Source organism: Roseateles oligotrophus, assembly GCF_025717515.1.
GTDB lineage: Bacteria > Pseudomonadota > Gammaproteobacteria > Burkholderiales > Burkholderiaceae_C > Paucibacter_A > Paucibacter_A oligotrophus.
In genome coordinates this window covers 56563-114233 of the sequence record NZ_JAJIRN010000011.1, presented here as the reverse complement: position 1 = coordinate 114233, position 57671 = coordinate 56563, and the positions used below count along the sequence as shown (strand labels likewise).

The 57671-nt window shown below is 62.3% G+C and carries 40 protein-coding genes (1 of these 40 running past the window's edge); 20 read left to right on the top strand and 20 right to left on the bottom strand.

Annotated features, from left to right (window positions below; all coding sequences use genetic code 11):
- From LNV07_RS22620 to LNV07_RS22610, 3 genes are all read left to right on the top strand, one after another.
- A protein-coding gene (locus LNV07_RS22620) for a ParB N-terminal domain-containing protein (RefSeq protein WP_263573463.1) crosses the window boundary here: on the top strand, positions 1 to 531 show its 3' portion. 339 nt of this gene lie to the left of the window's left edge; 531 of the gene's 870 nt are visible here — the last part of the coding sequence; its start codon lies beyond the left edge, outside the window; it ends in the stop codon at positions 529 to 531.
- A gap of 146 nt (positions 532 to 677) precedes the next feature.
- Complete coding sequence (locus LNV07_RS22615; RefSeq protein WP_263573462.1) at positions 678 to 1841, top strand: GGDEF domain-containing protein; 1164 nt, start codon at positions 678 to 680, stop codon at positions 1839 to 1841.
- Between the two features lie 13 nt (positions 1842 to 1854).
- Complete coding sequence (locus LNV07_RS22610; RefSeq protein ID WP_263573461.1) at positions 1855 to 2232, top strand: LiaI-LiaF-like domain-containing protein; 378 nt, start codon at positions 1855 to 1857, stop codon at positions 2230 to 2232.
- A gap of 63 nt (positions 2233 to 2295) precedes the next feature.
- Here LNV07_RS22610 and LNV07_RS22605 read toward each other — a convergent pair whose 3' ends face one another.
- From LNV07_RS22605 to LNV07_RS22580, 6 genes are all read right to left on the bottom strand, one after another.
- Complete coding sequence (locus LNV07_RS22605; protein ID WP_263573460.1) at positions 2296 to 3072, bottom strand: arginine N-succinyltransferase; 777 nt, start codon at positions 3070 to 3072, stop codon at positions 2296 to 2298.
- A complete protein-coding gene (locus LNV07_RS22600) occupies positions 3069 to 4127 on the bottom strand; it encodes an arginine N-succinyltransferase (protein WP_263573459.1) in 1059 nt (352 codons plus the stop codon). Before LNV07_RS22600 ends, LNV07_RS22605 begins: the two co-directional genes overlap by 4 nt.
- Positions 4124 to 5140: a GlxA family transcriptional regulator gene (locus tag LNV07_RS22595; RefSeq protein ID WP_263573458.1), complete on the bottom strand. Its 1017-nt coding sequence runs from the start codon at positions 5138 to 5140 to the stop codon at positions 4124 to 4126. The genes LNV07_RS22600 and LNV07_RS22595 overlap by 4 nt, the downstream gene beginning before the upstream one ends.
- Positions 5141 to 5176: 36 nt before the next feature.
- The gene (locus tag LNV07_RS22590; RefSeq protein ID WP_263573457.1) at positions 5177 to 6568 is read right to left on the bottom strand and encodes a YfcC family protein; all 1392 of its coding nucleotides are present in this window, start codon (positions 6566 to 6568) and stop codon (positions 5177 to 5179) included.
- A gap of 24 nt (positions 6569 to 6592) precedes the next feature.
- A complete protein-coding gene (locus LNV07_RS22585; RefSeq protein ID WP_263573456.1) occupies positions 6593 to 7720 on the bottom strand; it encodes a succinylglutamate desuccinylase/aspartoacylase family protein in 1128 nt (375 codons plus the stop codon).
- 65 nt (positions 7721 to 7785) lie between these two features.
- Positions 7786 to 9060 (bottom strand): cyanophycinase, encoded by a 1275-nt coding sequence (locus LNV07_RS22580; RefSeq protein WP_263573455.1) that lies wholly within the window; start codon positions 9058 to 9060, stop codon positions 7786 to 7788.
- Positions 9061 to 9375: 315 nt separating this feature from the next.
- Between LNV07_RS22580 and LNV07_RS22575 the strand changes: the two genes are divergently transcribed.
- Entirely contained in the window at positions 9376 to 12114 is a 2739-nt protein-coding gene (locus LNV07_RS22575) for a TonB-dependent receptor (protein WP_263573454.1), read from the top strand.
- Positions 12115 to 12321: 207 nt separating this feature from the next.
- Positions 12322 to 13065: a LuxR C-terminal-related transcriptional regulator gene (locus LNV07_RS22570; RefSeq protein ID WP_263573453.1), complete on the top strand. Its 744-nt coding sequence runs from the start codon at positions 12322 to 12324 to the stop codon at positions 13063 to 13065.
- 85 nt (positions 13066 to 13150) lie between these two features.
- On the opposite strand, the gene malQ is transcribed toward LNV07_RS22570, so the two are convergent.
- Genes malQ through LNV07_RS22550 form a run of 4 tightly spaced genes read right to left on the bottom strand, consistent with a single transcriptional unit; the run spans position 13151 to position 21213 of the window.
- Positions 13151 to 14668, bottom strand: coding sequence for a 4-alpha-glucanotransferase (gene malQ, locus LNV07_RS22565; protein ID WP_263573452.1), 1518 nt, complete (start codon positions 14666 to 14668; stop codon positions 13151 to 13153).
- Between the two features lie 16 nt (positions 14669 to 14684).
- On the bottom strand, positions 14685 to 16793 hold the full coding sequence (glgX, locus tag LNV07_RS22560) for a glycogen debranching protein GlgX (protein ID WP_263573451.1): 2109 nt from the start codon (positions 16791 to 16793) through the stop codon (positions 14685 to 14687).
- A gap of 14 nt (positions 16794 to 16807) precedes the next feature.
- Positions 16808 to 18697: a 1,4-alpha-glucan branching protein GlgB gene (gene glgB / locus LNV07_RS22555; RefSeq protein WP_263573450.1), complete on the bottom strand. Its 1890-nt coding sequence runs from the start codon at positions 18695 to 18697 to the stop codon at positions 16808 to 16810.
- 5 nt (positions 18698 to 18702) lie between these two features.
- Positions 18703 to 21213: a glycogen/starch/alpha-glucan phosphorylase gene (locus LNV07_RS22550; protein WP_263573449.1), complete on the bottom strand. Its 2511-nt coding sequence runs from the start codon at positions 21211 to 21213 to the stop codon at positions 18703 to 18705.
- Positions 21214 to 21536: 323 nt separating this feature from the next.
- Between LNV07_RS22550 and LNV07_RS22545 the strand changes: the two genes are divergently transcribed.
- The 8 genes from LNV07_RS22545 to LNV07_RS22510 are packed head-to-tail and all read left to right on the top strand — an operon-like array spanning position 21537 to position 33157.
- Positions 21537 to 22652 carry an ABC transporter ATP-binding protein gene (locus LNV07_RS22545; RefSeq protein WP_263573448.1) on the top strand — a complete coding sequence of 372 codons (1116 nt, stop codon included), beginning with the start codon at positions 21537 to 21539 and terminating at the stop codon, positions 22650 to 22652.
- A complete protein-coding gene (malE, locus tag LNV07_RS22540) occupies positions 22649 to 23833 on the top strand; it encodes a maltose/maltodextrin ABC transporter substrate-binding protein MalE (protein WP_263573447.1) in 1185 nt (394 codons plus the stop codon). Before LNV07_RS22545 ends, malE begins: the two co-directional genes overlap by 4 nt.
- Before the next feature lie 8 nt (positions 23834 to 23841).
- Positions 23842 to 25434 (top strand): maltose ABC transporter permease MalF, encoded by a 1593-nt coding sequence (gene malF / locus LNV07_RS22535; protein ID WP_263573446.1) that lies wholly within the window; start codon positions 23842 to 23844, stop codon positions 25432 to 25434.
- A 4-nt stretch (positions 25435 to 25438) separates the two neighbouring features.
- Complete coding sequence (malG, locus tag LNV07_RS22530; RefSeq protein ID WP_263573445.1) at positions 25439 to 26329, top strand: maltose ABC transporter permease MalG; 891 nt, start codon at positions 25439 to 25441, stop codon at positions 26327 to 26329.
- A 6-nt stretch (positions 26330 to 26335) separates the two neighbouring features.
- On the top strand, positions 26336 to 28735 hold the full coding sequence (locus tag LNV07_RS22525) for a glycoside hydrolase family 13 protein (protein ID WP_263573444.1): 2400 nt from the start codon (positions 26336 to 26338) through the stop codon (positions 28733 to 28735).
- Positions 28736 to 28738: 3 nt separating this feature from the next.
- Positions 28739 to 30346, top strand: a complete 1608-nt coding sequence (locus LNV07_RS22520) for an alpha-amylase family glycosyl hydrolase (RefSeq protein ID WP_263573443.1) — start codon at positions 28739 to 28741, stop codon at positions 30344 to 30346.
- Positions 30343 to 31224 (top strand): alpha/beta hydrolase, encoded by an 882-nt coding sequence (locus LNV07_RS22515; protein WP_263573442.1) that lies wholly within the window; start codon positions 30343 to 30345, stop codon positions 31222 to 31224. Before LNV07_RS22520 ends, LNV07_RS22515 begins: the two co-directional genes overlap by 4 nt.
- 58 nt (positions 31225 to 31282) lie before the next feature.
- A complete protein-coding gene (locus LNV07_RS22510) occupies positions 31283 to 33157 on the top strand; it encodes a glycoside hydrolase family 13 protein (RefSeq protein ID WP_318013789.1) in 1875 nt (624 codons plus the stop codon).
- A 16-nt stretch (positions 33158 to 33173) separates the two neighbouring features.
- Here the strand turns inward: LNV07_RS22510 and LNV07_RS22505 are convergent, their stop codons facing one another.
- The 3 genes from LNV07_RS22505 to glk form a co-directional block, all read right to left on the bottom strand.
- Positions 33174 to 34700 carry a tryptophan halogenase family protein gene (locus LNV07_RS22505; protein WP_263573440.1) on the bottom strand — a complete coding sequence of 509 codons (1527 nt, stop codon included), beginning with the start codon at positions 34698 to 34700 and terminating at the stop codon, positions 33174 to 33176.
- 71 nt (positions 34701 to 34771) lie between these two features.
- Positions 34772 to 37555 carry a TonB-dependent receptor gene (locus LNV07_RS22500; protein WP_263573439.1) on the bottom strand — a complete coding sequence of 928 codons (2784 nt, stop codon included), beginning with the start codon at positions 37553 to 37555 and terminating at the stop codon, positions 34772 to 34774.
- A 316-nt stretch (positions 37556 to 37871) separates the two neighbouring features.
- Positions 37872 to 38891, bottom strand: a complete 1020-nt coding sequence (gene glk, locus LNV07_RS22495) for a glucokinase (protein ID WP_263573438.1) — start codon at positions 38889 to 38891, stop codon at positions 37872 to 37874.
- 484 nt (positions 38892 to 39375) lie between these two features.
- Between glk and LNV07_RS22490 the strand changes: the two genes are divergently transcribed.
- A complete protein-coding gene (locus LNV07_RS22490) occupies positions 39376 to 41316 on the top strand; it encodes a glucokinase (protein WP_263573437.1) in 1941 nt (646 codons plus the stop codon).
- On the opposite strand, the gene LNV07_RS22485 is transcribed toward LNV07_RS22490, so the two are convergent.
- Complete coding sequence (locus LNV07_RS22485) at positions 41313 to 42701, bottom strand: MATE family efflux transporter (RefSeq protein WP_263573436.1); 1389 nt, start codon at positions 42699 to 42701, stop codon at positions 41313 to 41315. The two genes, LNV07_RS22490 and LNV07_RS22485, sit on opposite strands and share 4 nt — an antisense overlap.
- Before the next feature lie 140 nt (positions 42702 to 42841).
- Between LNV07_RS22485 and LNV07_RS22480 the strand changes: the two genes are divergently transcribed.
- The 5 genes from LNV07_RS22480 to LNV07_RS22460 all read left to right on the top strand — a co-directional run bounded on the left by LNV07_RS22480 (position 42842) and on the right by LNV07_RS22460 (position 48782).
- A complete protein-coding gene (locus LNV07_RS22480) occupies positions 42842 to 44569 on the top strand; it encodes a helix-turn-helix transcriptional regulator (RefSeq protein WP_263573435.1) in 1728 nt (575 codons plus the stop codon).
- A gap of 368 nt (positions 44570 to 44937) precedes the next feature.
- On the top strand, positions 44938 to 45633 hold the full coding sequence (locus tag LNV07_RS22475) for a glycine zipper 2TM domain-containing protein (protein WP_263573434.1): 696 nt from the start codon (positions 44938 to 44940) through the stop codon (positions 45631 to 45633).
- Between the two features lie 156 nt (positions 45634 to 45789).
- Positions 45790 to 47589 (top strand): maltodextrin glucosidase, encoded by a 1800-nt coding sequence (malZ, locus tag LNV07_RS22470; protein WP_263573433.1) that lies wholly within the window; start codon positions 45790 to 45792, stop codon positions 47587 to 47589.
- A gap of 113 nt (positions 47590 to 47702) precedes the next feature.
- The gene (gene cueR, locus LNV07_RS22465; RefSeq protein ID WP_263573432.1) at positions 47703 to 48182 is read left to right on the top strand and encodes a Cu(I)-responsive transcriptional regulator; all 480 of its coding nucleotides are present in this window, start codon (positions 47703 to 47705) and stop codon (positions 48180 to 48182) included.
- 108 nt (positions 48183 to 48290) lie between these two features.
- Complete coding sequence (locus tag LNV07_RS22460; RefSeq protein WP_263573431.1) at positions 48291 to 48782, top strand: cupredoxin domain-containing protein; 492 nt, start codon at positions 48291 to 48293, stop codon at positions 48780 to 48782.
- 33 nt (positions 48783 to 48815) lie between these two features.
- Here LNV07_RS22460 and LNV07_RS22455 read toward each other — a convergent pair whose 3' ends face one another.
- The 5 genes from LNV07_RS22455 to LNV07_RS22435 form a co-directional block, all read right to left on the bottom strand.
- On the bottom strand, positions 48816 to 51602 hold the full coding sequence (locus LNV07_RS22455) for an alpha-1,6-glucosidase domain-containing protein (RefSeq protein WP_263573430.1): 2787 nt from the start codon (positions 51600 to 51602) through the stop codon (positions 48816 to 48818).
- Between the two features lie 386 nt (positions 51603 to 51988).
- Positions 51989 to 52786, bottom strand: coding sequence for a type I methionyl aminopeptidase (map, locus tag LNV07_RS22450; protein ID WP_263573429.1), 798 nt, complete (start codon positions 52784 to 52786; stop codon positions 51989 to 51991).
- Positions 52783 to 53013, bottom strand: a complete 231-nt coding sequence (locus tag LNV07_RS22445) for a ParD-like family protein (RefSeq protein ID WP_263573428.1) — start codon at positions 53011 to 53013, stop codon at positions 52783 to 52785. The genes map and LNV07_RS22445 overlap by 4 nt, the downstream gene beginning before the upstream one ends.
- Before the next feature lie 47 nt (positions 53014 to 53060).
- Entirely contained in the window at positions 53061 to 54503 is a 1443-nt protein-coding gene (locus tag LNV07_RS22440; protein ID WP_263573427.1) for a peptide MFS transporter, read from the bottom strand.
- A 91-nt stretch (positions 54504 to 54594) separates the two neighbouring features.
- The gene (locus LNV07_RS22435; RefSeq protein ID WP_263573585.1) at positions 54595 to 56490 is read right to left on the bottom strand and encodes an acyl CoA:acetate/3-ketoacid CoA transferase; all 1896 of its coding nucleotides are present in this window, start codon (positions 56488 to 56490) and stop codon (positions 54595 to 54597) included.
- 360 nt (positions 56491 to 56850) lie between these two features.
- On the opposite strand from LNV07_RS22435, the gene LNV07_RS22430 reads away from it, so the two are divergent.
- On the top strand, positions 56851 to 57114 hold the full coding sequence (locus LNV07_RS22430) for a hypothetical protein (protein ID WP_263573426.1): 264 nt from the start codon (positions 56851 to 56853) through the stop codon (positions 57112 to 57114).
- 67 nt (positions 57115 to 57181) lie between these two features.
- Here LNV07_RS22430 and LNV07_RS22425 read toward each other — a convergent pair whose 3' ends face one another.
- Positions 57182 to 57553 carry a hypothetical protein gene (locus LNV07_RS22425; protein ID WP_263573425.1) on the bottom strand — a complete coding sequence of 124 codons (372 nt, stop codon included), beginning with the start codon at positions 57551 to 57553 and terminating at the stop codon, positions 57182 to 57184.
- Between the last annotated feature and the right edge of the window lie 118 nt (positions 57554 to 57671).

Genomic DNA, 57671 nt, shown 5'->3' with positions numbered 1-57671 from the left:
ACCGCGCTGGCCGAGGCCGGTGCGGGCATAGGCACCGAGTTCGCGTCCGAGATCAGCGCCGATGCCCAAGCCGCGGCGGCCACCGATCAGCCGCTGACCAGCCGCGAAGGCGTGGCCAAGGCGGCCCGCATCAGCAGCAATACCGTGGTGCAGATCGAGAAAATCCAAAAGAGCGCCGCGCCCGAACTGGTGCAAGCGGTCAAGGCCGGCACGATTTCGATCAACGCCGCCGCCGCCGTCTCAAGCCTGGGTCACGACGAGCAGGTTGCGGCCGTGGCCGGTGGCAAGAAGGAGTTGCAGCAGGCCGCCAAGCGCGTGCGCGAGAGCAAGTCGGGCGGCCGCGCGGCCAAGGCGGAAGGCGGCCCCGACGATGGCAGCAAGACGGAAGAAGGTGATGCCGACCAGCGCAACCGGGAAGCGCAATTGCAGTTACTGCAAAGCACGGTGGTGGAGCTGACGGCCGAAAACAAGGCCTTGAAAGATCAGGTTCGCAGCCTGCAGGATCAGCTGGCGCAAGCACAGCAAGGCTAGAGCAAGGCCGAACCGCTACAGTCGAGCCCTGCGCACCAACAACCGCGTGGGGCTAATGGGTCATTTGAAGGCCAGTCGCAATTTTTCGGTCAGGGCTGACTCAAGCACCGTCGGCATTATTCAACCAGCATGGAACTTAGCCATTGATGGATAGCAGCAGCGAACTCGAGGCCGAAAACCACAAGCTGCGCCAGCAGCTGGAATCATTGCTGCGCGAGGCGCGCAGCAATGAAGACAAGATGCGACGATTTGAGCAGTTAGAGCACCGCCTGATCGGTGCGCGCTCGATGGCCGATCTGCTGCGCCTGCTCTTGAATGAGTACCGCGATAGCTTTGGCATTGATTGCGTGACGCTGGCCCTGCTCGACCGTGATCAAGAAACCAGTGGCCTGCTGGACGCCGAGCGCCCACGCGACGACCAGGCCGAGCGGGCTCAGCTCGACGGCCTGACCTTGTTGCACAGCCTGACCCCGATCGAGGACTTGTTTCAGGACCTGGGGCACCCGAGCCTGGGCCCCTTCAATGAAGCCCTGCACCGGCCCTTGTTCGGCACGCCCTCGCCCGCGCTGGCCTCGGTGGCGCTGCTGCCTTTGAGCCGCCACGGTGAACTGATCGGCAGCCTGCATTTCGGCAGCATCGACCCGAGCCGCTATGAGCGCGCGGCCGGCACGCAGTTGCTGGAGCGGCTGGCGGCGATTGTGTCCATTTGCCTGGACAACGCCATCAATCACGAGCGCCTGAAGCGGGCCGGCCTCAGCGATATGTTGACCGGCGTGCACAACCGGCGCTACTTCGAGCATCGCAGCCAGATCGAAGTCAGCCAAGCGCGCCGCTACCAGCATGATCTGGCCTGCCTGTTTCTGGACCTCGACCATTTCAAGACCGTCAACGACAGCTTCGGCCATGCGGCCGGCGACACGGTGTTGCAGCGCATTGCGCACATCATCCAGTCGCAACTGCGGGTCGGCGACACGGTGGCGCGTTTTGGCGGCGAGGAGTTCGTGGTCTTGCTGCCGCAAGCGCCGGCCCAGCATGCACGCGACATCGCCGAGCGCATCCGCTTGAGCATCTCGGCGACGCCGCTGGCACTGCCCGGCGGCGAGATCGTGCCGATCAGCGTCTCGATCGGCCTGGCGATGCTGGCGACGGGCCACCTGAGCGGCGAGCCCAAGACACTCGCGCAGACCTTGGTCAATGAAGCCGACCGGGCGCTCTACAGCGCCAAAGCCGGCGGCCGCAACCGGGTGGTCTGCAGCAGCCCCGAGCCCAGGCTCGGTGAGAGTTTGAGCGCAGTTCGGCAAGCTGTCTGAGGAGAACCGCAAGATGCAAGACGATGCAGCAAGGTGCGCCCCCAAAGGCCGGTATCAATCGATCACGGCTGGCTTGATCTTGATCGGCCTGGGTTGCCTGTTCTTTGCCGACAACCGGGGCTGGTTGGAATTGCGCAAGCTCCAGTCCTATTGGCCGGCCATCATCGGCCTGATCGGCCTGAGTCAAATGATCGCCGCGCGCAATGCCGATCAAATGGCCAAGGGCGGGTTGCTGGTCTTTTTGTCGGCCTGGCTTTATGCCTCGCTCGAACATCTGTGGGGGCTGAATTTTTTCAACAGCTGGCCATTGCTTTTGATTGCGCTGGGCCTGAGCAAGGTCATCAGCGGCCTCTTCAAGCCGGACGACGCTGCGGCAGACAAGAGTTCCTGACGGGTATGCCGCAGCAGCAGCGGCAGCCAGACCAGCTGCGGGCTGGCCTGGGCAGCGTTGAGTTCAGCGACTGATTTCGGACTTGGGCGGCAGCCGCAACTCCCACACCGGCCCGCCGTCATCGACGCGCACATGCTGGGACGAGGCAAATCCACAGGCCGCCAAGGCCTTGGCCGCGGACTGACCTGCCGCCCCGACCTGTCCCATCGCCGTCTGCGCGGCTTCGCTCAGAAACGACAGGTACAAGGTCTGGCGCGGCAGCAAGGCCGCCAAATGACTGCGCCAAGCGTCGCCAAATTTCGCCTGCGCGGCTTGCCGGTCGCCAGCATAGAAATGTAGGCCCAGGCCCTGCCAGAACGGTGCCTGACCCCGCTCATCGAGCGGCCCCGCCAGCTCCACGATCAAACGCTCGCCAAAGCGTGGCGCTTGCGCCTGAATGCGCTGCAAGGCCGCCTCGATCAGTCGCGTCAAATAGGCGGTTTGAACCTCGGCCGGCAGGCCGGGTGCGCAGGCCAAGTCGGCCAGCTCGCTCTCGCCGCTGTGGTCATTGCCCAGCAGCAAGGTGGTCTGAGTGCGGAACAAGCCTAACTCCGCGGCCGCATGCACCACGCGGCCGACATGGTAGCTGAAGCGTGGTGTGCGCATGCCCAGCTGCTCGACCAAGCGAGCGCAGGCCAGCGGCGCGCCCGATGCCGCATCGGCCAGGATCAACCATTCGCCCTCGCCCCCGCCGAGGTCGGGCGCGACGCCGGTCTGGCCGAGCCAGCCACTCATTGACGCCAGATCACCGGCCTGCTGGCCACGCACGCAGAGCCGATGCTCATTTTCAGAGGCTGTCATGGCCGGCTCCTCTCGGTCGATTCGGGCCAAAGCGGGGTCACCAGCAGATCGGCGCCCTCGACCAAACCCAAGCGCGTGGCCGCCTCATCGCTGGGCAGAACAAACCGGGCCGACTCGGCCAGCTCGACCAAGATCGCCCGAAAATCATTGCGTTCGCAGTTGACCGCCAGATGCCAGGCCGGCATACCCAGCGCCAGAGCATCTGCATTCACCGTCAGCCGGTGCGCATGTCGAACGCTGCGCAACAGGCCCAAACTGCATTCCACGGTCGGGCCGCCGTCAAAGATGTCGATATAGGTATCCGCGTCAAAGCCCTCTTCTTGCAGGATGGAAAACGGCAACTCGCCGACCGGATGCAACTGGCCGATCGCCCATTGCGCGGCCTCGGGCAGCAAGGCCACATAGATCGGCGAATGCGGCATCAGGTCGGCAATGAAGGCCTTGTTGCGGCCACCCGTCAGGGCTTCGGCCTGCGGATAGTCCATCGCAAAGAAGCGCCGCCCGACCGCATCCCAGAATGGGCTTTGGCCTTCTTGATCGGCGAGGCCGGGGTTCTCGGCGGCGATGCGCTGATTGAAACGCTCGGCGAACTGCTGAATGAAGAGCAGCCTGGCCCGCGAGAGCAGTTGCGGCGCCGGGCCTTGGGCATAGGCGGGCTCGATGTAGAAAGAGGTCAAGAGCGTGTAGCCGCTCAGGTCATGGCACAGATGCAAGGTGTGCAGGCGGTTGCTGACGCCCAAAGCCGCGCTGGCGTGCACGACGAACTCGTTCCGATAGCTGTAGAAGCGATCATGAAAACCGGCGCTGGCCGCAATCCCGCTGCAGCCCACAACCTCGGCGCGGGCAAGGTCCTCGAGCACGAAGAGATAGGTTTCCTCACCGCTGGCGTCATCCAGGCTGGCAAAGGCATCGAGTGAGCGTTCGATGCGCGCACGCAGCTTGGCTTGGTCGTTAGGCAAGGAGCTGATGCCATGCTCGCTGGCGGCCGCAATCCGCTCCAGCGCCGGCAGGTCGGCCAGCGCCACCGGGCGCAACAGCAAATCTCGGGGGTTCATGAGGGGTCTCCAGCAGGTCGGCGCCAGGCGATGGCGCGCTGGCTGCGCTCGTCGCGCGGCGTTTTGTCAAAATGTGCCTTGTAGGCATTGGAAAAATGCGGGCCGGAGGAAAACCCGCAAGACAGGCCAATCTGCAAAATCGATTGGCCGCTTTGTTGCAACAAGCGCCGCGCCCGGTTCAGGCGCAGCTCCAGGTAATAGCGCGAGGGCAAGGCGTCCAGATGCTGTTTGAACAAGCGCTCCAACTGCCGGCGCGAGACGCCCACCAAACGCGCCACATCCTCGGTCGGCAGCGGCTCGGCCAAGTTGGCCTCCATCAGACTGAGCGCCTCGGCCAGCTTGGGGCTGCCGCCGCGCTGCTCGGCCACCGGGCGGCGCTGGCGCTCATCACGGCCACGGGCGCGCTCCAGCCCCAGCTTGAGGGTCAGGTCTTGCGCCAGTCGTTCGCCGTGACTGCGGCCCAGCCAGGCGATCATCAAATCAAGACTGGCGCTGCCGCCCGCACAGCTCAGGCGCGAGGCGTCGGCATTGATCTCCCAGACATTGCCGCTCCAGACCACATCAGGGTATTCGTCCTGCAGCGCCTCCGCCAGATGCGCGTTGACGGTGGCACGCTCGGCGCCAAGTAGGCCGGCCTCGGCCAGCACGGCGCTGCCGCCGTCGACACCGCCCAGCGCCACGCCTGCGGCTGCTTGCCGAGCCAGCCAAGCCAGCAAGGCCGAGCCCGGCCGCGCGCCTTCGCCGCAGAGCACAAAGATCGCATACCAAGCCGCCGACTCCGCCAAGGCCAGGGTCTGAAAAACCAAACCGCCGCAGCTGACCGACCCGCCATCGGGCGACCCCAGCTCGGGCACATAACGCGCATCTGCCTGCAATTCATTGACCGCCTGCAGCGACTCCAGCACGCCGGCCAGCGCCAGCAGCGAAGCGCCCGGCAGCAAGAGCAGGCCACAGCGCCGCAGCTCGGTCGCGCTTGGCTCGGTCTCGGCAGCGGTAGGGGCGAGGCTATTCACCGCTGCACTGTAATTCAGACCGCGAGCAGACTTCGCTCATTGCCAGTTGATCATCGAGGGCACGGCCAGCAAGGCCAGCGCCATCAGCAAATACATCAGTTGCAGCGGGATCATCCAGCGCGCCCATTTCGTCCAGGGGATGCCGGCCAGGGCCAAAACGCCGACCGTGATGCCCGAGGTCGGGATCACCGGCGTGGTCAATTCGCCGAACTGGAAGGCCAGGATGGCGGTCTGTCGGCTCACGCCAACCAGATCGGCCAGCGGCGCCATGATGGGCATGGTCAGCGCGGCTTGGCCGGTACCGGAGTGAATGAAGAAATTGATCACCGACTGGATCAGGAACATCTTCTGTGCAGAGAAGACAGGGTTGCTCGATTCCACCAGCGGCACCAGCGCATGCAGCATGGTGTCGATGATGTGGCCGTCGCGCATCAGCACCACGGTGGCCTTGGCCAAGGCGATCACCAAGGCGGTACCCACCAGATCCTTGGCGCCGGCCATGAAGCTGGCCACAAACTCTTCCGCATCCAAGCGCCCGACCAAGCCGACCATGATGGACATCAGCAAAAACAGCGCCGCGATCTCTTCGATGTACCAGCCGAACTTGATCACGCCGAAGATCATCACCGCCAGCGTGAAGGCGAACATGCTCAGCACCAGCTTGTGTCGCGCCGTCATGCCGGCGAAGCTCTCGAACTCGGCCGTCTTCAAGTGTTTACGCTTCTCCTGGTCCGATTCGAAACAAGGGCTCAGCTCAGGCCGGCTCTTGATACGAGCCGCGTACCACATCAAAAACGCGATCGTCAGCGTGGTGGCAATCGCCCAGCAAATCAGCCGATAGCCAATGCCTGAGAACATCGGCACGCCGGCAATGCTCTGCGCCACGCCGACATTGAAGGGATTCAAAAAAGCGGTGGCAAAGCCGATTTGCGAACCTACAAAGGGAATCGCCACGCCAACGATGCTGTCGTACTTGAGTGCCAAGGCCAAGGGGATGAAGATCAACACAAAAGGGATCGCCTCCTCGGCCATGCCGAAGGTCGCACCGCCGAGCGAAAACATGGCCACGAACACCGGGATGATGGCCACCCGCACCCAGGCGGAATGGGTATGCGCTTTGGCCACCGACTTGATCATCGAATCGATCGCCTCGGTGCGCTGCAGCACCGAGAAGGCGCCGCCGACGATCAGCACAAAACCGATGATCAGCGCCGCTTCGACAAAGCCCTTGATAGGGGCCATCATCAGCGCGGCGGGCCCTTGCGGATTGCCGGCGACATGATGAAAGGAGTCTGCCTTGATGACGGTCTTGCCGTCGATCAACTGTGTTTCGTATTTGCCGCCGGGCACGAACCAGGTCGCCAAGGCGATCAACGCCAACAGGCTGAACAAGAGCACAAAGGTGTTGGGGAATTTCAGTTTTGACATGAGCGGAATTGGCTAGAAAAAGGTTCAGAGCGAGAGCAGCTTGCCGCTGCGAAAGGCCACGCTGCCGGCCACCTTGCAGACGCGCATGCCGGCGCTGGCATAAGGCCGGGACACGCGAGCGAAAAGCCGGCCCGACACCGTCGTCTGCAAGAGGCTGCGTTGATCGGTCAAGGGATCAATGACTTCGGCCACCACCTCGCCGGCGCTCAGCCAATCACCCGGCTGCTTGCGGAACACCAAGACGCCGTTATGCGGCGCGGTGATAGGCTCCACACCCTCCAGCGGAGTGGCCTCGCAGAGCGGCGCCAAGGCCGCCAGATCCGCATCGACGGGACCGTCGATGTGCCCGGCCTGACGCAAGAATTCCAGCAGGGCCCGTGCATCCTGCAAGGCCAGAGCCGGCTCCACCTGCAACTCGCCGCGCAACTCCACCGTGGCTGCAAAACAAGCCAGTGGCACCGGCCGACCGGGCCCGAAATGCTCGGCCAACTCCCACCAAATGCGTGCGATGGTTTCGTCAAACGGGTCATCACCCGAGGCCCGCGACAGCAACAAGGCCTGGGCACCCAGCAGACGAGCCAAAGGCTTGGCGGCCTCGGCCAGCGGCGTGCCGGTGTAAACATGCATAACGGCCTGCGTGTCGCAGTGCAGGTCGAGCACGATGTCGGCATCCATCGCCAGCGTTTGCAAGATCAGCTTGAGGTTTTCGGTCTGGGTCTGCGCCGGCTTGGCCGCCAGCAAGGCCAGGCAAGTCGTGCGAATCAGGCGCCGGTTCTCCTGCGGATCGGCGCCCAGCAAGGGCTCAAGCAAAGGAATCAACTCGGCGCTCAGATGGCGGTAATTCCGATTGAAATTGATGCCGGTGCTCATGTCGAAGCGCCCGCATAAAACGCCCTGCATCTCTTGCGACAAGCCGATCGGATTGGCCATCGGCAAGAGCACGATTTCACCGGCGATCAGCCCAGCGGCCTCGAGCGCCAGCAAACGCTCGCGCAAGGCCTGCGCCACCAGCATCGGCGGTACTTCATCGGCATGCAGTGACGCCTGGATATAGGCCTTGCGGCCGCTCTCGGCGCGGCCGAAATGGAGACTGCGCACATGCCGGGCGGTACCCGCACTGGCGGGCATCAAGGGGTGCAATCGGGTCTGCATCAAGTTTCCAGTCAAAGCTTGACCATGCCCGGCCTGAACGGCCGGGTCACAGCGTAAATAGGGAGTTAGCGCGAGCCGTTCAAGGGCGTATAGAAAGGCCTCTTGATCACCACCGGCAGCACATCCAGGCGCAGGCGCAGCACCGTATAGTTTTCGCCACCGGCCGCTGCACTGAACCAGCCACGGCTGCCCTCGCCCTTGTGCAGACGGAACTCGAAGCCAAGGTCGGGCCGGTTGTCGCTGCCTTGGCTGCGCCCGTTGAAGGCCAGGCCCAGCAGCTCGGCATGCGGGCTGTCGAGCAGATGACTCATCGCATTGACGATCGCCGTGTCACCCAAGATATCCAGAATAAAGGGCTGATTGCTGAAAAAGGGCTGGAAGCCGGCTGCCTTCTGGTCGATCAGGTGGCCGGCAAGCTTTTGCGCAGAGACCGTGGTCAGCCCGCTTGTGAAGTTATGCCTATCGCCGCTTTCCAAATAGCTGAGCTGGGCATTGCGCAGATTGAAGCCGGCCAGCCCGGGATCGGTGCTGGCCTGAGCAAGATCGACCAGCATCACGCCCTTGGCACCCAGCACCTCCATCTCGTCGCCGCGCAGCAAGGCGGCGCTGTTTTCCTCGACGCCCAAGCCGAGCTTGTAGCCCTCGGCCTGCATCAGCGGCAGCATGCGACCAATCCGGCCGCGTTTGAGAAAATGCTGATCAACAAATAAATGCGGCCCGGTAAAGCCCAGGCCTCGGTCGATCTCCTTGCCGCGGCGCAGATCGCCCTTCATCACCTGCAGTGCATCCTGCGCGTCGCGGAACATCGTCGTGCTCATGATGGCCGCGCCCGCGCTGGTGCCCGCCACCACACCACCGCGATTGAACACCGACCAGATCGCCTTGAGCATCGCGGTCGGCTCACCGCTTGGCTGCAAGGTATCGACGATCAACTCCTGCGCACCGCCCGAGAAGAACACGCCTTGCGCGCCGGCCACCTTGGCCAGCAGCGCCGCATCATTCAAGTTGGCTTGCAGATCGACGCCGTCCCACCGGGGTGCGACAGGGATCGCCTCGGCGCGGGCACCCTGCGCGTTCAAGGCGGCGACGATTTGTGCCGCGCTGCGCTCCGGCTTGGCAGCCGCGGTGGCGAACACCGCAAAGCGAGCACCGGGCCCACCGGCCGCATCGACGATGCGCTTCCAGACCACATCGTTGTCGTACTTCAGCGCACCGCCAATGATGATGGCCGTACCGGCCAAATGGACGGGGCCCGCAATTGGCGCGGCCGAGGCCGAAGCCGGCTGGGCCGCCGCCAGCAGCAGCGCAGCGGCCGCCTTGATGAGTAGATTGATTTGCATGGCGCCAGTCTGTCAGCGCCGGCCCGCAATCGCCAGCGGGTATGGCCCCAGACAGGCCCTGTTTGGCCCCAAAACGCAAGTGCATGTCGCATCGTTGCAAGCGCTGTTGTGCCTGTTCATCGAGGGTTTGCGGCCAAGCGACATGGACTTGCGCACAAGCGACCGGGCCACCAAAACCCCATAGGCAAGTCATGCGGCGCGCTCCTAGAGTGCATCCAAGGCCAATAGCGCAGACCCCTCGGCAAGCGCGCAACGGCCTCCGATTCCCCTGCGTCACCTACTTCCTTCCCATCAGTCAAACGAGGCCACTTCATCATGACCCACTCCCGCATGCCGCATCCCTTCAAGCTCAAGCGCTTGGCCCAAGCGGCCACTTTGCTGGTCGCCAGCAGCGTCGGCTGGCAAGCCCTGGCACAAGAAGCCAAACTCGAGCGCGTTGACATCACCGGCACCAGCATCAAGCGCATCGAGGGCGAAACCGCGCTGCCGGTGCAGACCTTGAAGCGCGCCGACATCGACAAGACCGGCGCCACCACGGCGGCCGAAATCATGCGCTCGATCAGCGGCAACACCGCCGGCCTGACCGACGGCGCCAGCATCACCGACAGCACCGGCGGCCAGCGCGGCTTCAACGGCGCCAATCTGCGCGGTATCGGCGTGTCCAGCACCTTGATCCTGTTGAACGGCCGGCGCATGGCCAACTTCGCTTCGCCCGGCGACAACTCGGGCGTGGACCTGAACAACATCCCGGCCGGCGCGATCGAGCGGGTCGAAATTCTGAAAGACGGCGCCTCCGCCATTTACGGCACCGACGCGATCGGCGGCGTCATCAACTTCATCACCCGCAAGGACTACCGAGGTGCCGACATCAATGTCTACGCCTCGCGCACGCAAGAAGGCGGCGCCGAAAAAACGGCCGCCTCGATAGGCGGCGGCTTCGGCGATCTGGCCAAAGATCGCTTCAATGTGTTCGGCGTCATCGATGTGCAAAAGCTCGGCGGTCTGCGTTCGACCGAGCGCGAATTCTTGCAGGATCGGCCGCTGGCGACCACCTTGCCGTTCTATATGTCCAGCCGCACCTTCCCCGGCAATATCCGCCTGGCGAGCAAGTCCGCTCCGCGCAAGGTCCAGCTCGATGCGCTCAACGCGGCCGGCTTCACCGTCAACGGCAAACCCTTTACGCAGCGCACCATCAACTTGTATGCGCCGGCTTGCAACCCGCCGGCCACCGTCTACGCCAAAGACAATCTGTCCGAGGCCTGCAGCTTTGACTATATGCAGGACACCGAGCTCTACCCCGAGTCGGACAAGGCCGCCTTTTTGGGCCGCGGTGTGTTCCAGCTCAATAACGAAACACAGCTGTTTGCCGAGGTCCTCAAAAGCAAGACCAAGACGCTGTATGTGGCCAGCCCGAATCCGATCGAGATCACCGGCGTGCCGACGGCCGCAATCAACCCCTTCTTGCCCAAACCGCTGCCCTTCGGTGGCAATGTCGACGTACGCCAGCGCGTCACCGAGGGCGGCAACCGCAGCAATGAGGTCAGCAGCGATGCCGAGCGCATCGTCGCGGGCGTCAGCGGCTCACTGGGAACTTGGGATTACGACATCGCGCTGAACCGCGCCGTCAACAAGACCGACGACGCGCTGAAGGACGGCTACTTCCTGTATGACAAATTCGTCGCGGGCGTGCGCGCCGGCCAGATCAACCCCTTCGGCAAATCGCCCCAAGCCGGCCAAGACCTGCTGGGCAGCATCAAGGTGCAAGACACCGCGCGCAGTTCCAAAGGCACAACGACGACCGTGGACGCCAAATTCAGCGGCGATCTGATGCAGCTGGGCGGAGGCGCGCTGGGCGCGGCCTTCGGCGCCGAATTCCGCCGCGAGGAGGCCGAGTTCAATCCTTCGGCCCTGCTACTAACTAACAATATCCAGGGCGACCGCAGCTCGCGCGGTGACTCGCCACCGGCCAGCAAAAACAGCCGCAATGTGGCCGCCGTCTACGGCGAATTGAACGCCCCCTTCACCAAGGAGTTGGAGGTCCAACTGGCCGCACGCTTTGATGACTACAGCGGCGTGGGCAACACCTTCAACCCCAAGCTCGGCGCGCGCTGGCAGCCAAGCAAGCAGCTGATGCTGCGCGGCTCGGCCGGCACCGGTTTTCGCGCGCCCAGCATCAATGAGCTGACCCGCCCGACCTCGTTTGGCTCCAGCTCGGCCTTCTTGACCGACCCGGGCTGCGTCTCGCAAGGCTTCTCGGTGGCCGATTGCACCGACCAATGGCGGGTCGAGCGCCGCAGCAATGACAAGCTCAAGCCCGAGAAGTCCAAACAATTCTCGCTGGGCCTGGTGCTGGAGCCGGTGCGTGAACTGAGCGCCAGCATTGACTACTGGGTGATCAACAAAACCGATGTGATCAGCGATTTGTCCGAGCAGGTGATTCTGGGCAATTTGTCCAAGTACGAAAAGGGCTACGTCAAGCGCGACGAGTTCGGCGAGTTCATCGACACCATTTTGTTGAAGAAGGAAAACCAAGGCGAGCTGCGCACCTCGGGCATTGATTTGGATGTCAACTACCGTTTCAACGCCGGTGAAGCCGGGCAGTTCAGGGTCAATGCAAACGGCACCTATGTGCTGAAGTACGAGCGCCAGTTCGGCGCCGGCGAGCCTTTCCAGAGCAATGCCGGGCGCTTCCTGAGCGACCAAGTGATCCAGAAATGGCGTCACCGGCTGTCGGCGGATTGGGACATCGGCGCCTTTGGCCTGACCCTGGGCAACACCTATTACTCGGGCTACACCGACCACAACACCGCCTTCAACCCCAACACCAGCCAGTTGCTGCCGGCGCGCAATGTGCAGGCCTATTCGTTGTGGGACATGTCGGGCTTCTGGGCCATCAACAAGGCCGCGAAGCTGCGCGTTGGCGTGCAGAATCTGTTCGACAAGCAGCCGCCGTTCTCCAACCAAGGCTACTACTTCCTGGCCACCTATGACCCGACCTACACGGACCCGCGTGGCCGCAATTTCTACGCCAGCCTGAGCTACTCCTTCCGTTAAGTCGATGCATCCGGGGGCTGCAAAGCGAGTCCCTGGATCTATCTCCGCAGTCGATGGAAGCCAAATTGGGGAATTCCCGGAGAGCAATCCCTAACTCAGTATGTGGTCGGTGTACCAGAAGATACAAACGAATGCTTACCGGGTACTTCCGAGGGCAAGAAAGGAGCAGATGTGAGATAGGATTGCCGCTATCTGGACAATCAATTTATGGCCGTCAAAGTATTGATCATTGAAGATAACCCGGTTGCTCGAAGCTTCTTGTGCAGAGTTGTGCGCGAGAGTTTCAGCGACCCGATGGAAATCACCGAGGCCGGCGACTTGGAGGGCGCGCGCCGCCATACAGCCAGGTTGGCCGAAATCTCACCCGAGGCCGGCTTCAAGCTGATCCTGGTCGACCTGGAACTACCGGACGGCAATGGCATGGAGTTCCTGGCCGAGATGGCCGGTTCATCGGCGTTGAAAATCGTCACCACGCTTTACTCGGATGACGACCACCTGTTCCCGGCGCTGCAATGCGGTGCCGATGGCTATCTGCTCAAAGAAGACCGCTTTGAGGTGCTGGTGGAAGAGTTGCAGCGGATCGTGCGCGGCCAGCCTCCGCTGTCTCCCGCGATTGCGCGGCGTCTGCTGTCACATTTCCGACCCAATTCAAGCGGCGACTCCGGCCCCATGACGCTGAACTCCGGCTTTGGTTCCCTGTCATCGAGTGCGGTATTCAGCGCCGGGCGTTCCGTCGTGCTTGACCCGCCACCCGAGTGGGAACGCCTGACGCCGCGCGAGAGTGAAGTGCTGACCTACCTCAGCAAGGGTTTCACGATCAAGGAAATCGCCAATCTGATGGGCATCAAGTGGTTCACCGTCAATGACCACATCAAGTCGATCTACAAAAAGCTCAACGTCTCCAGCCGCGCCGAAGCCGCTGTGTTGGCGAGTAAGCAGGGCTTGGTCTGATCGAAGAAGCCGGCCCCGCCTGAGTAAACAATGCTTGGGTAAGATTACCCAAGCAAGTTTTACCCAAGCAAGCCAGCCTTGTTCGTCAAGCCGGCAAGCGCAGCAAGCCGATCGGCGCCCGGCCGCTGGCGGCCGAGATCAGGCCCAGCACACGCGCCGGCTCGCTACCCAGCATCTGCCAGGTGAAGCGCCAGGCCCAGTTGCCGCCCAAGACGCCCGGCACATTCATGCGGTGCTCAGCCCCCAAGCCCAGCACATCCTGAAGCGGGAACACCGCCATATTGGCGACCGAATTGCAGCAGGCGCGAATCATCGCCCAATGCACATCCTGCTCGCCGCAAGCCAGATAGGCGCCCGCATAGGCACGCTCATGGGCGGCGGCCTTGTCCCACCAGCCGCGCACGGTGTCGTTGTCATGCGTGCCGGTGTAGGCGACGCAGTTGCGCGGCCACATATGCGGCAAGAACTCATGCGTCGCATCGCCGCCGAAGCCGAACTGCAAGATCTTCATGCCGGGGAAGCCGCAGCCGTCGCGCAGTTCATGCACATCCGGCGTGATGAAGCCCAGGTCTTCCGCCACGATCGGCAAGGCACCAAGCGCGGCCGCGATGGCGTCGAACAAGGCCTGACCAGGGCCGGTCACCCACTGACCTTGCTTTGCGTCCGGGCTGCTGGCCGGGATTTCGTAATAGCCGGCAAAGCCGCGGAAATGGTCGATGCGGAACACATCGGCCTGGCTCAGCGCACGCTTGACGCGGGCCGTCCACCAGCGGTAGTTGTCGGCGGCCATGGCCTCCCAGCAATAGAGCGGATTGCCCCAACGCTGGCCGTCCTGTGACATCGCGTCCGGCGGCACACCGGCCACCACCGTGGGCTGAAAGTTCTCATCCAGGTGATACAGCTCCGGGCGCGACCAGCAATCGGCGCTGTCATGCGCGACGAAGATCGGCAGGTCGCCCATGATGGAGACGCCCTTGCCATTGGCATAGGCCTTGAGAGCGCCAATCTGGCTGTCAAACGCCCATTGCACAAACTGCCAGAAGCGGTATTCGTCGGCGTGGCTGAGGCGTGCTGCGGCCAAGGCCTCAGGCTCGCGCCGTGCCAAGGCCGGCGCCCAACTCCACCAAGGCAGGCCGTTCAGCGGTGAGCGGATCGCCATGAAGAGCGCGTAATCGTCCAGCCAATCCTTTTGAGCCTCGCACCAGGCGGCAAAAGCGGCGCGGTCTTCGGCACTGGCCTTGGCGAAGAAGCCTGCGGATGCCAAGCGCAGCTGCTGTTCACGCCAGGGCAACACGCGGCCGTAATCGACCACTTGAGCGTCAAAGCCATCGGTGGGCAGATGCAGCGGTGCCAACCAACCCTTGGCGATCAGCGGTTCAAACGCGACCATCCATTGGCTGCCGGCAAAGGCCGACACGCCTTGGTAAGGCGAGTCGCCGGGGCCGATCGGCGTGGTCGGCAGCAACTGCCAGATGCTCTGGCCGGCGCCGTGCAGCCAATCCACAAAAGCAAAAGCGTCGGGGCCGAAGTCCCCCATGCCGTGCGGGCCGGGCAAGGAAGTGATGTGCAAGAGCACGCCAGCGGAGCGTTGATTGAGGTTCATGGTGAGTGGCTCTTCTTCAGTCATGGCGCAGCACAAGCAGGCTGCGCCCGGGGATGGTCATTGTCTGACCTGTTTGGAAAATTTGATCACTGATTCGCAGCGCGGCGCTGCTGTCCAGCGCCAGGCGCCAGGCGCCACCGCTGAGCTTGAAGGCCAGCTCCTGGGGCTCGGGGTTGAACACCACCATCAAGCGCGGCTGGCTGGCGCCGGCCTCGAACATCTGTGCCGCAAAGGCATGGCCGCAGGCATCGAACCAGTCTTGCTGCTGCATCTCATGGCCGGCCGGCGTGAACCAGCGCAGGCGCGCAGCGGCGTCGCCGGTTTCCCCGGCCGAGGCAAACCAGGCCTCATGGCGCAGCAAGGGCTCTTGCCGGCGCAGCGCCAATAGTTGCGCCACAAAGGCTTGCGTGTCGGCCTCGGCCTCGGCCCAGCTCAGCCAAGTCGTCGCGTTGTCCTGGCAATAGGCATTGTTATTGCCGCCCTGGCTGTTGCCGATTTCGTCCCCCGCGCACAGCATCGGCGTGCCCTGCGCCAGCAGCAGCGTGGCCAGCATCGCACGGCGCACGCGCAGGCGGGTGGCGCGAATGGTGGCGTCGTCGCTCGGCCCCTCGGCGCCGAAGTTGGCGCAGAGTTCGCCGTCACGGCCGTCGCGGTTGTCTTCGCCATTGGCGTGGTTGTGCTTGGTCGAGAAGCTCACCACATCGGCCAAAACATAACCATCATGCACAGAGACAAAATTGACCGAGGCCGTCGGCCGACGGCTGCCATGGTGAAACAGATCGCTGGACGCCATGAAGCGCCGCGCCAGCTCGCCGCGTCCGACGCTGGGTTTGTCCGAGCGCAACCAATAGCCGCGCACCGCATCGCGGAACTTGTCATTCCAGTCCAGGAAGCGGCCCGGGAAGCGCCCGACCTGATAGCCCTCATGACCGGCATCCCAGGGTTCCGAAATCAGATGCACGCCGGCCAGCAGCGGGTCCTGCCGCAAGGCGGTGAAGAAGGCCGCTTGCGGGTCGAAGCCGTGGTGGGTGCGGCCCAGCACCGGTGCCAAATCAAACCGGAAGCCATCGACGCCCATCTCGCCGACCCAGTAACGCAGCGAGTCCAGCACCAGCTGCGCGACACGCGGATGAGCGCAGTTGACGGTATTGCCGCAGGCGCTGACATTCTCATAACGGCTTTTGTCATCGGCAACCAGACGGTAGTAGCTGCGGTTGTCCAGGCCCCTGAAGCTCAGAGTCGGGCCGAACTCATTGCCCTCAGGCGTGTGGTTGTAGACCACGTCCAAAACCACCTCCAGCCCGGCCGCGTGCAGCTCGCGCACCATCGCGCGAAACTCGTCCCGCACGGCGCTCGGGTCGCCCCGGTGCCGGGCCTGAGCCAGACCGGGGTCCGGGCTGAAAAAACCCAGGCTGTTATAGCCCCAGTAATTGGGCTTGCGCAGGTCGGCCAGATGCGGTTCGTCGATGTGATAGTGGACCGGCAGCAAGGACAAGGTCGTCACGCCCAGGGCCTTGAAATGCGCCAGCGCGACCGGATGCGCCAGGCCGGCATAGGTGCCCTGCAGCTCGGCCGGCACGCCCGGCAGCTGCTTGGAAAAACCCTTCACATGGACCTCGTACAGCACCAGATCGGCCGTCGCATGGCGCGGCGCATTCAGGCGCGGGCTGCTGCCAGGCAACGGCGGCGCGGCCACCCTGCCCTTCAAGGCTTGCAGCGCGTTGTCGCGTGTATCGAAGGAGCGCGGGCCGTCCGGATGCCCCAGCTCATAGCCATGCTGCTCGGGGCCCCAATTGAAATGGCCGACGATCTCGCGCGCATAGGGGTCGAGCAGCAGCTTGTGGGCGTTGAAGCGGTGGCCATGCTCGGGCGCGTAAGGGCCGTGGGCGCGCAGGCCATAGACCAGACCCGCGCCGAGGCCGGGCAAGAAGCCGTGGAAGACCCCATCGTCATGGCCGGGGAGCTCATAGCGGCGCAGCTCACGCTGGCCCGAGGCATCAAAGATGCACAGTTCGATACGCGTTGCGCCTTCCGAGAACACGGCGAAATTGATGCCACCGTCGCGCGGCGTGGCGCCCAGCGGCTCGTGGCGCCCGGGCAAGAGTTTTATTGGCAATGCAGACATAGATAAATATGGCTTCAGGCAGGCACAAGAAAAAGGCAGGCCAGTGGCGGCAAGCTCAGCACAATCGACTGCGCTTGGCCCTGTGCGGCCACGGGCTCAGCAAGCAGCTGTCCGGCTTGATTGCCCATATTGCTGCCGCCGTAATGCGCAGAATCGGTGTTCAGGGCTTCAGTCCAAATCGCATAGCCGGCCGGCACACCCAGACGATAGCCATGGCGCGGCACTGGGGTGAAGTTGCTAACAACAATGACCGGCGGTGCTGAGCCGTCTTTGCGCATCCAGGCCAAAACCGAATGCTCGGCGTCCGCCGCATCCAACCACTCGAAACCGGCGGCCTCGCAGTCAAGCCAGTGCAGCGCCGGCTGCTGGCGGTAAAGGGTATTCAAATCACGCACCAAGCGCTGCACGCCGGCATGCCGCTCGTCATCAAGCATTTGCCAGGGCAATTCGGCGTCATGATTCCATTCGCTGCTTTGGGCGAACTCCTGCCCCATGAACAGCAGCTTCTTGCCGGGGTGCCCCCACATAAAGCCGTAATAGGCGCGCAGATTGGCGAATTTTTGCCAAGCGTCGCCGGGCATCTTGCCCAGCATTGAGCCCTTGCCATGCACAACCTCGTCATGCGAGATCGGCAGCACAAAGTTCTCGCTGAACGCATAGACCAGACCAAAGGTCATCTTGTCATGATGCCAGCGCCGGTGGATCGGGTCTTCACGCATATAGGCCAGCGTGTCATTCATCCAGCCCATATTCCATTTGTAGTGGAAGCCCAGGCCGCCGGCCGAGGTTGGCGCGGACACGCCGGGAAAGCTGGTCGACTCCTCGGCCACCGTGATGACACCGGGCGCGTCGAGGCCCAATTGTTCATTCATGCGACGCAGCAAGGCGATTGCCTCGAAGTTCTCGCGCCCGCCTTCGCTATTCGGAATCCATTCACCGGCCGGGCGCGAGTAGTCGCGGTAAAGCATGGACGCGACCGCATCGACGCGCAGGCCGTCAACACCCCAGCGCTCGGTCCAATACAGCGCATTGCCGACCAGGAATTGGCGCACCTCGTTGCGGCCGAAGTTGTAGATCAGCGTGTTCCAGTCGCGATGAAAGCCTTCGCGCGGGTCGGCATATTCATACAGCTGCGTGCCGTCGAAGTTCGCCAGCCCATGGGCGTCGGACGGGAAATGCGCCGGCACCCAGTCCAGCAGCAGACCCAAGCCTCGCGCATGGCAGGCCGCCACAAAACGAGCAAAACCCTCGGGCGGGCCGAAGCGTGCGCTCGGCGCATACAGACCCAGGGTCTGATAGCCCCAGGAGCCGTCAAACGGATGCTCGCTGATAGGCATCAGCTGCAGATGGGTGAAGCCCATCTCGGCCACATAGGCCGGCAAGCGCTCGGCCAGCTCGTCCCAAGTCGGAAACTGCGCCGCGCCGCGCCGCCAGGACGCCGCATGTACCTCGTAAATCGAGATCGGCGCCGAGCGCGCATTGGCCGCAGCGCGTTCGGGCGAGAGGCGTTTGGGCGGCGGCAAGGCGCTGGCGACGATGCTGGCCGTGTCGGGCCGCAATTGCGCGGCCCGCGCATAGGGGTCGGCCTTCAAGGGCAGCAGATGGCCGGCGGCATCGTGCAGCTCGAACTTGTAGAGATCGCCCAAGGCGGCAGCGGGCACAAAGCTCACCCAGATGCCGCCCTGCTCCATCCTCTGCATCGGGGCGCTGCGGCCATCCCAAGCGTTGAAGTCGCCCACCACGCTGACGGCGCTGGCGTTCGGCGCCCAAACGGCAAAGCGCACGCCGGCCACGCCGTCAAGCGCCATCGCATGAGCGCCCAAGACCTCAAACGGGCGCGGGTGCAGGCCTTGCGCCAACAGGGTCAGGTCATGCTGCTTGATCAGTGCTGCTTGATCCGACATGGAATTCAACCCAGGCTGGCGACCGACCAGACGCGGTCAACGTACTCGGCGATCGTGCGGTCGCTGGAGAAGTCGCCCATGCCGGCCACATTCAACACCGCCTTGGCGGCCCAGGCTTCGGGCTGCGCATAGAGCGCGTCCACTTCCAGCTGCTTGTCCACATAAGCGGCGAAGTCGGCCATCAGCAGGTAGTTGTCGCGGTTCAAGAGCATCTCGGTCAAGGCGCGGTAGCGCCCCGCATCACCGGATGAAAACTCGCCACCGGCGATGCTCTCGATGACGCGACGCAGTTGCGCGCTTTGCTCCATATACAGGCGCGGGTCGTAACCGAGCGCCTTGATCTGCGCGACCGCCTCGGTGCGCAGACCGAAGACAAACATATTCTCCTCACCCATGGCCTCGGCCATCTCGATATTGGCGCCGTCCCAGGTGCCGATGGTCAGCGCGCCATTGAGCGCGAACTTCATATTGCCGGTGCCCGAAGCCTCGGTGCCGGCGGTGGAGATCTGCTCGGACAGGTCGGCCGCCGGGATGATCACCTCGGCCAGGCTAACGCCGTAATTGGGCAGGTAGACGAGCTTGAGCTTGTCGCCGATGCGCGGGTCGCTATTGACCACGCGCGCCACATCATGCGCCAGCTGAATGATGGACTTGGCCATCACATAGGCGCTGGCTGCCTTGCCGGCGATGATGACGGTGCGCGGCACCCAAGCTGCGTCTGGGTTGGCAATGATGGCCTGATAACGCGCCACCACATGCAAGATATTCAGCAGCTGGCGCTTGTACTCATGGATGCGCTTGATCTGCACATCGAAGAGGCTGCTCGGATCGACCTGCACGCCGATCTCGCGCCGGATCAAGTCGGCCAGGCCTTGCTTATTGGCCAGCTTGACGGCCTGGAACTGCTGGCGGAAGGCCGCATCCGAGGCGGCCGGCGTCAGCGAGCGCAGCAAGGCCAGATCCTGGCGCCAGCCCTTGCCGATACGCGCGTCCAGCAGCGTGGACAGCTGCGGATTCGCCTGCTGCAACCAGCGACGCGGCGTCACACCATTGGTGACGTTATGGAAGCGACCGGGGAAGATGGCGGCATAGTCGGCAAAAATGGTCTGCACCATCAGCTCGGAGTGCAGCGCGGCCACGCCGTTGACGCGGTGCGAGGCGACGATAGCCAGCGCCGCCATGCGCACGCGCCTTTCTCCACCATTGCGTCCCTCATCGATCAGGGACACCCGCGCCAGCAAGGCATCGTCGCCAGGGAATTTGGCCTTCACCTCGGCCAGGAAGCGCGCATTGATCTCGTAAATGATTTCCAGATGACGCGGCAGCAGCGCCTCGAACAGCGACAGCGACCAAGTCTCCAGCGCCTCGGGCATCAAGGTGTGGTTGGTGTAGGACACCGCCTGGCGCGTGATCTTCCAGGCCTCGTCCCAGCCCAGGCCATGCTCGTCCAGCAGCAAGCGCATCAGCTCGGCCGGGGCCAGCGCCGGATGGGTGTCGTTCAGATGAATCGCATTGGCCAGACCCAGAGTCGCTAAGCCATCCAGGCTGCCCGCTTCGCGCAGATGGCGGGCGATCACGTCTTGCAGCGAGGCGCTGACCAAGAAGGCCTCTTGCTTCAAGCGCAACTCGCGGCCGGCTTCGCTGCTGTCGTCCGGGTAAAGCACCCAGTTCAGCGCATCGGCGGCGACGCGGTGGCGGGCCGCGCCGGCATAGTCACCGGCGCAAAAAGCCTTGAAGTCGATGGGAGCGGCGGCGGTCGCATGCCATTGGCGCAGCGTCGAGACGCGCTCGCTGTGATGCGCCGGTACGATGAAGTCAAAGGCCTGCGCTTCGAGCTGCTCGGCAGGCTGCCAATGGCGCTGGCCCGCCTCATCCACCGTGACGCGGCCGCCGAAGCCGACTGGGTAGCGCAGCTCGGCGCGCGCCACTTCCCAAGGCTGCCCCAGGCGCATCCAGTCATCCGGCGCCTCGACCTGGCGGCCGTCTTGAATCGCCTGGGCAAACATGCCGTATTGATAACGCAGGCCATAGCCGAAAGAAGGCAGGCCCAGCTCGGCAAAACTGTCCAGAAAGCAAGCGGCCAAGCGGCCGAGGCCGCCATTGCCGAGCGCAGCGTCGGGTTCGCGCTCCAGCACATTGCCGAGTTGTTGACCCTGCGCGGCCAAGAGCCGACTCAGCTCGGGCTCCAGCCCCAGCGCGGCCAGCGCGTTCGTCAGGGCGCGCCCCATCAGGAATTCCATCGACAGGTAATGCACGCGGCGCACCGGATGGGCCGCACCCGGAACCGAATCACGGACCGCATCCTGCGCCTGCGTCTGCGCCCAGCGCTCGGCCAGCAAGGCGCGCGCCGCCGTGGCCGCAGCCCGCAAGGCGACGGCCGCCGTGGGTTGCGCGGCCTGCGCCAATTCACGACCATAGGCCTGTGCAAATTGTTCGGTGATACGGAGGGCTGAGTCGGACGGGGTGGTCATGGGCATGGCGCCTTTCAGACGGGTGTTGCTTTGAGAAATCTGCATGGTGTTGTGTGCCTTAACAATCGAACCTGAACGCCTGGGCTTGCGGCAAAAGCTTGGCAATATTTCCGCAAGCAGGAGTCACCTTGAACAAAGTATCGCTCACTTGTCTAGGTTTGTGTAGTTTCACTACATATGAAATTCCCTAAGTCGGCAAAAAACCATTGATAAACCGCGTTGCCATCCAACAGACTAGGGATTACCGCTGTTGTTAAACTACATTTAGACAGGTATATTCACGTCAAATAGCAGCAGCCGCGTAGACGCATCAGCAGAAGCAGCCGCGCACCGACAAGACGCGACAAGACAGAGCACAGGACAAAGATATGGCAGATGTTCAACTCAACGGCGTGGCCAAGGCCTACGGCGACGTCAAGATCCTGCACGGGATCGACCTGGAAATTCGCGACGGCGAGTTCATGGTGTTTGTCGGCCCCTCGGGTTGCGGCAAATCGACGCTGTTGCGCACCATCGCCGGACTGGAGGAAATCACCGGCGGCGAGCTGCGCATTGGCGGGCGTATCGTCAACGAGGTGCCACCGGCCGAGCGCGGCATCGCGATGGTGTTCCAGAGTTATGCGCTCTACCCGCATATGAATCTGTACGACAACATGGCTTTTGGCCTGAAGCTGGCCAAGGTGCCGCCGGCCGAGATCGAGGCCGCCGTGCGCGGCGCGGCCAAGATTCTGCACATCGAACATCTGCTCGACCGCAAGCCCAAGGATCTGAGCGGCGGCCAGCGCCAACGCGTGGCGATTGGCCGCGCGATCGTGCGCAAGCCCGAGGTGTTCTTGTTCGACGAGCCACTGTCCAATCTCGACGCCGCCTTGCGCGTGCGCATGCGCTACGAGTTCGCCAAGCTGCATGAAGAGCTGAAGACGACGATGGTCTATGTGACCCACGACCAGGTCGAGGCAATGACGCTGGCCGACCGCATCGTCGTGTTGAACGCTGGCCGCATCGAGCAGGTCGGCACGCCGCTGGAGCTTTACGAGCATCCGGTCAATCTGTTTGTGGCCGGCTTTATCGGCTCGCCAAAGATGAATTTCCTGGAGGCCGAGGTGGTCGCCGCCGATGCTGCAGGCGCCAGCTTGCGTCTGGCCAGCGGCGCGGTGGTCAGCGCGGCGGTGAACGCCTTGGCAGCCAAGCCGGGCGACAAGGTCACGCTGGGCCTGCGGCCGGAACATTTTGTGGTCTGCGAAGCGGACACGGTCGCCACCAACGCGATCCAATGCACGGTCACCTTTGTCGAAGCGCTGGGCAGCGCCACGCATGCCTACTGCGCCTACCCCGGTGTGGAAGATGCGCTAACTTGCGAATTCGACGGCCGCACGCGCATCCGCGCCGGCCAGGACATTCGCCTGAGCCTGCCGCCCGAGGCCACCTATGTGTTTGACGCGGCGGGCGTGGCCATGCCCCGACTGGGCGGTACACCAACATGAAAAGCACCACCTTGCCGCTGCTCGCCTTGCTGTTGAGCGGCGCCGTTCACGCTGGCGGCAATCACAAGCTGCTGGTCTGGATCAATGGCGACAAGGCCTATACCGGCCTGCAACAAGTCGGCGATGCATTTACCAAGGCCTCGGGCGTCAAGGTCGTGGTCGAGCATCCGGTCGACGCGACCGACAAATTCCAGCAAGCCGCCGGCGCCGGCAAGGGCCCAGATGTCTTTTGCTGGCCGCATGACCGGGTCGGCGAATGGGCCAAGTCGGGCCTGTTGACGCCCTTGCGTCCGAGCAAAAAAATCTACGACGAAGTCGAAGAAGCGGCCTGGAAAGCCTTTGCCTACCAGGGCAAGATCTGGGGCTACCCAATTGCCATCGAGACCACCGGCCTGATCTACAACAAGGCCTTGGTACCGACGCCGCCGGCCACTTTCGATGAGCTGATCGCACTCGACAAGCAGCTGCAAAAACAAGGCAAGCACGCGATTCTGTGGGACTACAACAAGAGCTTTTTCACCTGGTCCATTCTGGCCGGCGCGGGCGGGCAGATCTTTGGCCGCGATGCCAAGGGCGAGCTTGATGCGAACCAGGTCGGTGTCAACAATACCGGCGCCTTGGCCGGCGCCGAGATGATTGCCCGCCTCTTGCGTGAGGGCCATATGCCCAAGGGCGCGCGCTATGCCGAGATGGAGAGCGGCTTCGCCAAGGGCGATGTGGCGATGATGATCTCCGGCCCCTGGGCCTGGGACAACGCCAAAAGGGCCAAGATCGACTTCGGCGTAGCACCGATTCCGGCCGTGATCGCCGGCAAGCCGTCCAAGCCTTTTGTCGGCGTGCTCGGCTGCATGATTGCCGCACCCAGCAGCCAAAAAGACATTGCCCGCGAGTTCCTTGAGAACCATTTGATGCGCCCCGAAGCGCTGAAAATTCTGGACGCCGATGTGCCGATCGGTGTGCCGGCCAACAAGGCCTTTTACGCCGAGTTGGCGGTCAACCCCTTGATCCGGGCCAGCATGGAAAACGCCCGCCTGGGCGAGGCCATCCCCAACATCCCCGAGGTCGGGCGCTTCTGGACCGCCATGGACGCCGCGCTTGAAGCCATTACCAACGGCCTGCAAAGCCCCAAGGACGCGCTGGACGGCGCCTCGGCCCGCATGCTGTTGAAGAGCAATAAATAAACAAGTACATGAGCGCTGACATCCAAACACAAAGCCTGGGCGCTAAAAGCGCTTACAGCAAGCTGCCACCCACCGCGCTTGAGCGAGCAATGCTGGCCCTGCGCTGGCCGCTCACCGGCGCGGCCATGTTGGCCTCGCTCTATATGGTCTTCATGATCCATGCCGCCGGCCAGACCTGGTGGGCGGTGGGAGCTTTGAGCTTCTTCGCCGCCGCCTTCTATGTCTACGTCAGCAATGCCGGCTTTGCTTACCGTTATTTATTCCCCGGCATTGCCGGCATGCTGATCTTCATCGCCTTTCCGCTGATCTACACCGCGCAGATCGGCTTCACCAACTACTCCTCGGCACACCTGTTGAGCGAGCAGCGCGTGCGCGAGTATTTGTTGGACCAGCATGAGGCAGTGCAAGAGCTCGTACAACCGTTCACCCTGCATGCCGCTGGGTCTGAATTCCGCTTGGCGCTCAGAGGGAGCGACGAAAATCCGGCCTGGGTCTCGCCACCGCTTGCTTTGCGCAACGCCGGCAAGGAGTTGACGGTCGCAATGGAAGCCTTCGTCAATCAGCCCCTGCAGCCGGCCTTGGGCTTGCGCGAGTTGATCCTGCACCGAGAGGCCTTGATGCAGCTGAAGTTGGTCTTGCCGGCCGCCTCGGGTCTGGGCGATCTGCGTTACTTGGGCCTGCGTGAATTCGGCCCCATCACCAGAAATTGGCAAGCTAACGCCGATGGCAGCCTGACAAGGCTTGTCGACGGCCAGGTCTTCGGCCCGAACCGCGAGACCGGCAATTTCCAGAGTGCGAACGGTGAGATTCAGCAGCCCGGCTTCAAGGTCGTGGTCGGCTGGCAGAACTACACCCGCATGGTGCTGGACGCCGAATTTCGCGGGCCGTTCCTCGCGATCTTCAGCTGGACGGTCATCTTCAGCCTGCTGACCGTCGTGCTGGCCACCTCGATAGGCATGCTGCTGGCGGTGATGTTGAATTGGGATGACCTGAAGGGCCGCACCACTTACCGCACGCTTTTGTTCCTGCCCTATGCGGTGCCGGGCTTCATCTCCATCCTGGTATTCAAGGGTTTGTTCAACCAGAACTTCGGCGAAATCAACGCGATTCTGGATGCGCTGTTCGGCGTCAAGCCGGCCTGGTTTGCCGACCCGCTGCTGGCCAAGACCATGCTGCTGATCGTCAACGTCTGGCTCGGCTACCCCTACATCATGATTCTCTGTGCCGGCTTGTTGAAGGCGATTCCGGCCGATCTGTACGAGGCCTCGGCGATCGCCGGCGCCGGCCCGCTGACCAACTTTTTCAAGATCACCGCCCCCTTGGTCATCAAGCCCTTGGCGCCGCTCTTGGTCAGCGCCTTTGCCTTCAACTTCAATAATTTCGTGTTGATCGCGCTGCTGACCGATGGCCGGCCCGACTTCTTGAGCACCAAGATCCCGGCCGGGCAGACCGACATTCTGGTGTCCTACACCTACCGCATCGCCTTCAAGGATTCGGGCTCGGACTTCGGCCTCGCCGCTGCGATCTCGACGCTAATCTTCTTCCTGGTGGCGGCGATGTCATTGATCAATTTACGGCTAATGAAGAAAGCGCAGGGATAGCCAGATGGCAATCGTTCGAGGCAAACAAGCACGCTGGCGAGTCTGGGCGGCACATGCGTTGATGTGGGTATTCTTGGCGATCACGCTGTTCCCGCTGCTGGCCATTGTGAGCATCTCGCTGCGGCCCGGCAACTTCGCCACCGGCAGCATCATCCCTACCGAGATCAGCTTCGAGCATTGGTCTTTGGCGCTGGGTATCCCGTATCAGGCGGCCGACGGCAGTCTGGTGCAACCACCCTTCCCGGTGCTCTTGTGGCTATGGAATTCGATCAAGGTCGCCACCATCTCGGCCTTCTTGATCGTCGCCATCTCGACCTCGGCGGCCTTCGGCTTTGCGCGCCTGAAGTTTCGCTTCAAGATGCCGATCCTGAATTCGATGCTGCTCTTGCAGATGTTCCCGCCGGTCTTGGCCCTGGTCGCGATCTACACGATCTTCGAGACTATTGGCAACTTCATCCCCTGGCTGGGCATTGAAACCCATGGCGGGCTGGTGCTGGCTTATCTGGGCGGCGTCGCCACCCATATCTGGACCATCAAGGGCTATTTCGAGACGATTCCGGTCGAGATCGAGGAATGCGCCAAGGTCGACGGCGCCAGCCATTGGCAGGCCTTCCGCCTGGTGCTGCTGCCGATGGCGGTGCCTATTCTGATGGTGGTGTTCGTGCTCGCTTTTATCGGCTGCATCATCGAGTACCCGGTCGCCTCGGTGCTGCTGCGCGAAGAAAGCCATCTGACGCTGGCCGTGGGCTCCAAATACTTTTTGCATGACCAGCGCTTTTTGTGGGGCGACTTTGCCGCCGCGGCTGTCTTGTCTGGCCTGCCAATCACGCTGGTGTTCCTGCTGGCGCAGCGCTGGATCGTCTCGGGCCTGACGGCCGGTGGCGTCAAGGGTTAGGCGGCCATGCGTCGCTTTATTCTGGCACTCTCATGCAGCCTGCTGCCTGCCTTCGCCCAAGCCGCAGACTGCAAGCCCAGCCCATTGGGAGAGCGTGAGCTGTTTCTGCGCGGCACATTCAACAACTGGAGCGCCAGCGATGAGCACCGCTTTGTTTATGTCTGTGACCGTTATGAGCTGTACGCCAAGATCAGCGGCGAGCAGAGTTTCAAGATCGCCGACGAAGACTGGTCGAGCGACGCTGATCTGGGCGGCAGCGCCGCAGCGCTGAAGCTCAAAGGCGGCGCGATCAGCGAGCGCTTTGCCGGCGGCCACAAATTCCAGCTGCGCTTCGGCGAGAACGGCGCGGCCAGTTTGCAGATCAGCCCCTTTGCGGGCGAACCGCCGCAACTGCTCGCCACGCCGACGGTCACCGACCCGGTCGCCCTGAGCATCCGCTTCGATTCACGCGACGCCCGCGACAAGTCACCGTTTGGCGCCGTCACGCCGAATAGGCCGGTGCGCTACAGCTTCCAAGCCCTGCCCGGCATCGAACAGGCCACGCTGGTGATCGCCAAGCGCCGCCTGGAGGGCAATCAAGAGCTGCTGGAATATGGCGAAGCAGTCCGCTTGCCGATGAAGGCGAGCAAAGTGGCGAGCAGGCTGCAGCGCTGGAGCGCCGAGCACAGCTTTGCCGCACCGGCCATCTATGGCTACCACTTCGAAGTGCAGATCAAGGGCCGGACCTTTGTCTACCAGAACAAGCGCGACCCGGTGTACTGGACGCGCGAAAAAGGCAGCATGGGCCTGGGCCTGGTGGACCCGCTGCCCGAGAACCCCAAGCGCATCAGACGCTATCGCCAAACCGTCTATGCGGCCGACTTCCAGGTGCCGGCCTGGGCACGCGACGCGGTCTTCTACAACATTTTCCCCGAGAGATTCCGCAATGGCGACGCGGACAATGACCCGCGCCCGGGCCGCGATCACTACCAGGACAAGGACGTCGAGTTCCACACCAATTGGCTGGACAAGCCCTACAAGCCCGGCACGCAGGATGGCTCGGACGAAGTCTTTAACAACGACTTCTTCGGCGGCGATCTGGCCGGCATCATTCAAAAGCTCGACTACATCAAGTCGCTGGGTGCCAATGCGATCTATATGACGCCGATCTTCCGGGCCGCCAGCAATCACAAATACGACACCGCCGACTACGCCCGAGTCGACCCGGCCTTCGGCAGTAACGACGATTTCAAGCGGCTGACGGTCGAAGCCGCCAAGCGCGGGATCCGCGTGATCCCTGACACCTCGTTGAATCATGTCGGCAGCGATTCGCCCTATTTCAACCGTTTCGGCAATTACCCCGCCGGCGGCGCTTTTGATGACGGGGCGCTGAACCCGGGCTCCGGCTATGCGTCCTGGTTCAAGCTCGACCCCAGCAAGCCCAAGGCCGAGGATCAGTACCAAGGCTGGGTGGGGGTGAAGGACTTGCCCGAGATCGACAAGGGCTCCAAGGCCTTCCGCGCCTTTGCCTTTGCCGCCCCCGATTCGGTGATGCAGCAATGGCTGGATCTGGGTGCGGCCGGCTGGCGCATGGATGTGGCGCCCTGGGTGCCGGATGACTTCTGGCGCGAATGGCGCGCGGCCATCAAGGCGCACAAGCCCGACGCTTTTTTGATCGCCGAGACCTGGTTCGATGCCAGCAAGTTCTTGCTCGGCGACAGCTTCGACTCCTCGATGAATTACATCTTCCGCAACACCGTGCTCGACTACGCGGCCGGCGGCGACGCTCAAAGGCTGTACGCCAATATCGAGCTGATGCGCGAGGCCTATCCGCCGCAGGCCTTGTTCGCGATGATGAATCTGCTTTCTTCACACGACCAGGCGCGCGCCTTGCATCATCTGGGCTGGCAGGCCGAGGGCGACCGGGATGCCGAGGTCTTGGCCAAACAGCGCCTGCGCCTGGCCAGCTTTATGCAAATGACGCTGCCCGGCGCGCCGGCGATCTATTACGGCGACGAGGTCGGTGTCGGCGGCGGCGAAGACCCGTTCAACCGCGCCACCTATCCTTGGGCCGACCTGGGCGGCCAGCCCGACAATGCGCTGCTGGCCGACATCAAACGCCTCACAACGATGCGTCACAAGCACAAGGTCTTGCGCCACGGCAGCCTAGGTGCGCCGCTGCACCTGGACGCCCATGTGATCGTGCTGGCCCGCCAAGACGGTGAAAAGACCTGGGCTCTGTCGGCCAGCAATAACGCCGCCACAGCGCAGACCATCAAGCTCAAGCTAGCGCCCAATTTGCGCGGTCTGCGCTGGAAAGACGCGCTGAGCGGCCGGGTGCTTCAGGCCCATCGAAACGGCTCGCTGGAAATCACCATCCCGCCCCTGTTCGGCCGCGTGCTGATCGGCCAGAGTTCATTTAAATAGCCCATGACAAACAACGCCCCCATGCTCAATCGCTGCGTGCTCACGGCCCTGCTGCTGCTGGCCGGCCCTGCCGCTGCCGCTCCGCTCGATCTGAGCCAGGTGCCGCAGATGTCATCCGCCGTCAAGCCCTTGCCCAAGGGTTGGCAGGACGGCGCCGTGTTCATGGAGATCTTCGTGCGCGGCTACCAGGACAGCGACGGCGACGGCATCGGCGACCTGCGCGGCCTGATCCAGAGACTGGACTATTTGCAGGCGCTCGGTATCCAAGGCATTTGGCTGATGCCCATCAGCCCCAGTGCCGACAAAGATCACGGTTATGCCACCACCGACTACCGGGGCGTGGAGCCGCAATATGGCAGCCTGGCTGACTTTGATGAGCTGATGCTGCAGGCACACAAGCGCGGTATCGCCGTCATCATCGACTATGTGATCAACCACAGCGCGGCCGCTCACCCGCTGTTCCAGCAAGCCTTGCTGGGGCCGGGCAATCCTTACCGCGACTGGTTCGTGTGGCAGCAGGAAGCACCCTCAGGCTGGGACATCTGGGGCAAGAACCCTTGGTTCGCGACCGAGCATGGGCAACATTATTTCGGCACCTTCGGCCCGCATATGCCGGACTTCAATTTGAAGAACCCAGCCGTCGTCGACTACCACCGCAGCAGCCTGCGCTTTTGGCTTAATCGCGGGCTGGACGGCTTCAGGCTCGACGCCGTGCCGCACATGATTGAGAACGACGCCGTCAACTGGAATGACCAGCCCGAGAGCCGCCACCTGACCCATGAATTTCAGGCGCTGATCAAAAGCTACCCTGATCGTTACACGGTCTGCGAGGCCACCGCCAACCCCAAGGTCTATGCCGCCCCCGAGGTCTGCGGCAGCGCCTTTGCCTTTGGCCTGGAAAGCCAAGTCATCAAGGCCGCACGCGGCGAGGCGGACGCGATCAAGTTCGTCGCCGATTATTTTCTGAGCGCGCCGCCCAGCATGGCGACGATGTTATCCAACCACGACATCTTTGCCGGCCAGCGGGTTTGGGATCAGCTGAATGGGGACGAAGCCCGCTACAAGCTGGCGGCCGCCACCTATCTGCTGCAGCCCGGCACGCCTTTTATCTATTACGGCGAGGAGATCGGCATGGCCGGTGTGGCCGGCCTGCCCGGCGACGAGCCGCTGCGCGCGCCTATGAGCTGGAGCGCAGGCGGCAGCAAGGAGGGCTTCAGCAGCAGAAGAGCGCCGTTTCGCCCGTTGGCGCCCAATGTCGCCAGCCATAACGCGCAAGCCCAGCTGGACGACCCGGCATCGATCCTTAACTTCTACAAGGCGATGCTGAAGCTGCGCAAGCAATACCCGGCGCTGGCTCGAGGAGGCTATGCGGCGCCGAACGTGCAGGGTCAGGTCTTGAGCTTTCAGCGGCGCCTGGGCAGGCAAACCAGCTTGGTGCTGATCAACTATGCGGAGCAAGCCGGCAGCGCCAGCGTGGTCGGCTTGCCGGCAAAGGCCAAGCTGGCCCGCGCCTACCCCGCCGGCGCCGCCGCAGCAAGCGCAGATGCAAGGGGTCGCCTGACCCTGCCTGTTGCCCCGCTTTCGGTCAGCGTTTACAAGGTCACACCATGAACAAGGCAATGCGCCTGGCTATCCCTTTGGTCTTGGCTTTATCCGGTGCTGCTTGTGGAGGCAGCAGCGCGACATCTCCAGACACACCGGCCGCGCCGACATCTACGGCGCAGTCCAATGTGTCATTGCCGGCTCAGTTGCTCGAAATGCCGGGCCTGAACCGCCAGCGCCAGCTGCGCATCTACCTGCCGCCGGACTATGCGAGCTCAAGCGCCAAACGCTACCCTGTGCTTTATATGCACGACGGGCAGAATTTGTTCGATACGGCGACGGCCTATGCCGGCGAATGGCGGGTGGACGAGAGTCTCAACGCCTTGGCCAAGGGCGGCAAGCTGGAGCTGATCGTGGTCGGCATTGATAACGGCCAAGCCAAGCGCATGAGCGAGTTGAACCCTTGGATCAACCCGGACCCCCAATTCGGGGCGCCCGAGGGTGACGCCTATCTGGATTTCATTGTCAAGACCGTCAAGCCCTTGATCGATAGTCAATACCGCACGCAGCCCGGTCCCGCCCACACCGGCATCATGGGCAGCTCGATGGGTGGGCTGATCTCGCACTATGCAGTCACCCAATACCCGAGCGTATTTGGCTTGGCCGGCGTGTTCTCGCCGTCTTACTGGGCGGGGGGCTCTGCCGCCCTTGATCACTTTTCCGGCAAACCCGCGGCGACGGATGCAAGGCTGTACTTGCTGATGGGCGGCCAAGAAGGCGGCAATATGGTCAGCAATGTGGAGAAAGTCAACGCCGCCCTGCTGCGAGGAGGCCACCCGCCGGCCAACTTGTCGCTCAAGATCACCCCCGGCGCCGGCCACAACGAAGCCTTCTGGGCCAGCGAGTTCGAGCGGGCGGTGCTGTGGATGTTTGCGCCTGGGGCTTGAGGATGCCTGTCACCCGAATAGCAACGATTCAATCCATCCGCGACTACCGGATCGGCTCATGATGAATTCAAAAAAACTTTTGCTAACGCTTCTTTTGAGTGCCATTTTGCCAAGCATCTGCTGGGCTCAAGCGGTCGAGCGGGTCGAGCCCCCATCTTGGTGGGTCGGCATGAAATCGCCAACTTTGCAACTGCTGGTGCATGGCGAGCAGATCGCCGCACTGAGCCCGAAGCTGACGCGCAACTACCCCGGCGTCAGCCTGCAAGGCTTCACAAGGCTGGGCAACCCGAACTACTTGGTGCTTGATCTCTTGATCACCGCCAAGGCCCGTGCCGGCAGCCTGCCTCTGCAATTTTCGGCACCCGGCAAGCCGACGCTGAAGCTTGACTATCTATTGCAGGCTCGCACCCCCGGAGCAGCCTTGGCACAAGGTTTCGGACCCAAGGACGCGATCTATTTGCTGGTGCCCGACCGCTTCGCCAAAGCTGTGCCACAGGCAAAAGACAGCTCCCTTGATGGCGAAGATCGCGCCAACTCCAACGCCCGCCATGGCGGCAATATCGAAGGCCTGCGCCAACATCTGGACTACATCGCCGACTTGGGCTTCACACAGCTCTGGCCGACACCACTGGTGGAAAACAAGGGAGCGCACAGTTACCACGGCTATGCCGCCACCGATTTCTACCGCATTGATCCCCGCTTTGGCAGCAATAGCGACTATCAGCAATTGGTCCGCGAAGCGAAGGCCCGCGGCATCGGCATGATCCAGGACATCGTGCTCAACCATATCGGCGACAAGCATTGGTGGATGGCCGATTTGCCGGCCAATGATTGGCTCAACCAGGGCCCCGCCTACAGCGAAACCCATCACGCCCGTGCGACCTTGCAAGACCCTCACGCGGCACCCAGCGACCGCAAACGCTTCAGTGAGGGCTGGTTTGTGCCGGGCATGCCGGACCTGAACCAGCGCAATCCGGTGCTCGCCAACTACCTGACGCAGATGAGCATCTGGTGGGTCGAGTACGCCGGCCTGTCCGGTATTCGTGCCGACACCTATTCCTATTCCGACAAGGCCTTTTTGGCCACCTGGTCACAGCGCTTGATGCAGGAATACCCCCGACTCAATATCGTCGGCGAGGAGTGGAGCCCGCATCCGGCCTTCGTGGCTTATTGGCAGCGCGGCCGACAAAACCACGACGGCTATGTCTCCCACATGCCCAGCATGATGGACTTCCCACTGCACGGGGCCTTGCTGGCGGGCTTGGGTGAGAGCGACGGTCATGACAGCGGCTTGACCAAGCTTTACGAAGCCTTGGCACATGATTTCCTCTACCCGGCGCCAAACAATCTGGTGCTGTTCGAGGGCAATCACGACACGCCGCGCCTGTTCACCGCCCTGAAGCAAGACCCGGCGCTGTACAAGATGGCGCTGGTCTACCTGGCCAGCGTGAATCGCATCCCGCAGTTCTATTACGGCGATGAGTTGATGTTGCAGAGCCCGCTGCAGCGCGATGACGGCGCCGTGCGGCCGGACTTCCCCGGCGGTTGGGCCGGCGACACGGTCAACGCGTTCACCGGTGACGGCCTCAGCGAGCCGCAGCGTGAGGCGCAGGCCTTCACCCGCAAACTGTTTAACTGGCGCAAGACGGCCGAGGTGGTCCACTCGGGCCGGCTGATGCAGTACGCACCGGAGAATGGGTGTTATGTCTTCTTCCGCTATGGCGAGAAGCAGCGCTTGATGGTGGTGTTGAACAAAAGCGCGCAGCCCGTCAGGCTCGATACCCGCCGTTTCGCCGAGATGCTGACGCCCCAATCAAGCGGCATCGAAGTGTTGACCGGCACACACCAAGCGCTTGGCCGGGAGCTGAGCGTGCCGGCTCGGTCGGCACTGCTGTTGGAGCTGGCGCCCGAAGCGGTCGCCCTGCCCAAATAAACAGCCGACTCGGTGATCAAGCCTTGGGCTGCGCCTTGCAATGCCTGGCAATGAACTCCTCGTGGCTGGGCATCGCATTCACCTGGGCCTGGATGCCGGCACGGATATTGGCCAAGAAGTAGGCCCCTTCGTCAGGCGTCAGCAAATCGGCCAAGGGGTGATGGGCGTCAGGCATCAAACCCTGACCGACCAAGACCTGCAGCCAACTGAGTTCGGTGAAGATATCCTGCGGCGACCGGAACAAGCGCCCACTGGCACGGAACAGCGCAATCTTGGCGCTCAATTCGGGGGGCAGTTCCAACTCGCGGCAATAGCGCCAGAACGGTGAGTCCACTCGGCTGCTTTGGCAGTAATGCAGGATGATGAAGTCGCGCACGCGCGCAAATTCCTCGTCGGACTGGGCGTTGTAGGCGTCGATTTCGACCGGGCTGAAGGCCAGGCTTGGGAAGAACTGGATCAGCCGCGAAATGCTGGCCTGCACCATATAGATGCTGGTGGATTCCAGCGGCTCGAGGAAGCCGCTGGCCAGACCCATCGCCACCACGTTCTTGTTCCATTGCTTGCGCCGTTTGCCGGTCACGAAACGCAGCGGCTTGGGCTCAGCCAAAGGCCGACCATCCAGATTGGCCAGCAAGACGGCGCAGGCCTCGTCCTCACTGATGAACTTGCTGGCAAAGACATGGCCATTGCCGGTGCGGTGCTGCAATGGAATGCGCCACTGCCAACCCGATTGATGGGCGGTCGAGCGGGTGTAGGGCAAGGCGGACAAGCCGGTGTTTTCGGTCGGCACGGCCAAAGCGCGGTCGCAAGGCAGCCAATGCGACCAGTCCTCGTAACCCGTCTTCAAGGTCTCTTCGATCAGCAAGCCACGAAAGCCCGAGCAATCAATGAACAAGTCACCCTCGATGCGTTCGCCGTCTTCCATCACCAAGGCGCTGACAAAGCCGTCGCCGGCGCGCTGCTCGACTCTTGCGATCTTGCCCTCGGTGCGGCGCACCCCCAAAGCCTCGCTGAAGCCGCGCAGGTAACGTGCATACAGACCGGCATCGAAGTGATAGGCATAGGCCACCGGCATAGGCGCCGAAGCCGGGCCGGGTGCCGCGGCCTGGGGCGAGAATCTACCTGCCCGCGCGGCCATCTCGCTCAGGCTGTAAGCGCCAAGCCCATCGGTCTGTCCCAGCCCACGCATCTTCAGCCAATACTGATGAAAGGGCAGCAGGCCCAGGTCTTGGCCGACATTGCCGAAGGCGTGCATATAGCGCTCGCCCAACGCGCCCCAATTGACGAACTCGATGCCGAGTTTGAAGGTCCCTTGAGTCTGCCGCACGAACTCGGCCTCATCCAGACCCAAGGCGCTATTGAACAAGCGCATCTGTGGAATGGTTGCCTCGCCAACACCGACCGTGCCGATCTGCTCCGACTCGATCAAACGAATGCTGCGGCTACCGTCAAGAAGCTTGGCCAGGGCTGCAGCGGCCATCCAGCCGGCGCTGCCGCCACCCACGATGACGATGGAGCGAATGGGATCGGGTGCTTGCTGCATATAGACCTAGAAAAATGTGAAAAAGCCCCCGTCGGCTTGCACCGGCGAGGGCTGTCAGACCTAAGGTCCGATTAGAACTTGTAGTTCACACCGAACAAATAGGTGCGGCCATAGTTCGAGACCTGACGGGTGCGAGTTGGGTCCGCATCGTAATACTCGGTGTAAGCCTCGTTGCCCAGATTATTCACCTGCAGCAAGACCGACACACCCTTGGCCATACCGCTCTGGAACTCATAACCGACTTGCATGTCGGTGATGGTTTCCTTCTGCCCGTAGGTGAAGGTGCGGTCGGCGCCAAAGCCGGTGATCTCACCCACGTAAGCGTCACGAATGCGCGTGCTGACACGGGCCGAGAAGCCGTTCTTCTCGTAGTAACCGGTCAGGTTGTAGGTATTCTTCGACAGACCCGGCAACGGACGTGTATCGCCAGGGCCGAAGGGCTGGATCTTGCTGTCGGTATAGGCATAGGAGAACTGCACACCGAAGCCGTCAAGCATTGGCGTCACGATTTGCAGGGGCAAGGACAAAGCCAGTTCCAGGCCTTGCAAAGAACCGCCGGTGCCGTTGATCATCTGCGTGAAGTCACCGGTATCCGAATCTGGCGTCGGACGGCCTGCAGGAACCACCAAACCGGCGCCAAACTTGTCCTTGAAGTTGGTCGGGACCTTGGAACTATAGATATAGGTTGACAGGTCCTTGTAGAAACCCGCGACCGACACATAGCCCTTGGTGTTGCCGAAATACTTCTCCCAGGAAATGTCGACCGCATTGGCTTCCCATGGCTTCAGGAAAGAGTTGCCGCCATTGCCTTCCCACTTCGCACCCTTGCCGGTGACGGGGTTGTATTGGTCGGTATTGATGCTGTACGACTGGGTCGAACGCAGATCATCCATGCGCGGACGAGTGCTCTGCTTGGCCAGCGCGAAACGCAGGTTTTGGTCACTGGTCAGCGCCAAGGACAAATTCATGCTCGGCAGGTAGTCGGTGTAGGTGGTGCCTTGAGTCTGCTGCCGATTGGCGCCGGCTTCGATGCTGGTGGCCGTGGACTTTTGATCCGAATGAACCGCCTGAACACCCAGATTGCCGCGCAGCTTCAGACCGAACAGGCTGCTGTCAATGTCAAGCTTGCCGTAGGCCGTGGTGATTTCCTCGTTGACCGTCCAGGCCTTGTTGATGATGTCGTGGTTGTTGATATTGGAGCGCAGCTTGTAGAACTGGTTCTGCGCGGCCCGGCCGTCGTAGCCCAGGATGTCGCCCATGCCCACGAAGCCCAGATTGGTCGACCCGGTGATCATGCTGGCCGGCACCGTCGTCGGCGAGGCCTTCAGGTCCAGGAACCACTCGGCCACATCACGCGACTTTTCGCGCTTGGTGACGTTCATGCCGACGTCAACGCCGCTGAACATACCGAATTCAAGGTCACGCTTTGCCGACAAACGCAGCGACTTGATTTCGTCCCGCACTTCGGGCGTCTTCAAATAACCCGCCTGGCCCCAGCCGCCCGAGTCCACCAGCTTGATCAAGCTCGGATCCGCATAGTTCAAACCGGACTTGATGGAAGGGAAGCCGCCGCCTTGAGGCAAGACCACGCCGAAGGTATCGGTGGCGCCCGCGCCACCTTGGCCGGTGCCCGCATACATTTCAAGAATGGACTCATTGCGCTTGGCCTTGGACCAGGCCAAGTCGGCCACACCGGTCCACGCGCCCATGTTCAGCTTGTTATTCCAGCCAATCGATGAGAGCGAATCTTCCCGGTCATTCAGATCATGGCGGAACACTGGCTTCACACCCACATAGTCGGCCTGGGTCAAGACCCCGCCGGTGAATGTATTGGTGCCGGTTGAGGTTGCACCTTCAACAACTGGATTCTTCAGTGTGGCGCCGGACCAAGCCAGGCCGGCCTCAAAGCCGCGCTGCAGGGTCATGCGCTTGAACTTCGAGTGGTAGGCGTCGACATTGCTCTCGAAATCGGCAGAGGGCTTCCACTGCAGCACGCCCATCAAGCCGTCGCGCTTTTGCGTGGCCGATTCGGCACGGATCTGCACGCCACCGGGCAAACGCACATCGTTGTACTTCACGCCATTGATTTCGCCGTTGCCCTGCGGATAGCCCCAGCTGCGGTAGTACTGGCTCTGGTTGGGAGAGTCCAAATGCGCATAGCCGATCGCCACGCCAATGGTGCGATCAGCGAACTGATCGATATAGGAGAAGCTGAAACGGTTGCCGGTATCGCTGGCACCGCCGGCGTTCAACTTGCCGAGAGAGTTCTTCTCACCACGCAGATTCACCGCCATCGTGCGCTTGCCGAAGGCCAGCGGCTTGACGGTCTGCAAATCGATCGTGCCCGACAGGCCCTGCCCCACCAAAGAACCATCGGGTGTCTTGTAGATCACCACGCCGCTCAGCAACTCGGACGGATATTGGTCAAATTCGGCCGAGCGGTTGTCGCCGGTGCTGACCTGCTCGCGGCCGTTCAACAAAGTCGTTGCGAACTGGCCCGACAAACCGCGGATCTGCACTTCTTGGGCGCGACCGTTGACGCGCTGCGCCGCCAAACCCGGCAAGCGCGCGATCGACTCGGCAATGCTGTTGTCCGGCAACTTGCCGATGTCTTCGGCCGAAATTGCCTCAACGATGGAGTCGGAATTCTTCTTGACCGAAATCGCCGCCTCGATACCGCGGCGAATACCGGTCACGGTGACCGTATCCAATGTTTGCGGGCTTGCTGGCGCCTGCTGGGCATAAGCACCCGAGGCAATCATCAACAGGGTGCAGCCAACCGCCACTGGGTTGACCTTGAAAATTTCGCGCTGCAGTACGGACATCTGCTTGCGCTTCTCTACGGAAGTACTCATCGAATTGTCTCCTCAAGCTTCAAAAAACAAAGGGGGTGGACCTAGACAACTTGGCGTTGTGCGAAGGGATAGAGATCCGAACGTCTCAAACTCATTTGTACCAAAACTAGATTTATTTCATACAAACGTAAACCCTAGTCGTTGCTTTACTACTACCAATTTCAACGAAACTACAGCAAAAAACAGCGGGTTTACACCTGTTTATGCCACTTAATTAGGCAACAAAGCCACTTCAAGACCAATTTCAAGGCTGTAACGTGTAATTCAACTACAGCGCAATCCTTGCGAAACTACAAACCAGTCGCTGGCAGCCAGATCACTCGTGCTGCTGCTCAAGCGCCAAGGCTGCACCACTCAGCGCCGCCAGGGTGTCGGTGATCAAAGCGGTCGGAATAGCGGCGAGATAGTCTCGAAAACGCCCCTTGGCCTCGAAGCGCTCGCGGAAGCGCGACGCAAAAAAGCGCTCGCCCAAACGCGGCACGATGCCGCCGCCGATATAGACACCGCCGCGCGCACCCAATGTCAGCGCCACATTGCCAGCAAAGCCGCCAAGCAAGGCACAAAACACATCCAGGGTTTCGGCGCAGATCGCATCCTCGCCCGACAGACCGCGCTCAACAATCAACTCCGCGCTGAGTGCTTGCGCACTCGGCGCACCGCGCACCGCCACCACCGAGCCATGCAACAGCGGTAGGCCGATACCCGACAGAAAACGCTCGGCAGACACATGCTCATAGTTGCGCCGCATATGCGCAAGCAACTCGCTCTCGAAGTCGTCGGCGGCCGCCAAGGTCATATGCCCACCTTCACCCGGCAGCGCCACCCATTCGCCATTGGCAAACACCACCCCGGCCACGCCCAAACCGGTGCCCGGCCCGATCACCGCCAGCGTGTTGGCACTAGCGGATACGCCTTGCCCCGGCACACCGGTAGACGCGCACCATTGCCGCAACTGACCGGCCTGCAATTTAGGCAAAGACAAGGCCAGCGCCTCGAAATCATTCAAGACCAGCAAGGACTCCAAGCCCAGGGAGCACTGCACCTCGGCGCGCGAAAAGCTCCAATGCCCATTGGTCAACTCGACCCGGTCCCCCGCCACCGCCGTGGCCACCGCAAATGCAGCCCGCCGAGGCACTATTGACTCAAGTCCGGCTTGCGCCAGCAGCGGCCGCAGCCCCTGCAAATAGGCCTGCACCGCCGCCACCGGACCGGCATGCTCCGATACCGGCATCACCGCAATATGCATGACCTCGGCGCCGCGCGCGGCCACCCAGCCAAAGCGCGCATTGCTGCCGCCAATGTCAGCCACCAAACAAGGGTAGTTCCTGGCGCTCATGCCACCTCGCACAAGGACAACAACAGGGACCGACCACAGAAAGAATTTGCTCGCACGATTGTTCTCGACTCGAAAGACCTGAGGCGGCACAGGCTCGCCTCAAGTTGATATTGACCTTGGCAGCAAACAGACCACCACCAAGCACTACAACTATTTCGTTGACCGTAAGGTAACAAAACTACATCATCTACGCAATAGCGTCTTTCCCGAATCGCCTCAATTTCACATCGCGCCTTTAAAAATCGATAAGCACACAATGAAATCAAGCTGCATTGACGCATCAGATCAAGAGTTGATTTACCCTCACAAAATGTAGTCACACTACATTTCGACGTGAAAATCACCCCTCGACCGCCGCTCAATCACCACCCGACCGCTTCGCTTCAAAGGGATAGACCCGCAGTCCCGAGGGCGATGACAGCCCCATAATGCGGCGCTAGCCCAGGCCTTGCGGCCTCACACATACAGCCCTGCCAATTCAGCCATGCCCTCGACCTTTGACAGCCCGCGCCTGATTGCCGACATCGGTGGCACTTACGCACGTTTTGCGCTTGAAATCAGCCCCGGCGAGTTCAGCCAGATTGCCTCGCTGCGCTGCGCCGACTACGCCGACTTCCATGCCACCGTCAGCGCCTATTTGGCCAACCTGACCGGCATGAGCGCCAGCACCGCTATCGAGCATGCGGCAATAGCGATCGCTTACCCGGTCGAAGATGACCTGGTTCGCATGACCAATTACCACTGGCAGTTCTCGATCGAAGAAATGCGCCAGCGCCTGAAATTCGACACCTTGGTGGTGGTGAATGACTTCACGGCCTTGGCGATGGCGTTGCCACGACTCAATGCCAACGAAGTACAGCAAGTCGGCGGCGGTCAGGCTCGCAGCCCCGCCGTGATAGGACTGCTGGGCTCAGGCACCGGCCTGGGGCTTTCCGGCCTGATCCCGGCGGGTGATGCCTGGGTGGCACTGGGCACCGAGGGCGGTCACACCGCCTTTGCGCCCCGTGACGAGCGTGAAATCGCGGTGCTGCGCTTTGCCATGAAACAGTTCGAGCATGTGTCGTTCGAGCGTTTGTTGTCAGGCCCCGGCCTGGAGTTGATCTACCGCGCGCTGGCCGAGCGCGCCGGGCAGTCGGCCGAAAGCATTCAAGCGCCCGAAATCACCCAACGAGCACTCGAGAAGCGCGACCCCTTGTGCGAGGAAACGCTGGAGGTTTTTTGCGCCGTTCTGGGTACGGCCGCGGCCGACTTGGCGGTGACGCTGGGCGCCTTTGGCGGCATCTATATCGGCGGCGGCATTGTGCCCAAGCTGGGCGAATATTTCGAGCACTCTTGCTTCAGGACGCGCTTTGAGGACAAAGGGCGTTTCAGCGCCTATGTGGCAGCGATCCCGACCTTTGTCATCACCGCCGAACATGCCACCTTCAAGGGCGCCTCGGCAATTCTTGAGGCACAGTTGCGCACCTTGCAGACGGCGCCCGGTGCGGGCTTGCTGGGGCAGATCAGGCGCGCTCGAGCCGAATTGTCACCGGCCGAGCTGCGCGTGGCCGAGCACATCCTGGCCCACCCACGTTCGGCGCTGAACGACCCGATCGCGACGATTGCCCGCGCCGCCCAGGTCAGCCAGCCCACCGTCATTCGCTTTTGCCGCACGCTGGGCTGCGAGGGCTTGTCCGACTTCAAGCTGCGCCTCGCCTCGGGCCTGACCGGCACCGTGCCGGTCACGCATACGCAAGTCAATCTGGACGATTCGATGCTGGAGCTGGGCGCCAAGGTGCTGGGCAATACCGCCTCGGCTATTTTGCAAGTGCGCAGCCAACTCAACCGCGACATGATGGCGCGCGCGGTCGAACTGCTGTTGCACGCCGGGCGGATCGAGTTCTATGCGCTCGGTCATTACGGCGTGGTGGCACAGGACGCCGAGTACAAGTTCTTGCGCTTTGGCATGCCCAGCTCGGCCTACACCGACCCGCGCCTGCAGTTGCTGGCGGCCAATGTCTTGAAGCCTGGCGACGTCGCCGTCGTCATCAGCAATAGCGGCCGCCTGCCCGAGTTGCTGGAGGTGGTGGAAAAAGCGCATCAGCGCGGCGCCTTCGTGGTCGCCATCACGGCCGGTCAATCGCCGCTGGCGCGCAAGGCCGATGTCGCCTTGATCGTCGATCACACGGAAGATGTCGAAACCCATGTGCCCATGGTCAGCCGCATCCTGCACCTGCTGGTGATAGACATCTTGGCCGTCGGGGTGGCGATGCGGCGCAATGCGGACGGGCTGGACCCGCTCTCAAGCTCGCCATTGCTTGGCCTAGAAGAGCGCAGCAGCAGCAACGCCGACGATCCAAGCGCCGCCACGCCGCAGGCCAGGCGCACCGCGCCCGGCGTCAGCCTGGCCTCGCCGCTGGCAAGGCTGACTTCGCACAGCCGCTAAGCGCTTGTCGGCGCAGCCGCGCGCACCCGCCGGTGCGCCGCACGGGCGCTGGGCACCCAGGCCTGGGTGGCCCAGCGACGCCACATCAGCAAGCCCCTGATCCACTCGTCCAGCGCATAGGCGATCCACAGCCCTGGCAGGCCAAGACCCCAATGAATCGCCAGCAGCCAACTGCCGCCGGCCAAAACCAGCAGCATCGACGCGGCGCCGGCGACGACCGGATAACGCGCATCACCGGCGGCACGCAGCGCATTGATCACGACCAGATTGAAGGTGCGACCCGGTTCCAGCAAAACGGTTAACCACAGCAGCGTCGCCCCCGCCGCAATGATGCCCGCATCTTGCGTGAACCAACCCATCAACCAAGGCCCGGCCAGCGCGGCCGCCAAGGCCACCACCACGCTCACGACTAGGCCCCGCGCGAGCGCTCGACGCACCAGGCTGTGCGCCGCTTGCAGGCGGCCGGCGCCGATCAGATGCCCGACCACAATCTCAACCGCGAAGCCGGTCGCGATGCCGAACATCATCACAAAGCTCATCAGCTGCAAGGCATAGGCTTGCGTGGCCAAGACCGTGGCTCCCAGACTTGCGGCCACGCCCACGCTGACCATGAAGGAGAGGCGATAGCCGATATTCTCGGCCGCGCCAGGCAGGCCGATATGCAGCACCGCCGCCAATTCGTGACCGGGCAAGCGCCACCAATCGCTCCAGCGGGGCACCAAGCCCAGCCGAGCTCGCCACAAGAGCAAATGCAAGGCCAGGCCCAAGGCACGGCTCACGCCCAATGCCAGCGCAAAGCCGGGCAGGCCCAACGCGGGGATGGCGCCCCAGCCCAGCATCAAGGGCAAGGCCAGCGCGAGATGGCTGATTTGCATGACCACCACCACGGCCAGCGCCTCCCGGCTGCGCAAATGCGCACGCATAACGCTGGACATTGACGCATTCCAGGCGTCCAGCAACAAGGCCGGCGCCAGCGCTTGCAAAAACGGCGCGGCCAAGGGCAAGACCTCGGCCGGCGCGTTCAAGAGCCGCAACAGGGGTGCGGCGCCGAACAAGGCAGCCAAGGCCGTGAACCCACCAACCCAGGTGCTGGCACCCAATACCGCACGCGCCACCGCGTCGGCCGCTGCGCGTCGGCCCGCGCCCAGGCTTTGAGTCAACACAACGCTGACGCCGGCGCCTATGACTCGGAACAAAATGAACAGCGTGGCAGAAAGCTGGATGGCCAAAGCAAAGGCACCGGCCGAGGCATCGGAGAGCCGCGCCGCCAAGGCGGTGCCGACCAGACCCAAGGCGATCGACAGCCACAGCTCCATGAACAAGGGCCAGGCCAGACTGAGCAAGCGAGGAGCTGGCGGCGCGACCGCGCGGGAAGATGATGTCATCAAAAATTGGATCGAAAACAGACGGGGGCGAACAAGAACGTAGACTGTGAAGCGCAGCGACGATTGTTGCGCCCGCGAGCTGCCCTGGCATCCACCCCCTCAGTGGATTTTGCTCGGCCGCCTCCCGCCCACCAAAGCCCATGAACCCAAGCAACTCCAGCACTCCCCTATCCAAAACCGCCTCGGCTCAAGCCTTGCCGGTCCAAGTGCAAGCTGCGCTGACCTTGCTGGGTCCGCTGGACGCGACAACACTGGCCACCTTGCTGACAAGGGCGCCACGCGACATCGAGCAAGCCTTGCTGACCCTCTCCCAAACAAGCCAAGCGCCCTCGGATGCCGACGGCGCAGCCCGCATCGATAAAGAGTTGCTGGCCCGCGCGGTGCAACTGCTGCTGAAGTCCGATCAGATCCAGCGCGCCGCCGAGCTCCTGCTCCAGCATGGCTCACCCGAGCAGCAGCTCGACCTGCTCGAGCAAGTTGGCTGGGCCTTGTTCTACAGTTCGGCCAGGCCCTTACTGGGTCAATTGCTGGACCTGAATGCCCTGCAGCCGCGTATGCAGCAAGGTGATCTGCTGGGCCTGCAATACATCTGGACCATCGAAGTGGCGGGCGAGCCGCATCAGGTGGAGCGTCGCCTACCCGGCTCGGTCGGCTTGAGCCCTGCCCTGCGTGCCACCCTGCAGGCTCGCATTGCGCAGATGTTTGACCAACCGCAGCGGGCCATCCAGCAAGCGCAAATCGCCATCGACGGTTTCCCGAATGACTTGCTGCTACCCGCGCTACTGGCACGTTACACGCTCGGACTGGCGCTGCTTGAGGCTGGCGATCCGCCGGCTGCAACGGCGCCCTTGAGCGCGGCCTTGAAGGGTGCCAATCGCGATGGCGCGACGCTGCTGCAGATCGATGCGCTGCAAGCGCTCAGCGAGGTCCACGAGGTCTTGGAGTTGGCCGCCCCCGCCGAGCTTTATGCGCAAGAGGCGCAACGCCTGCGCCGCCAACTCGGCCTGCGCGAAATCCAAACGCCCTGGCCCGAGGACGCCTACTGCGCCTTCCCGCAGTTGCTGGACCGAGCCACGCAGCAACTGTTCGCCGGCAATATTGCGCCCGCCGAAGCCGGCCTTGCTGCATTGGAGCAGCGCGAGCGCAAGGCCTTTTACTGTTTCAAATGGCGCAATCGCTTGGCCCACGCACAGAGCTGGCTGGCCTCGTTGCGGCACGACGAGCCGGCACTCAAAGCGATCGCTGCCGGCTTCAGGTCGACCGCATTTTCGAGCAGCTCCTTGTATGAGCTGGAACTGGCGGTGCTGCAAGCGGGCTGTGCACTGCTGGCGGCCCAGGCCATGGGCGAAGAACAATTATTGGCCCTCAGGGCCGAGCTGCAAGCCCGACCTTTGCCGCAGTTATTGCGGCGACTGCATTTGATCGAAGCCTTGGGCGCGCCAAGCGGCGCCAATCTGCCGGCATTGATGCAATGGCTGGGCAGCGAAGACGAGTTGCTGGAAGCCGATGCGCGCTGGCTGGCCCCCAAACTGGTGGGGCCCTTGGCAGCGCTGCTCGCAGCTCCCGCCATCGTGCACCAACCCCAGGCGCGCAGCCGCGCCACCAATTTGCTGGACCTGCTGAGAAATGCAGGCCTCAGACCGGCAACGAGCGAACCGCTGGCCGCTCAAGCGCCCCCGCCGGGTCTGACCGGTCGCGAATGGCAGGTGCTGCGCCTGATCGGCGAGCATCACAGCAACGAGCAAATCGCTAGCGCCTTGTTTGTGTCGGTTGCGACGGTCAAGACACATATCAATCGCGTCTACAGCAAGCTCAATATCGGCTCACGAGAAGAAGCGATACAGCGAGCGCGGCATCTGGGCGGCTGAGCTAAATCGTCGGGGTTGCGGTGACAGCAAAGTGCCCGAAGATCGAAAAGAAATTGGCACCCAAGAACATAAACATCCCGCCTTTTTGTATTCTCTCTCCGCTTTCAAAAGATCAATTTCCCTGCCAGACGGCTAGGTGCAGCAACGCCAGTTCAAACCAGGTGAGGTCATGTGGTCCGACTCGCAAACACATATCGGCACCAACAATGGCGATACACCTACCCATGTCATCCGCGCCATGATGCCTTGCCTGGGTATAGGTCGGTCACAAACCGTCACAGTCGGCACACGCAAGCGCCACAGACTTTTTCGCTGAGGTTTTTGACAATGCTGTTCATCGACACAACAGCATTGACCCAGACTTCACCATGCACGCAACCGCCACTACTCCCAGCCCCTTCCAGCACAAGTTCAATTGCCGTCTGGGCAGGCGGATCAGCCGCGCCCAGCAACCGCAGGTCGCGCCTCAAGCCATCGCCGGCCGCAGCCCAGCGCAGAACCTGGCCGCCGCATTGCTGGCGCTGGCAATCAGCGCCGTGCTGCTTGCCGGTTTGCCAACTGAAGTGCGCGCCCAGACCCAGAACCTGCAGCCCAGCGCCAGCAGCACTCTGGTACGGGTGATTTCGTCCACACCCAACCTGGAACGCATCACCGAAACCCGCCAGCAATGTGGCTACGAGACCCAGCAAGTCCTGACCCCGCCGGCACCCAACCAGGCGGGCATGGGCGGCACCGGCGGTGCATTGCTCGGCGCGCTGGCCGGGGGACTGCTGGCATCCCAAGTCGGCAAGGGCAATGGCAGGCATGTGGCAATTGCGGCCGGCAGCGCCACCGGTGCCCTGGTTGGCAAGAACTTGGCTGAGCAATCAAGCCCGACGGCAGGCTACGCGACTTACAAGCACCAACAGGTGCAGGTCTGCCGGCCGGTCAGCGTTGAGCGCGAGCAGGTGCGCGACTACACCGTGCGCTACGAACATCAGGGCCAGGAATACCAGGTACAACTGCCGCAACAGCCCGGCCAGTGGCTGAAGTTGAACATCAGCCACACCATCCAAGCGGTGTGAGCAAGCACCGCTAAGAGCCAAAATGGATCAGATCGGTCAACGCGGCTGTGGCGGGCTTGCGACTGCGCCCCCTCAATCCACCCCCTGGGATGACGCGCAGCCGCCATGACGCTCAACACAATGACGTCCATCTGAACCGAGCTTGGAGTCTTGTCTATGCTTCTCTTGCACCCCCCCATCAGCCCCTGGATTCAACGCGGCACCGACGGCTGCCGCATCAGCCTGCTGAGCGAGCGTGTCGACCTAGACAGCGTCTATCTGCGCAGCACGGCCGATAACGAGGAGCATCTGCTGACCATGCACTATGCGGGGCGGCATGCCGAGTTGCACCGCTGGGAGGCATCTCTACCCTGGGACGGTGGCAATGCCTTGACGCTTTATGCCTTCAAGGTGCTCGCGGATGGCACCCAGTATTGGCTGGCGGCCGACGGTGCACATGAGCATCTGCCTCCCGAGGACAGGCACTTCCGCCTGCACCCCACCGCTTTGCCGCCAAGTTGGGTGCGCGAGCAGATCTTCTATCAAGTCTTCCCCGACCGGTTTCATCGAGCTCTGCCTGTGGTCGACCGGCGCGGCCAGGCCTTGGGCGGCCAAGACGGACGCCTGGTGCAACAACCGCAATGGAGCGAGCCGGTCGACCACGAGCACGCCGCCAACAGTTTTTACGGCGGCGACCTGCCCGGCATCACGGCCAAGCTCGACTATCTGCAGGGCGAATTGGGCGTTACGGCGCTGTATCTGAACCCGATCTTTGCCTCCGGCAGCAATCACAAATACGACACCGACGACTATGAGCAGGTGGACGAGCATTTCGGCGGCAACGCCGCGCTTGAAGACTTGAGCGGCGCCGTGCATCAGCGCGGCATGCGCCTGGTGCTGGACGGCGTGGTCAACCACACCGGCGTCAACCACGCCTGGTTCAAGCAGGCGCAGGCCTCCGCCGACTCGCCCTACCGCGAGTTCTATCTCTTCAATCAGGACGGCCATCACTTTGGCTGGAAGGGCTTCACCTCACTGCCGGTGCTGGATTTTTCTTCACCCGCCTTGCGTGAGCAGATCTACGCCGGCCCCGACGCGGTGCTGCGCCGCTGGCTCAAAGCCCCCTACAACATCGACGGCTGGCGGCTGGACGTGATCCATATGCTGGGAGAGGGTTCGGGCTCACGCAATAACGCCCATCATTTGAGCGAGATCCGCAAGGCCGTCAAGGCCGAGAATGCCGACGCCTATGTGATGGGTGAGCATTTCTCCGAGGCCACGCGCTGGTTGCAGGGGGAGCAGGAAGACGGGGCAATGAACTATTACGGTTTCGCCAACCCGGTGCGGGCCTGGTTGGCCGGGCAGGATGTGGCCTACCATCCGATCCAACTGAGCACAGCCGCCTTTGATGCCTGGATGAAGCGCGCCCAGGCATGCATTCCCTTTGATAACCAGTTAGTCCAGCTGAACCTGCTCGACAGTCACGACACCACCCGCTTCTTCACCCTGCTGGATGAAGACACGGCAAAGATGCAGCTGGCCGCGACGCTGCTGTTCACGCGCCCCGGCGTGCCTTGCATCTATTACGGTGACGAAATCGGCCTGGCCGGCGGACCCGACCCGGATTGCCGCCGCCCCTTCATCTGGGAGCGCGAGCGCTGGAACATGCCGCTGTTTGACACTTACCGCAGCCTGGCGAAATTGCGCCAACAGCGCGGCGAATGGCGCCATGGCGCGGTGCAGACCCTGGCCGTCGGTGCGGACTGGATCGTCTATGCCCGCTACACCGACTGGGAGGCCAGCATCATCGGCGTCAACCGGGGTGCCAACCCAGCCCAGGTCACATTGCCGGTGTGGCAGTTGCCGCTGCCCGTCAAGGCCTGGCACTCGCCCTCGGGCCAAGCGTTCGTCCTGCGCGACGGCCTGCTGACGACCAAGTTACCCGCCGTCGGCAGTGTCTTGTTGCTGAGTTGCTGAGCCGCAAGCTCGGTTTGCCGTCCAACGCTCCTCAGCGCTTAACCTTGCCCTTGCCAAGGTGGGAATCTGTAAACTGAAACGGCCTTCTGCGTCATTCAATGAAAAGGATCTTCATGCTCAACATTGGTCAAGCAGCATCAGCCTCGGGCGTGTCAGCCAAGATGATTCGCCACTATGAAGCAGTGGGCCTGCTTCCGGCGGCGCTGCGCACCGAGTCGGGCTACCGCCAGTACGGCGATGCTGACTTGCAGACGCTGCGCTTTATCAGGCATTCCCGGGATCTTGGTTTTTCTATCCCCGAGATTTCCCAACTGCTAGGCCTGTGGCAGGACCGCAGCCGCCCGAGTCGAGAGGTGAAAGCGCTGGCCTTGATGCATATCCAGGCGCTGGAAACAAAGGCGCAGGAGTTGCTGGCCATGAAGGCCTCGCTTGAGCATCTGGTGCATTGCTGCCACGGCGACGAGCGGCCGGAATGCCCCATCATTGATTCGCTGGCGAATGGAGCGGCGGTCTTGCCCGGCCCGACCCAAACGCGCGGCCCAGGCTTGAAGACCCGCCCACAGCTAAAGCGGCGGGCGGTGACTAGCGCATGAATGTCAGGGGCAAGCCAGCATCGGCCCGGGCCAAGCTTGAAATTCATGGCTTGACCTTGTCACCATGGCATGGTTGACAATAATGAAAATTGACCGACAGGAGTTTTCATGAAAAGTTTGCATGCTTTGGCATTCGCCGCCCTGAGCTTGGGGCTGGGCACTGCGTTTGCCCATGGGGACGCGGGGCATGCCAAGCCCGCCGCCTACGACGCCAGCAAGATCGAAGAGACGGCATTCGGCCGCGAGGGCAATCCGAAGAAGGTCAGCCAGACCATCCGGGTCGACATGGCCGACTCGATGCGCTTCTCGCCGGAGAACGTGACCGTCAAGCGCGGGCAAACCATCAAGTTCGTGCTCCACAACAATGGCAAGTTACTTCATGAGATGGTGCTGGGCACGGTCGACGCGCTCAAACAGCATGCGGAGATGATGCGCAAGTTCCCGAACATGGAGCATTCGGACCCGAATATGTCGCATGTGAAGCCCGGCGCGAAGGGCGAGATCGTCTGGCAGTTCACCAAGGCCGGTGAGTTTCAATTTGCTTGCCTGCAACCCGGGCATTTCGAGGCCGGCATGATCGGACGGGTGCTCGTGAAGTGAAAGGACGTGAAGTGAAGCGCCGCAGCGTCCGTTTCAAGGTCGCACAAAAACCAGCGCACTGCGCCCGGGCAGCGTAAAGCGGCCGGTGTCGGTATCAAGGCGCGCTTCGGCGGCAATGCGCTTGTCGGCAGCGTCGGCACTCAGATGCACCGGATGCAGGCCGAAGCTCTTGGCCGCTTCGGTCGGCAACTCGATGCTCTGCGCGACCGGGTCCACGTTGATGAAGTAAAGCAGTTGACCGAAGCCTGCGCCGGGCCACCCTTGCCCATCCAGACTCGCCACCACCACACGCGGGTTCTGTGTCGGGCCGGTATTCAAGAACCGCAAGCGCTGCTGGACAGCGGCCGCCGTGGGCAAACGGAACAGGCTGCTGCTGGCGCGTATCTTCAGCAGATCCAGGAAGGCATCGCGCGTCCAGGCAATATCGGCCGGCGCCGGCTTGATGGCCGCGTCCGCCAGCAAGGGCGCCAACAGCGGGTATTGATCGCCGTTGTCGAGCTTGGGCGGCAAGCCGGCGCCAAAACCGTTGTCGAGATAGCTCCAATCCAGGCGATTGAACCAATCGCCCGAGTCGTAACTATTCCGGTCCAGTGACTTGGAACGCAGCACATCGACACCGGCGTGAAAGTAGGCGACGCCCTGACTGAAGGCGGTCAGCGCCAGGCCCAGGACCTGCACCTGGGCGCGCTCCCGCGCCGAGGTGCCGCGCGGCAGCTTGAGCACATTGATGTCGAACAGCGTCTGGTTGTCGTGGTTGTCTACATAATTGACTACTTCACCGGGCTGCGAAACATAGCCGGCCGGCTGATCGCCGTAAGCGATATCGGCCAGCCGACGCGTTGGCCCCGACCAAGTTTGCAACTCGAAGTCGCGCAAAGAGCCGGCCAAACCGACCCGTATCAGGTCGGCCGCTTGCAGCAGATCGGCGGCCGGGCGCTGCGCCGCCGACGCGTTAGGCGCGTAGACCAGGCCGTTCAACCAGCCCTGGTTTTGCATCACGGCAGCGCCGCCGTCGCCGGCACTCCCGCCCCGCGCCGCGTCGCGCCCACGGTCGCTGAAGGTGCCTATCCCCGAGCCGTTCAGCGACAACTGCGAGGCCTGCACAAAGCGTGCGCCGTTGGCCACTTCGCCAAAGTTCCAACCCTCGCCGATCAACTGCACCGGCCGCCCGGCGGCCTGGTTGACACGTTTTTGCAAGGTCTCCATCACCGCGCGCGGCTGATGCGCCATCAGATCAAAACGGAAGGAGTCGATCTTGTACTCGCGCGCCCACATCGCGACCGAGTCAATCATCAGCTTGGCCATCATCCGATGTTCGGTGGCGGTGTTGTCGCAGCAGGTCGACCGCTCCGGCTCGCCGCGCGCATTCAGACGCTGGTAATAGCCCGGAACGATGCGGTCCAGCACTGATTTTTCATGCTGTCCGGCCGCGGCGGTATGGTTATAGACCACATCCATGCCGACCCGCAAATTGGCCCGGTGGAGCGCTTGCACCATCTGACGGAACTCGATGACGCGGCGCTCAGCCTTGGCCGCATCGCTGGCATAACTGCCCTCGGGGGCGCTGTAGTGAAACGGGTCATAGCCCCAGTTGAAGCAGTCCTCGGCAGCGACGGCCATCACGGCGGCCTGCTGCAGCGGGCTGTCGGCAGCCGCCCGGGGCACGACCGGCTGGGCACAGCCGGCCTCGGGGATTGAGGCAATATCAAACACCGGCAGCAAATGCACGTCGGTCAGGCCGGCCTTGGAGAGCGCCTGCAGATGACGCATACCGGCCGACCCGGCCGGCGAAAAAGGCGTAAAGGCCTTGTACTTGCCACGCATTGCCGGCGGCACCGACGCGTCCGAGATCGAGAAGTCGCGAACATGCAACTCATAGATCACCATATCGGTCGACGTCTTGACGCGCTGCGGTCTGGGCGTCGAATCCCACGCGGATGGCTTCAGCGCGGGGCTCTGCAGATTGGCCACAAAGCTGCGTTTGGAGTCGGTCGTCAGGCTGACCGAATAGGGATCGGTGACGCGGTTGCGAACCACCCCCAGACCCGGCACGAACACGTCGACCAGGTAGTTGTAGTACTGCCCACTCAGATCACCGCTGAGGCGGGTCTGCCAAACCCCGCTGCTGGCATCCCTTTTGAGCGGCTCCTGCGCTGTGGCCCGGTCACTGCCATTCGGATAGCGACACAGCGTCACCTGTTGCGCCGTCGGCGCCCAGAGCTTGAAGCCGGTGTACCCGGATCTGATGGGGCCAGGCGCAGTGACGCCCAAATCGGCGACTTGCTCGGCGGTCTGATACAGATCATCCAGTGCGCCGGCCGCTTGCAAGCCCGTCAACGCCTGCACCACCCCATCAGGGCCCTCTTGCACGAGCCAAACCTGAGCCCGGTGCAAGTCCGGCAGGCGCGCCACATCGGCAGCGCGCACCTGCCAGCGAGGTCCGGCAGCAATGAACTTGAAACGCCTGGCTAAATCCGCCGGCAACTCGCTTGTACTCGGTTCAAGCGAGAGCGAGGCATCGGCGCCGCTGACGACTCGCTTGGCGTCAACTTGCAATGCAGCATGGCCCGAGTAATACAGCTTGACGCGCGCAGCGGGCTCTCGCTCAGTTCCCAAGCCCGCCCCGGGCCATTGAATCAAGCGCCGGTTCAACCAATAGGCCTGTGCGGCAAGCGCTGGGCCATCGGCCTGCAGTTGCGGGTGGAGCAGGCTCGCGAAAGCCGCGCCGTCGCAGGCCTCCAAGGCTTGGACCTGCGACACCGCCATACCTAGCAACAGGCCCAAAATCCCCCTGCGCAGACCCATATGTTTCGACACCATGCGATTGCCTAACCCTGTTTGACGGCCGATGCAGCCTACAAAATAGTAGCAAAACTACATAAACAAATCCAAATGAATTGAAGTGTTTCAATCATTTTTACTTTTTTGCATCAATACAAAAGGGTGAAGACAAGTATCTTTACTACATTTACACAAGGCATCAAGGACAGAAAGCCCCCTTCTCTGCCTCGCCCTTTGCTTGGCCCCGAAAGCGAATCGCGAACCTCACCCATCACCGGCGAGGTATCCGCATCAGCAAATGCGCTCAATCGAATGAATCGAGTTGTCTGCCGGCAATTCATCATGGCTTGTGCGTCGGGCCGGCTCAATGAAGCGCCCAGCTTGGCCAGAAGACCATGGCCTGAACTCATTCACTCCTTGCAGGATCAAGCGATAGCGGGATAGCTGCCAAGCCCTTCCGGCCATGCGGTCAGCAACTCGAAGCCCGTGGCGGTGACAAGCACCATATGCTCCCACTGCGCCGACAGGCTGCGATCTTGCGTGACCACCGTCCAACCATCGGCGAGTTCCTTCACGCCGCGCTTGCCGGCGTTGATCATCGGTTCGATGGTGAAGATCATGCCCTCCTGCAAGCTCATGCCCTCACTCGGCTTGCCGAAGTGGTTGACATGCGGTTGATCGTGATAGACATCGCCAATGCCGTGGCCACCATATTCGCGCACGACACTGAAGCCCTCGCGGTGCGCAACGCTTTGAATCGCATAACCCACATCGCCCAGGGTAGCGCCGGGGCGCACCTTCAGGATGCCGGCGCGCAGGGCCTCATAGGTGGTGTTGACCAGGCGACGCGCCAGCGGCTTGGGCTCGCCGACAAAATACATGCGACTGGTGTCACCGAACCAGCCGTCCTTGATCAAGGCGACATCAAGGTTGACGATGTCGCCATTTTTGAGAATTTTCTTGGCCGAAGGGATGCCATGGCAGACCACCTCGTTGACCGAGCTGCACAAGGTCTTGGGGTAGCCGTGATAGCCGATATTGGCCGGCGTGACGCCCAGTTCATCGACGATGTAGTCATGGCAGAGCTTGTCCAGCGCATCGGTGCTGACACCGGGCTGCACATGCGGCGTGATCATCTGCAAAACCTGAGCGGCCAGGCGGCCCGCCTCCTTGGCCTTGACGATTTCGTCCGCCGTGCGGATCTTGACCGCGCTGCCCCTCATGGCCGGACCTCCGGTTTTGCGGACGCCGACAGCAGATCCAAGCCACCGGCCTGCTCGGCACGGATCAGCAACAGCGAGATCTCGCGATGATCGAGGTCGGGGTGCAGCTCGGCCAGCAAGCCTATGCGCATCCAATGCTCGGCCTGCGCGTTGATGGAACGAGAGAGCGCATGGCTGGCGACGCGCAAGCTCTCGTGCATTTGGTCTGAAATTTTGACGATACCCATCCGGTAATTTTATACGAACAACATATGTTTCGTATATTCAACACCCCTCAAGCAGCAAGCCCCTGCTTGGCTGGAGCAGGCACCAGACTCGGCTCATCCGGCAGCAGCAAACGCCCGAACAAGAACTTGACGCCCAGCAGCAAGACCCCTGCACTCGCCACCAGCATGGCATGCATGCCCCAGAACTCGGTGCCAGGCATCTCATCCAGAAACCCCGCCAGCCAACCGACGAAGGAGTTGCCAAGAAATAGATGCAAGTAGTAAATGCCTATCATCAAACCCTCCAGTCGACGCGGCGCCGCACGCGAATACAGCGCAATGCCTACCGGCAAGATATTGGCAAAGCCGAGGTTGTTGATCAAGGTATAGCCCAGCGTCCAGGCGAAGCTGACCTTCTCATTGCTGCCGGCGATCGAGCCTGCGGCGATCACCAGCAGCGCCGGCGCACAAGCGGCCAGCAAGGAACCCAGGGCCATCTTGGTCAACTCATCGGGCTCGGCACGCCGCGTTGCCCACCAACGCCAGAAGGCGATCGAGGCGACCATGGTCGAGGTGCTGATCAGCGCGTCCACCGCCTGCAGCCAAGTCACCGGCACCTGAAAGCCGAACAGCAGCAGGTCCATATGTTTTTGCGACCACAGCGGGTAGGCATTATTGAACTGCTGGTTGCCGACGATGGACAACATCAGCACCGGGATCAACGCAATCAGCAACACGAACCTGGCCTTCTCTTGGCTCGACATGCGGGGCTTGGGCTCGCCCGCTTGACGCTCGGCGGGCTTGACGCGAAGCGTCTCCGGCGGCAAGTAACGCCGGCCTGCAAGATAAACCACCAAGCCGATCAACATGCCCACGCCGGCCGCGCCGAAGCCCCAATGCCAGGCGACTTTCTCGCCCAAAGTGCCGCAGACAATCGGCGCCAGGATCACCGCCATCTGAATCGACAACATAAAAATCTGAAAGGCGCTGGCACGGCGTTTGTCACCGTGCGTGTAGAGCGCTCCAACCTGGGCCGCGATATTGCCCTTGAAGCAACCGACACCCAAGAGCAAACAAGCCAGAGCGAGCAAAAAACTTGCCTCGAAGGCCATCAAAAAATGCCCCAAGGCCATCAGGCTGGCGCCGATCACGACAGTGCGGGTGCGGCCAAGCAGGCGGTCGGCCAGCAAGCCGCCGAATATGGGCGTCAGGTAGACCAAGCCGGCGTACAAACCGAACACGGCCGAGGCCAGTTGCTGCGGCGAGCGGGGGCCGGTGGCCCGTTCGATAAAGGCCCGCAAGGCATCGATGCCAGCCACATTGCCGATGTTCTCCGGCAGAAACAGGTAGTTGCTGAGGTAAAGCACCAACAGCGCCTGCATGCCGTAATAGGAGAAGCGCTCCCAGAATTCGCAAAAGGCCAGCCAGCCAAGGCCGGCCGGATGGCCGAGGAAAGCGTGGTCGCCACGCAAGCGGTGGTCGGAAATATCGGCTACGGATTGTGAGGACACGGGCGAAACCATCTACGGGAATTGAGCAGCCGCGACTGTCCTAGACCCGCGCCAACCATGCAAGTCGCATTTACCATAAGAGGCCCATCAATCAGCCGCCTTTGACCTCCAGCAAAGCTTGTTCGGCCGAATCATAAATTTGCGGCTCAATACCGCGCGCGGCCAGAGCGGCGCCCAGCAAGCTGCGGTTGAACCCGGCCGTACCGTAACGGGTGACGTTTTCATAAAACTGGTCACTCAGCTCACGCACCATTGCCGCGTACGCGTCGGCCACCTGCGGATCGAGATGGAAGTGGTCGTAATTGACGACGCACCAAACCCTTTGCCCCAGCGTAGCGAGCGGCGCCAAGCGGCGCTCCACTTCGGCGCGGATGGCCTCCACATCGTCGATACAGCGCACCGCCAAACGCTCGAAGTTCAAGAAGAACTGCCGCGTCGGCGCGTCATAGCTGAAGCGATCGGCCAGCGGCAGCATCAAGAGCCTGGCGCGCAAGCCGATCGGCCCTTCCGCGAACAAGGCCGCGTCCATGCTCACAGGCGGAGTCGGCATCAAGGGCGTGAAGCCCATCAAGTCCAGCACATCGCGCTGCAGATCAAGGCCGGGTGCCACCTCACTCAGGATCAAGCCCTCGGGGCCGAGTCGCAGCACGCAGCGTTCGGTCACATACAGCACCTGCTGGCCTCTCCGGCTGGCTTCCCGCCCGGAGAATGTGCGTTGCTCGACCTCGGCCAAAAACTTAGGCGCATCGTTGCTCAAGAAGCTGCCCACGAAAACAAGGCGCTTGGCGTTCTGGCTGATGTTGATGAAACCACCGGCGCCGGCCAAGCGATCACCAAAGCGACTCACGTTGACATTGCCCTGAGCATCGGCTTGCGCGAGCCCCAGCACCGCCAGATCGAGGCCGCCGCCGTCATAAAAGTCGAATTGATAAGGTTGATCGATCACCGCCTGCGTATTGACCGCCGCCCCAAAATTCAAACCACCGGCCGGAATGCCGCCGATGACGCCGGGCTCGGCCGTTAGCGTGATCAGGTCAATGATGTGTTCTTCCGCCGCCACCGCCGCCACGCCCTCGGGCATGCCGATGCCGAGATTGACCACATCATGGGTTTGCAACTCCAAGGCCGCCCGCCTCGCGATCACCTTGCGCAGGCCGGGGGCCATCGGCTCGACCGCCGCCAGAGGCACCCGCAACTCACCGGCAAAGGCCGGGTTGTAGGACTCGACAAAGGTCTGCATATGGTATTCGGGCTTCTCGGCCAACACGACTGCGTCGACCAAGATGCCAGGAATTTTGACCTGGCGCGGGTTCAGGCTGCCCCGCTCGGCCAGGCGCTCGACCTGCACGATCACAATGCCGCCGCTATTGCGCACCGCCATCGCAATGGCCAGCGAATCGAGCGTGAGCGCCTCGCGCTCCATGGTGATGTTGCCGTCCGCATCGGCCGTCGTGCCGCGCAGCAAGGCCACGTCGATGGGGAAGGCCTTGTAGAACAAGTATTCCTCACCATCGATTTCCATCAGGCGCACCAAGGCTTCGGTGCTGCGCGCGTTGACGGCGCCGCCACCATGGCGCGGGTCGACAAAGGTATCCAAACCGACCCGACTCAGATGGCCGGGCTTGCCGGCGGCGATGTCGCGGTAGAGATGGCTGATCGTGCCCTGCGGCAAATTCCAGGCCTCGATTTCGCCGGCAAGTGCGAGCTTCTGCAAGGTCGGCACCAAGCCCCAATGGCCGCCCACCACGCGCCTGAGCAGGCCCTTGTGGCCAAAATGATTGAGGCCACGCTGCTTGCCGTCGCCCTGCCCCGCCGCATAGACGAGGCTCAGGTCGCGCGGCCTGCCGCTGTGCAAATAGCGCGCCTCCAGCGCCACCGCCAGATTCTCCGCGAAGCCGATGCCGACGAAGCCCGAGGTCGCCACACAGTCACCGTCGTGAATCAATGCCACCGCCTCGGCCGCGGCCACCACCTTGCCATGCTCCATCGTTTGCAGCGCATGCAACTGCGCGAGGCGCTGCGATCGAGGACTTTCTTCGGACTGACCTTGAACAAGTTGCGTCATCGCTGCTCCGGCTTGCTGACTTGTTTTAGTGTCGCCGCAAGCCGGGCCGACCTGAGCGGATCAAAGCTCCGTCCATATAGGGAGTTACTCCTATATGGACGGATTCAAGACTACAACGCCTTCATCTCATGCAGCAGACGGTCGGCCTTGCCGCTCAAGACCGGCGAGCCGGGGTTGTTCACGTACCGGAGCGCGCATCGACTGGATATTCCCTCAGCCTTGACCGATAAGTTAACTGACGCCAAACTGACAACCAATCCATTTCGCCGACGGAGTTGTGCCATGACACTGATCCAACTGACTCAGGTCAAGCGCTGGCTATTTCTGCATGGCCGCCGCCATCCGCTGGAGTTGTGTGCCTGGGATATGGTGCTGACGGCCTGGGTGCTCGGTTGGGTGGCGCTACCCGCGCTTCTGTTGATCGACGCCTGGCCGATGTTGCCCTTATGCCCGGCGGGCTTCTTGTTGCCGGGTTTTTACGCTTCGTGGCGAACTCGCCTGCACCGCAGTGGGCGCCTGCGTTGTGACTGGCTGACGGCGCTCTGAGCGCAGAAACGACAAAGCCCTCGTGAGCGAGGGCTTTGTCGGGGCAAAGCTGCTGGCTAGTACCGGGTCAATGAATCAAACCAATCCACTCACCGGCCTGCTGATAGCTATTGAACATGCGCATGGCCAATTCACGCAAGGCCGCATTGGCACTCGCATGGCCCTGAGCCAACCGTTCGCAGGCGTAGAGCCGGTCATAAAGCATGCGCGTCGGCTGCAAGGCCAGACCTTCAAGCGCCATCAAGGATTGGAAGCGCAGCAGATCACCGCCATCTACCGGCCCAACAATCGGTGAGCCGAACTCAAGCGCCGACTGAGGGCGCAGCGCCGGGTCAAACGACTGCCCATCCAATTTGTAGTCGGGCGATGCGTCGCGCAGGTCAAAGTAGATCGGTGCGCTGAGCGGCAGATCTGGAGTCAGGCGGTAGACGTTGCTCATGGCTTCCTCGGCTGTGGGCTTGGATGTCTCCATGATGCCGCCCGAGGCCAAAACTTAAATCCGAAAAAGCCGGTCTTTCACCGGCTGATTCAATTCAAGTTTTTAACACGCCCTTCTG

Coding starts and splice junctions, on each gene's coding strand:
- LNV07_RS22475 (WP_263573434.1), top strand. CDS start 44,938: ATGCACGCAACCGCCACTACTCCCAGCCCCTTCCAGCACAAGTTCAAT.
- LNV07_RS22585 (WP_263573456.1), bottom strand. CDS start 7,720: ATGCAGACCCGATTGCACCCCTTGATGCCCGCCAGTGCGGGTACCGCC.
- cueR (WP_263573432.1), top strand. CDS start 47,703: ATGCTCAACATTGGTCAAGCAGCATCAGCCTCGGGCGTGTCAGCCAAG.
- LNV07_RS22550 (WP_263573449.1), bottom strand. CDS start 21,213: ATGCAGATTTCTCAAAGCAACACCCGTCTGAAAGGCGCCATGCCCATG.
- map (WP_263573429.1), bottom strand. CDS start 52,786: ATGAGGGGCAGCGCGGTCAAGATCCGCACGGCGGACGAAATCGTCAAG.
- LNV07_RS22575 (WP_263573454.1), top strand. CDS start 9,376: ATGACCCACTCCCGCATGCCGCATCCCTTCAAGCTCAAGCGCTTGGCC.
- malF (WP_263573446.1), top strand. CDS start 23,842: ATGAGCGCTGACATCCAAACACAAAGCCTGGGCGCTAAAAGCGCTTAC.
- LNV07_RS22430 (WP_263573426.1), top strand. CDS start 56,851: ATGACACTGATCCAACTGACTCAGGTCAAGCGCTGGCTATTTCTGCAT.
- LNV07_RS22515 (WP_263573442.1), top strand. CDS start 30,343: ATGAACAAGGCAATGCGCCTGGCTATCCCTTTGGTCTTGGCTTTATCC.
- glk (WP_263573438.1), bottom strand. CDS start 38,891: ATGAGCGCCAGGAACTACCCTTGTTTGGTGGCTGACATTGGCGGCAGC.
- LNV07_RS22525 (WP_263573444.1), top strand. CDS start 26,336: ATGCGTCGCTTTATTCTGGCACTCTCATGCAGCCTGCTGCCTGCCTTC.
- LNV07_RS22590 (WP_263573457.1), bottom strand. CDS start 6,568: ATGTCAAAACTGAAATTCCCCAACACCTTTGTGCTCTTGTTCAGCCTG.
- LNV07_RS22615 (WP_263573462.1), top strand. CDS start 678: ATGGATAGCAGCAGCGAACTCGAGGCCGAAAACCACAAGCTGCGCCAG.
- LNV07_RS22435 (WP_263573585.1), bottom strand. CDS start 56,490: ATGGAGCATGGCAAGGTGGTGGCCGCGGCCGAGGCGGTGGCATTGATT.
- LNV07_RS22485 (WP_263573436.1), bottom strand. CDS start 42,701: ATGACATCATCTTCCCGCGCGGTCGCGCCGCCAGCTCCTCGCTTGCTC.
- LNV07_RS22490 (WP_263573437.1), top strand. CDS start 39,376: ATGCCCTCGACCTTTGACAGCCCGCGCCTGATTGCCGACATCGGTGGC.
- LNV07_RS22455 (WP_263573430.1), bottom strand. CDS start 51,602: ATGGTGTCGAAACATATGGGTCTGCGCAGGGGGATTTTGGGCCTGTTG.
- LNV07_RS22545 (WP_263573448.1), top strand. CDS start 21,537: ATGGCAGATGTTCAACTCAACGGCGTGGCCAAGGCCTACGGCGACGTC.
- LNV07_RS22510 (WP_318013789.1), top strand. CDS start 31,283: ATGATGAATTCAAAAAAACTTTTGCTAACGCTTCTTTTGAGTGCCATT.
- LNV07_RS22460 (WP_263573431.1), top strand. CDS start 48,291: ATGAAAAGTTTGCATGCTTTGGCATTCGCCGCCCTGAGCTTGGGGCTG.
- LNV07_RS22480 (WP_263573435.1), top strand. CDS start 42,842: ATGAACCCAAGCAACTCCAGCACTCCCCTATCCAAAACCGCCTCGGCT.
- LNV07_RS22610 (WP_263573461.1), top strand. CDS start 1,855: ATGCAAGACGATGCAGCAAGGTGCGCCCCCAAAGGCCGGTATCAATCG.
- LNV07_RS22500 (WP_263573439.1), bottom strand. CDS start 37,555: ATGAGTACTTCCGTAGAGAAGCGCAAGCAGATGTCCGTACTGCAGCGC.
- LNV07_RS22520 (WP_263573443.1), top strand. CDS start 28,739: ATGACAAACAACGCCCCCATGCTCAATCGCTGCGTGCTCACGGCCCTG.
- LNV07_RS22425 (WP_263573425.1), bottom strand. CDS start 57,553: ATGAGCAACGTCTACCGCCTGACTCCAGATCTGCCGCTCAGCGCACCG.
- LNV07_RS22605 (WP_263573460.1), bottom strand. CDS start 3,072: ATGACAGCCTCTGAAAATGAGCATCGGCTCTGCGTGCGTGGCCAGCAG.
- LNV07_RS22570 (WP_263573453.1), top strand. CDS start 12,322: ATGGCCGTCAAAGTATTGATCATTGAAGATAACCCGGTTGCTCGAAGC.
- malG (WP_263573445.1), top strand. CDS start 25,439: ATGGCAATCGTTCGAGGCAAACAAGCACGCTGGCGAGTCTGGGCGGCA.
- malE (WP_263573447.1), top strand. CDS start 22,649: ATGAAAAGCACCACCTTGCCGCTGCTCGCCTTGCTGTTGAGCGGCGCC.
- LNV07_RS22445 (WP_263573428.1), bottom strand. CDS start 53,013: ATGGGTATCGTCAAAATTTCAGACCAAATGCACGAGAGCTTGCGCGTC.
- malQ (WP_263573452.1), bottom strand. CDS start 14,668: ATGAACCTCAATCAACGCTCCGCTGGCGTGCTCTTGCACATCACTTCC.
- malZ (WP_263573433.1), top strand. CDS start 45,790: ATGCTTCTCTTGCACCCCCCCATCAGCCCCTGGATTCAACGCGGCACC.
- glgB (WP_263573450.1), bottom strand. CDS start 18,697: ATGTCGGATCAAGCAGCACTGATCAAGCAGCATGACCTGACCCTGTTG.
- LNV07_RS22580 (WP_263573455.1), bottom strand. CDS start 9,060: ATGCAAATCAATCTACTCATCAAGGCGGCCGCTGCGCTGCTGCTGGCG.
- LNV07_RS22600 (WP_263573459.1), bottom strand. CDS start 4,127: ATGAACCCCCGAGATTTGCTGTTGCGCCCGGTGGCGCTGGCCGACCTG.
- glgX (WP_263573451.1), bottom strand. CDS start 16,793: ATGTCTGCATTGCCAATAAAACTCTTGCCCGGGCGCCACGAGCCGCTG.
- LNV07_RS22505 (WP_263573440.1), bottom strand. CDS start 34,700: ATGCAGCAAGCACCCGATCCCATTCGCTCCATCGTCATCGTGGGTGGC.